Source organism: Nautilia lithotrophica (genome assembly GCF_054656815.1).
The window spans coordinates 288,358-346,028 of sequence record NZ_BAAHXN010000001.1; the positions used below are offsets into that span (position 1 = coordinate 288,358).

The window sequence follows — 57,671 nt, forward strand, 5'->3', positions numbered from 1 at the left end:
ATTAATATTTCAACTTGCATTTTACTCCTTTAAATTTTTGCTTATTATTAAATTCTACAAATCCAATAATAAACAAAAAAAAAGGGATTAATAAATCCCTAAAATTTCAAATTGAACATACCAAATTGCAATACTTAAAAAGTATCCAAGCACTACAGTCCAGGCATATTTCATATGGCTTCCGAATGTATAAACACCTCTCATTCTACCCATAACACCAACACCAGCGGCACTACCGAAACTAATCATACTACCACCGATCCCAGCAGTAAGTGTAACAAGCATCCATTCATCTGCACCCATTGGCGGATTGGCTTTTAAAATTGCGGCCATTACTGGCACGTTATCAACAATAGCACTAATAAACCCTACACCGATGTTTCCGTATGTAGGTCCGATTACTTCATAAAGTTTTGTTACATACATAAGCCACCCTAAGAAATAAAGCGCTCCTACCGCTGACAGAATACCAAAGAAGAAAAGCAATGTATCATTTTCAACTTTTGCCATATTTACAAAAATATTGATATGCTCTTTATGTTTCCTTTTATGATAAAACGTATAAAGTTGTAAAATAGCAAGACCAAACATCATACCCCACATTGCAGGGAAATGTAAGAAAATATGTCCAAAAACGGCTATAGTAATTGTTAAAATTCCTAAATATACAATTGTCATACCACCTGTTTTGATTTCAGTTTTAGGCGTTGTAAGAGCATCAAAATGCGGCTCACCTTTAGGAACAAAAAGACTTAATAACCATGCTGTTAACAACCATCCTATAATTGACGCCGGAAATAGTGCCAAAAAGTCGATAAATTCACCTTTTCCAGCAGTCCAAGCCATAAGAGTCGTAATGTCTCCAAATGGTGACCACGCACCACCAGCGTTTGCCGCAACAACAATATTAATTGCTCCCGGAACTAAGAAGTTCGTATTGTGTTTATCAATAGTATAAAGAACGGTTGATAAGATAAGAGCAGTTGTTAAGTTATCTGCAACTGGTGAAATCCAAAACGCAAGCGTTCCTGTAATCCAAAATAATTTTTTATAACTATAACCTCTAGAAATAAGTCTGTATTTTAAAGCATCAAATACACCTCTTTCAATTAAACTTTCAATATATGTCATTGCCACAAATAAGAAAAAGAATATTTCGGCAATTTCCAAAATAAGCTTTTGCATCTCATGATGTAGAGGTGTCGGATCTAAACCATTAACCGCAAAATAAATACCAATTAACATAAAAGAAAAAGTTCCGATAAATAAAGCGGGTTTTGCTTTATTTATTTCAAATTTTTCTTCAGTAGCAATAAAATAATACCCTACAACAAATACCAATAAAACTAAATACCCAACCCACGTATGGGTGAAATCATGTATCAATGTCTCATGCATGTTCATCCTTTCTGTAATGTGCACCTAATGATCTTCTTCTTTTTAAAGCTGCTTTAACGATTTCTCTTGCCGTTAAAAATCTTAGTTTTGCCATTCTTCCGACTTTCGGAATTGTATTTTCAATAAACTCAAGGGCCTCTTTTAAACCACTTTCTTTTCGTATTATACCAACATTTTTCCACATTTGTTCTCTTAAAAGATTCTTGTAATATTTATCTTTTTCCTTAAATAATTCTTCATTATTAATATCAAAATCGACTTCGTCAGTTTTAACTTTTTCTTTTATAATATTTTCCGCAGCCTTTCTAGCAAATACGAAACACTCAAGCAATGAATTGCTTGCAAGCCTATTTGCCCCGTGAACTCCGGTATTGGCTACTTCACCTACTGCATAAAGGTTTTCAAACCCGTCAATCTTTGAATTACAATCAACCGCAATACCACCCATAAAATAATGAAAAGCTGGGGAAATCGGAATTTTTTCATAAGGAACGTTTATATCGTAGTCTCTTAATTTGTTATAAATAGTCGGAAATCTGTTTTTAAAAAACTCCTCATCAAACATACTCACATCCAAAAATACCTTATGGCCTTTTTGCTGGTGTTTAAATATTGCACGGCTTACTATATCTCGTCCTGCAAGTTCACCTCTTTCATCATACTCAAACACAAACCTCTCACCGTTTTCGTCAACTATATGAGCACCTTCTCCTCTTAATGCTTCTGTTAAAAGCATTTTTTGGGATGTTTTCATCTCAATAAATACGGTTGGGTGAAACTGAGTCATTTCCATATCTCTAAGTTTAATTCCTTTTTCTATGGCAATACCTTGAATATCACCGGAAATCGTTCTGGCATTTGTATCGTATTTATAAAGTGCTCCTATTCCTCCGCTGGCAAGAATAATATTATCTGCATAAATATTTATTTTTTTATTTTTCCTAAATACCGATACGCCATAGGCAGTATTGTCTTTTAAAAGAAGATCAAAAACAATAGTTTCATCCATTAAATAACTTTTGTCTTTTTTAAACAAAAATTTATGAAGTTCCCTTCCGGTAGCATCACCTCCGGCATGATACACTCTACTAACGCTGTGTGCCGCTTCTTTTGTAATTTCAGGGTCAAATTTAAATCCGTAATTTAATATTTCTTCTTTAAGTTTTAAAGAAAGTTTACTTAAAATTTCCACCATTTCTTTTTTATTATGAAATGCACCGGCTTTTAACGTATCCTCAATATGCACAGGCACATCGGTTTCATCAAGCGCCATCGTAACACCGCCCTGGGCGTAAAAACTATTGGCATCCCATACTTGGTTTTTTGTAATTATCAAAGTTTTAAATCCATTATCGTTTAAAAATTTTGCACACCATATTCCGGCAATACCACTGCCGATGATAATAGCATCAAATTTCATATTACTCCTATCTGATATTAAGTGTTGAATTAATTTCAAGTATTTTCAAATCACTCTGGTTTATCTCTTTATTTTGCTCTTTTCCCGGCCATACCGGATCCGCTTTATATCCGCAGCCTATAAAAAAAAACGTTATAATAACGATATGAAAAAAGCCAATTATATAATTAACCATATATTAAGTCCTTATTCGGATAAAATCGACCAACAGCGTTGTTTAAAAAAAATTATATCATTACTGCCCCCAAAATACAATAAATACATTACCTCCTATCAATTAAAAGGTGAAATTTTGTTTATAAATGTTTCACATCAGGCGATAAAACAGGAACTTTTTTATAATAAAGACCTTATTTTTTCCATTATAAAAACAATGCATAGTGCAAATATGTGTAAAAAAATTAACCCAAAAAAAATAATTACAAATTTCAAATACTCCCCAAAACCTAAAACACAAGGTATATACAAATTTTATATCAAACCGGCCGGAAATTTTGAAATAAAAGCAAAGAAAAAAGAGATAAAAGAGAAATTTGAAGAAATAAAAAAACTACTCAAAAGAGATTGAGTTTTCTTCAAGAAGTTTTTTCGCCTTATTTAAAAGAGCGGTATTTATTTTGAAGATAAAACTTCCTTTCTTTTCGCTGTTTAAAGTATAACAATACTCAATATCTATTCCGTTATCGCTAAAAAGACTCACAACCCTGCTAAGAGCCCCTATTTCATCATCAATTTCAATTTTCAATACATCCGTAAGTGTTAAAGAAAAACCTGCTTTTTCAATCTCTTCACACGCCCTTACAATATCCCCGACTATAAGTCTCAAAATTCCGAAATCACTTGACTCCACTAAATCTACAGCTTTTATTGAAACACCGGCGTTTGCCAAAACGGATGTGATTTCTTTAAGTTTTCCTTTTCTTTTTTCCAAAAATACAGATATCTGCTTCATTTTATATCCTTTAATTATTATTGCAGCCCAAAAAGATTAGCGACTTTCAGGGACCTTTTAAACCCCAAAAAGTTTTCAACTTTTCGGGAACCCCTCTGCATTTTACATTTTACATTAATATCTATTTTCTCTTATCTATTATTCTTACCGCTTTACCCATACTTCTCTCAATTGTTTTAGGCTCAACCAAAATAATATTAGCATTAATATACAAGTTGTTTAAAAGTGCCTGCTGAAGATCTTTTTTTATTTTCTCAAGTGCGGCAACGTTATCCATCATAATATCATCACTTACTTCAACTAAAATTTCAAGTTTATCAAGATGGCCTTTTTTATCCGCTACTATCTGATAATTTAGCGTCACACCTTCGGTGTTTGCAATTACGTGTTCAACTTGAGAAGGATATACATTTACACCATTGATAATTAACATATCATCGGCTCTTCCTAAAACACTTTCCATTCTTACAAACGTTCTTCCGCATGCACAAGGTTCTCTGTAAAGCCTTGTAATATCACCCGTTCTATATCTGATTATCGGCAGCGCCTGTTTTGTAAGGGTTGTAATTACAAGCTCACCCTCTTCCCCGTCAGGTAACACTTCTCCCGTTTTAGGATCTATTATTTCAGGATAAAAATGATCTTCCTGGATATGAAGCCCTCTTCCTTTATTACAGCTGCAGCTAACACCAGGACCAATAATTTCACTAAGTCCGTAAACTTCATAATATTCAATATCCCAGGCTTCCGCCACTTCTTTTCTTAATCCCTCACTTGTCGGCTCCGCACCGAAAAACCCGCATCTTAACTTATAATCTTTTCTAAAATCAGGTCCTGCTGCTCTTGCTTTTTCAGCAAGGTGAAGCGCAAATGAAGGTGTGGCGAATAATACGGTCGCTCCGAAATCACGCATAAGCATTAGCTGCCTGTCGGTAAATCCACCGCTTGCAGGAACAATTGCCGCACCCATTTTCTGAGCGGCTTCATGAAAGCCGAGCCCCCCCGTAAAAAGCCCGTATCCATATGCATTGTGACAAACATCTTTTGAATTTACATCCCCCATGGAAAGACATCTCATCATAACCTCATCCCACACTTCCATATCGTGCTCTGTATAACCTACAACCGTTGGTTTACCAGTTGTTCCGGAAGATGAATGAATTCTTACAACTTCGCTCATAGGCACCGTAAAAAGTCCGAACGGATAATTATCCCTTAAATCCTGTTTTTTGGTAAACGGCAGTTTTTGAATGTCTTCAAGAGTCTTAATATCATCCGGTGTTATACCCATTTCATCAAATTTTTGTTTATAAAACGGACTCAGGGCATATACTCTTGTTACGACATCTTTTAATCTTTTTAACTGAACTTTTTCAATTTCTTCTCTGCTTGCACTTTCTATTTTATTCCAAATCATTAGCACTCCTTTTTAACAATTTAATTTTTTAACCGCAACTATATTTCTTCTAAAACATCTCTTTTTGTTTTATATACCGTTCCTGTAAAAAACGCTATTTTCTTTTCCCCGTTTGTAATTATTACTTCATAAGTTCCGAGTCTGTTGCTTTCATCAACCAGTTTTGCCTCGGCTATCAATTCATCTCCAAGTTTTCCGGCATGTATAAAAGATATTGATGTGTTAATTGCGAGTGATACTTTACCAAACGAATTACTCGCCACCGCAAAAGCAAAATCCGCAAGCGTAAAAATCGCCCCGCCATGAGCTACATCCGCCTGATTAAGATGAAACTCGGTTATTTTAAGTTTAGCTTTTGCATACCCGTAATGCACTTCCAAAAGCTCTATTCCTATATTTTTGGAAAAGTCTTTTCCTTCAGCAAAAAAGATTCTAATTCTTTCCATATTCAAGCGCTTTGTTTAATATTTCAAAGTTTTGAGGTGCAAATTTAGGATTTATCTCCTCAATTGCTGTTTTTACCTCATCAACACTGAAAGGAAAATCCTTTACTCTCGCTAGGGCGAGACCCAGCATAAAGACATTAAGCCCTTTAGCATCAAAAACGCCCTCTTCCGCCAGCCTGTTTGCGTCAACCGCAAATACATCTGCGTCAATTTCCGGAAATTCGTCCGCATTTACTATTACATTTCCGCCTCTTTTAAGATATGGAAGATTGAGGATTGCTTCATCTTTATCAAGTCCTATTAATAAATCCGCCTGGGCAAGATCAATTAAAGGATTGTAAAAATCCCCTATCTTGATATGTGAGCTTACACTTCCGCCCCTTTGGCTCATTCCGTGATTTTCAGTTCCTAAAAATTTATATCCCTTTTTACCCGCACATATACTTAATACTTTAACCAAAAAAACAACTCCCTGTCCTCCAAATCCCGCAACTACAATTTGATATCTCATTTTTCATCCTTTCTTGGAATAAACGCATCTGTCGGGCATATTCCGCTTATACATACCCCACATCCGATACATAGTAGTGGATCTATTTCGATTTTACCTCTTTCATTGTAATGCATTGGAGGACAAACGTATTGAGTTGTGCACACATCACATGCCACACATTTTTCTTCATCAACGGTAGCAAAAATTCCCGGAAGAAACTGAGTAGCTCTTTCTTTATCAAGCACGCAGTATTGACGACTTATTACCACAAGCGGTCTGTCAACTTCCTCAAATCTTTTTTTAACCTCTTTAAAGAAATTGATTGTTTCATTAATATCGGGTTTGTAAAAATATTCCATCACTTCCGCACCGCAACCTTCGGCTACCTTTTTAAGATCTACTTCACCGCTTGTAGCCCTCTCAGGTGTAGTCTGACGGCCCGTCATTGCGGTAGTAGAATTGTCAAGTATTACAAGTATGAATTTAGCCTTTTGATATACGGCGTTTATAAGCGGAGCCGTTCCCGAATGGAAAAAGGTTGAATCCCCGATAGTTGCGATCACAGTTTTATTTTTATCGGCTATTGCAAATCCATGAGCCATTGATACACTTCCACCCATACATAAAACGGTATCGATTGCGTCAAGATTGATTCCAAGAGTATAACATCCGATATCTGAAGGATAAATTGATTTTTTAGGTCTGAACACCTTTTTAATTGCAAAATACACATCCCTGTGAGGACATCCGGGACATAGATTTGGTTTTCTCATTTTAGGATTTTCAGGCGTAAATACAGGTTTATAAATGTTTTCACCCTCATAAAACCCTATTTTGGTTAACGCTTCAAGAACCCTTTCTTTGTTCATTTCATCTATTAAATGCATATGTCCGCTCATTCTGCCATAAACGTTTTCGCTTCTTATTTCTTCTTCTATTACAGGATAAGTCTCTTCAACTACAAGAACTTTATTATATTTTTTAACAAGTTCTTTAAGTTTATCCGTAGGTAGAGGATAAGGCATGTCAATTTTTAAAAGATCTATATCAAGCCCGAGTTCTTCAAGAACTTCTTTTACATAACCGTAAGCCGTTCCGCTTGATATGATTAAATTTTCAGTGCCTTTAAGCTCATCAATTTTAGGTTTTATAAGTTCGTTATAGTTATATTCTCTTATTTTATCCAATCTATCTAACTGCTCATAAGCCTGTTTTAATCTTCCTGCCCTCGGAACCGCCGCCCATCTCGGAATATCACGTTCGAAATTACCTTCTTTGTCTTGAAACTTAAAATTATCTTCAATTTCCACAATTTCCCTTGAATGTGAAACCCTCATAACGGTTCTGAGCATTACGGGGATTTCAAAATGTTTTGAAATTTCGCTTGCGAGTTTTGTAAAATCATATGCTTCTTGAGGGGTTGCCGGATCGACTACGGGAATTCTTGCAAATCTTGCAAATTCCCTTGAATCTTGCTCCGTCTGTGATGAGTTAAAACCAGGGTCGTCCGCCACTATTAATACAAACGCTCCCTTGTTTCCTATAAAACTGGCACTCATAAGAGCGTCACTTGCCACGTTAAGCCCTACCTGTTTCATCGTCGCAGCTGCGTTTACACCGGCAATAGCACCGGCATAAGCAACTTCAAAGCCGACTTTTTCATTTGTAGCCCACTGGGCATAAATTGGCAAGTCTTTTTTTATTTTCTGAACGGTTGTGAGTATCTCGCTCGAGGGAGTCCCCGGATACCCACTTACCATTTTTGTATTTGAATGCAAAAGCCCGTATGCTATCGCTTCATTTCCCATTAATGTCAACTTCATACTTCACCTTTGTGTAGAATTTAAACAATGATAGCAAAAAATTTTTTAATTTTTGATTAATTTTCATAAATTTAGGTAAAATTTAATTGATATGACAATAAAAAGGAGAAAAAATGTCGCATTTTGACACGGGTGTCAGTCTGGCATTCTGGCTGACAATTTTAAGTGCACTTCTTTGTGTAGTTTATGGAATAATAAATTGGAACAAGGGTGATGAGGAAAGTAATGAAGCCCTGCTTGCAAAATGGGCTGAAGAAGAAAAAGAAATAAATGAGGAGCTGCTATGAGTTTTTTAGAAATTGCAATAATCATCCTGTATTTAGTAGCGGTAGGATGGCTAGGATGGATGGGATATTCAAAAACAAAAACTTCAACCGATTATTTACTTGCGGGTCGTGACACTCATCCGTTTGTTATGGCTTTAAGTTATGGGGCTACGTTCATTTCAACCGCTGCTATCGTCGGTTTTGGTGGAGTGGCTGCGTGGCTTGGAAATTCACTTTTATGGCTGACTTTTCTTAATATATTTGTAGGTGTGTTTATCGCTTTTGTTTTCATTGGAAATCCTACAAGAAAAATGGGATTAAGACTTGACGCGCATACGTTTCCTGAATTTTTAGGGAAAAGATATGATTCTAAATTCATTCAAATATTTGCTGCTGTAATTATTTTAGCGTTTATGCCGCTTTACGCTACTGCAGTATTAATCGGTGGCGTTCAGTTTTTAAGTGTATATTTTGGTGTTAATTACCATATTGCACTTTTAATATTTTCACTTATAATTACGGCTTACGTTCTTGCCGGAGGGCTCAAAGGTGTAATGTATACAGACGCCCTTCAGGGTAGCATAATGTTTATAGCGATGGTTTTCTTAATCGTAATGGTTGTAAGCTCTCTTGGCGGAATTGACGCGGCATTTGCCAAACTTGATCATGTATGGCAGGTAACAGTAGTTGATAGACTCTCAGGCGTATCGTTAAAAGAGCTGGTTCCCGGAAGCGGTGATTTTATGATGAAATTATCACAGCTTTGGGGATTTGAAGGTTGGAACAAAATGCCTGTGTTTATGAGTCCCGGATGGCTTTTTGTAATTACTACAATCACTCTCGGAGTAGGTATAGGTGTTCTTGCTCAACCCCAGTTAATCGTTAGATTTATGACTGTTAAAAGTAAAAAAGAGCTTAATAGAGCAGTTTTGGTTGGTGGTGTATTTATTTTGGCTATGACAGGTGTTATTTTTATAGTGGGAAGCCTTACAAATGCATGGTATTTTGAAAATATGGGCGGTAAAAACTCTCTTGAAGCAGCCGGTGCAATCGGTAAAGTAATTCCGCATTTCATTAACAGCGCAATGCCTCACTGGTTTAGTTTTATTTTCCTTTTTGCACTTATTTCTGCGGCAATGTCAACTCTTTCAAGCCAATTTCACACAATGGGAACGGCAGTTGGACGTGATATATTCGAAAGTCTTGGTGCAGACAAGGAAAAAACAACTCTTTGGACAAAAATAGGTATTGTTATCGTAATTTTATTCTCAGTATTCTTAGCTTACAAATTCCAAAAAGCACCAGCAATCATTGCTAGATCTACGGCAATCTTCTTCGCACTTTGTGCATCAATATTTCTTCCTAGTTTCATATTCGGACTTTTCAGTAAAAGAATCACAAAACCTGCGGCAATCGCAAGTATGCTTGTAGGATTTTTCGCTTCATCATTCTGGCTACTATTTTGTCACTTTAAAGAAGCAAAATCATTGGGTATTGCAAAAGCGCTTTTCGGAGTGAATTCAATCTTGGGTCACAGCAAATGGGCGTTTGTTGACGCTCTCGTAATTGCACTTCCACTTTCTACAATTACACTTTTAATCGTAACCGCTCTTACAAAACCTGATGAAAACATCATCAAAAGAGCATTTGGAAGAAACTGATTTTCTTCCTTTTTTATTATAATTTCACTAAAAAAGGCCAGCCTTGTCATTTAGTGAAAAAATCAAATCCCTACCCGATCAGCCTGGAATTTATCAGTATTTTGACGAAAACGGAAAACTTCTGTATATCGGAAAGGCAAAAAGCCTTAAAAAACGTGTAAAAAGTTATTTCCGTTTTAACCCGTTCAGACCTGCTGACAATCTATCACCCAGAATTTACAAAATGATAAGCGAAGCTAAAGATATAAACTATATCGTGGTAGAAAATGAAAACGACGCGCTTATTCTTGAAAATTCTTTAATCAAACAGCTAAAGCCGAAATACAATATTTTACTTAGAGATGATAAAACATATCCATACATTTACATAAACCTCGACGAGCCTTTTCCGATGCCGCAAATCACAAGAAAAGTCGTAAAAGGCAAAAATATCAAATATTTCGGACCATTCAGCAGCGGAGCAAGTGCAATACTAAAAACGATTTATGAAGAAATACCGCTCGTGCAGTCAAAAAGCTGTTTAAAAAGCGGTAAAGCATGCCTGTATCATCAAATAGGAAGATGCCTGGCTCCATGTGAAGGCAAAGTCACGAGCTGCGAATATATGAAATATGTCGATCAGGCGATAGAGCTTATACATGACAAAGCAAAAATCCTTGAAATACTGAATCAAAAAATGCAAAAATACGCCCAAAACCTGCAGTTCGAAGAAGCTGCGGAAATAAGAGACAGAATAAAATCGATAGAGAGTGCAGAAATTTATTCTCATGTGGATCTGGCAAAACTGGAAGATCTTGATATATTTGCAGTTGAAATATTCAATAAAAAGGCGATTGTTATCAGGATATTCGTTAGACAGGGAAAAGTGGTAGCAAGTAGCAATTCAGTAATTAATTCTCAAACTATACCTGAAATAGGAGAAATCTATACAAGGGCGATACTTGAATTTTATTCAACAGAAACACCTTTTACTTCAAGTAAGATTTTAGTGGGTGACGACTTTGAAGAAAGGGAGTGGCTAAGCCAGGTGTTAAGCGAAAAATTCGGCAAAAAGATAAGCATCATAACCCCTACCACCAAAGAGAGAAAAAGCCTTATCAAACTTGCCAAACTAAATGCTCTTGAAGTTATCAAAAATCAAAAAGAAAATAGCATTCTTGAGGAACTTAAAATACTATTCAACCTTGAAAACACCCCATATAAAATTGAAATTTTCGATACATCACACATGCAGGGAGAAGCAACGGTCGGAGCAATGGTAGTTTGGGAAAATGGAAAGTTTAAAAAGAGCGATTACAGACACTATCACCTAGAAGGTAAAGACGAATACTCACAGATGAGAGAACTTCTGACAAGAAGAGCTCAAAGTTTTGAAAAATCCCCTCCTCCTGATCTATGGCTGATAGACGGCGGTAAAGCACAGCTGAATTTGGCAAAAGAAATTATTGATTCAACAGGGGCTAATATTGACGTTCTTGCAATATCAAAAGAAAAAATCGACGCAAAAGCGCACAGGGCAAAGGGTAAGGCGAAGGACACTATATATTTTAGTAGCCAAGTTCCGAGTTCCGAGTTCCAAGTTGAAAAAATAAATCTAAGTGAGAATGACAAAAGGCTGCAGTTTTTACAAATGTTAAGGGATGAAGCACACAGATTCGCGATAGAATTTCACAGAAAAACAAAACGCAAAAAAGATACCCAGATAGACCTTTTACAAATTAAAGGAATCGGAAAGGCAAAAATGACAAAACTTTTGAATTATTTTGGAAGTTTTGATAATATAAAAAAAGCCACTTTTGATGAACTTAAAGATGTTCTAAACGAAAAAGACGCAAAAGCCATAAAAGAATTTTTTAAAGGCCAAAAATGAAAAAACTGATTTTAATACTTGCAAATATTCTTTTTGCGTTTGAAATATTTTCCCCCGCATTTAAAAACAATGCATTTATTCCTAAAAAATACACTTGTGATGGCTTAAATATTTCAATTCCTTTAATTATTAAAAACATTCCGAAAAACACCAAAAGCTTAGCTGTAATTATGCAGGATCCCGACGCACCTTTTGGGGTGTTCACACACTGGATTTTATATAACATTCCACTTAAAATATCCAAAATACCTGAAAACCTCCCAAAAACAGAAATTACAAACTTTGGACTTCAGGGAATAAACGATTTCAATAAAATCGGATACGGCGGTCCCTGCCCGCCTCCGGGCAAACCTCACCATTATATTATTACCGCTATTGCGTTAAACAAAAATATTGATTTAAAACCCGGATTAACAATAAAAGAGTTTTTAGATAAAATTAAGACAAATATTATCAGTTATACGCAATATATCGGACTATATAAAAGGAGTATAAAATAACACTAAATGCTATAAGCGGAAATACTTACAACATCACACCGACTCCTACAGATAATAAAACACTACAAAACATTAAGACAGATCCTAAAATCCAGCAGGAAATTTCTAAACTTCAGGCAGTTGATACAAAAGTAAAAGCCCACGAAATGGCTCATCAGGCCGCAGGCGGAGGTTTTGCCGGAGCTCCGAGTTATACAAAAGTAAAAGGACCTGACGGCAAAGAATACGCAATAGCCGGAGAAGTTCCTATAAAAATAATAAAAGGAAAAACGCCTGAAGAAACAATAAAAAACATGCAGCAGATCAAAGCTGCAGCCCTTGCACCCGCCGATCCTAGCCCTCAGGATCTCAAAGTTGCACAAACAGCGGATATGATTGCCGCAAAAGCGTCTCAGGAGCTTTCACAAGAAAAACCTGAAGATAACAACTCATCCGATAAAAAATTCAAAATAGACTTTTACGCATGAGAGCTGCAATAGGCGGATTTGACGGAATGCATCTGGGCCATCAGGCTTTGATAAAAAGAGCGGATATGATTGTCGTTATAGAAAAAGGAAGTAACTTAACCCCTGGCACCGACAGGTGTGATTACACAACACTTCCTTGCAAATTTTTTGATTTGAATGATATTAAAAATCTGGGCCCGATTGAATTTATTGGTATTCTCAAAAAATTAAACATTACAAAAATCATAGTAGGCAAAGATTTCAGATTCGGTAAAAACAGAAGTGGTGATTTGAATCTTTTAAAAAAACATTTTGAAGTTGAAGCAATAGAAGAAGTAAAAATTGACGGCATCGGGGTTCATTCAAGAATAATAAGGGAATTTATCAAAAATGGAGAAATAACAAAAGCAAACAGATTCTTAGGACATACCTACAAAATAAAAGGAAAACGGATAAAAGGCCAGGGATTAGGCGGCAAAGAACTTGTTCCGACTATAAACATTACTCTTTTAAAAAGCTATCTTATTCCTAAACAGGGTGTTTATATTACTTTAACAAATAAGTTTCCTTCATTGACTTTTATAGGGAAACGCTCAACTGATGGAAACTTTTCAATAGAAACACATATTTTAAATGAAAAATGGAAAAATGAAAATGAAGAATTAATTAATATTGAATTTTTAAAATATTTAAGGGAAAACAGAAAGTTTGATAATTTGAAAGCTTTAAAAAAGCAGATAAATAAAGATATTAATTTAGCAAAAAATTATGATTTCCCCACAATAGATTTAAATTGAAAATAGTATTTTTTATTACCGATTTCTACAAAGTCATATTCAATTTTTTCACTTTTTTTTGCGATTTCATAAAAACCTATACCACCACCCTTTGTATGAGTATATTTTCCACTTTTCCTAACTTCTCTATATAATTTTTTTATTTCATCTTTATTTAAATTAATAATATTTTTGATTTTACTTTCTATTTTATTTTTATCATTCTCATCAACAATATTTTGTCCAAACACATAATAATAACCATCTTTTGTTTTTCCAACTAATATTAAACCTTTTGGATCAAAGCCTTCTTGATTTACTTTTTTTGAATAATTCATCATATTTTGAGCAAGTTCAATAAAAATTGTAAAAATTTTACTAGCTAACCCCATAGATAATTCAGCATTTTCAGTCTCTTTTTCTAATGCTTCAGTCATAGCAACAATTAAAGATTGTGTTAATGTTCCACCATATGTTAAAAAGATAATCCCATCTTTTTCAAGTATTTTTTCAAGATAATTTATATTAATCATTATCAGCCTTTGTTTTTTCTTTAAATGCATTAACATAATAATTTACATCAATTTCATCGATTTGTTCCGATTTTAAATATTTTTTAGCATACTCCAAATATACACCACTTGTTAAAAAAAGGATAAATAAATCTTTATCCAAATCACCATCTTTAACCATATAAAATAAAATATTTATTGCTTCGGACAATTTCTTTGGAGTTTTATAAGGTCTATCATTGGCAGTTAATGCTTCAAAAATATCAGCTATTGCCATTATTCTAGCAGGTATAGGTAATTCTTTTGCTGTTAATTTTCTTGGATAGCCAGTCCCTCTTAATGTTTCATGATGAGCCCCAGCATATAAAGGAACATTTTTTAAATGTTCCGGAAACGGAAGTTGTTCTAACATTTTAATAGTCATAATTGCATGTTCTTGAATTTTGAAAAACTCTTCTTTTGTTAGAGTTCCTTTTTTTATGCTCAAATTATAAACTTCTCCATAATTGTATAAATTTTCAGGAATTTCTATTTTAAAACCATGTTTTTTAAAATCTTCTATTTCTTTTTTACTTCTTTTTATTATATGCCTTTTTTTATCACTAAGTAATTTTTCTTTTACAGGTAGTTTTTGATTTAATTCCTCTTTAGGAATTCTACTTAATTCTTCTTCACTTAAACCGAGTTTATCATCAAAATATCTATACCATTCTCTCTGAGCTATTTTTTTTAACTTTTCAATCTTTTCATCATCCAAAAACTCACTTCCAATATTTAAATTAGCTATAAACTCAAACTCCTCTTTTAATTTTTCATATTCTTTTTTAAGCCATTTATCAACTTCTTCTTTTTTTTCGCCAGCCATTTTTCTTTTTAAAGATTCAATAATTAAATCTCTATAAATAACTTCAAATCTAGTTCTAATCTCATGGATTCTGTTATAAATCGTCTCCAACTTCACAGATTTATCCATTACATACTCAGGCGTGACAATTTTTCCACAATCATGCAACCAAGCGGCAATTGATATTTCTCTTTCTTGAAATTCATTTTCTATTTTAAAGTCAATGTCATCACTTTCACTGGCTTTTTTAGCCAATTTTATAGCTAATTCAGGAACTCTTTCACAATGTCCCCCAGTATAAGTGCTTTTGGTATCAATTGCACTAGCAATTATTTTAATAAAAGAATCAATTAAATCTCTCTGTGCTCTTTGAAGTTTTTCAACTTCTTCTAATTTTTTTTGAAGTTCATCATATTCTTTTTTTTGTCTTTTATCAGACCTTATCATTATTTTTTCATGACGCTTAATATCTTTTATTAGCTTATCCATTAAATCGGTAAAATTTTTTTTAGCTTCTTCTATTTCACTTATTAATTTGTTTTCGACCATAATTAATCCAATTATTTTTTTACTAATCTTATATCTAAATCTTCAAAATCTTCAATAAAATCTTCACCTGCTTCTTCAGCACTTTCATTTTCTTCATCAAAGATCCAATTTATTACTATTTTGTGCTTATCTTTTGCTTCATCTAATAAATCAAATAAATCAAAAAAAAGTTTGGAACTACTTGAATTAAAATATATAATTTCCATATTTACAACAATCTCATCTTTCGCACAACATTTTAAATATTCTTCTATCCATTTAATTACAGGTGCGTAAAATTCAAAAGTATTCTCAGGGTATGATTTTCCCCTAATATCTATTATCCCCTTTTCCGCATCTAATGAAATTTCTGGTGTATATTTTGTAGCAGCAATATATAAATTTTCCATCCTTCTCCTTTAAAAAACTTTCAAAAAAGATTATATTAAAAATCAAATATTAATTCAAAGTTAATAAGGTTTTCTAATAAGTGAAAATTCATTTATAAAATAAATTTAATATAAGGGAATAAAACATTTTGGTATTATTTCGTAACTTAAAATTTATATTATAAGGTAGAAGATGGCATTAATAGATTTACTGGATGTAAGCAAAAAATTCGAAGCTCAAACAATTTTATGCAATGTGGAATTTCACCTAGATGAAGGTGAAAGGGTTGCGTTAATTGGAAAAAACGGAAGTGGTAAATCTACACTTATGAAAATAATAGATAAGACGATCGAACCTGACAGCGGAGAAATAATAACCAAAAATGGAATAAAAATAAAAAGGCTGCTTCAAACTCCAAAATTCAAAAATAATTTAACTGTAAGGGAAGCCATTGAAAACGAACTTACAGAATTTAAAGAAGCTTATAAAAAATATCTCTCTCTTACGGAAGAATTTGCAAAAAACCCGGAAAATAAAACCATCCAGAGTGAAATGGACAAAATATCCAAATTCTTGGATTTTCATAATGCATGGAATTTGGATGACAGAATTGAAAGGGTTATGCAGGAATTTGATTTAAAAAAATATGAAAACAAAGATATTTCGCTTTTAAGCGGCGGTGAACAAAGAAGAGTAGCCCTTGCCAGCCTGCTTTTGCAAAAACCCGATGTGTTGCTTTTGGACGAACCTACAAACCATCTTGATGTGTATATGACGGAATTTTTGGAAGAAATACTTTTAAAAGAGAAATATACATTTATAGTAGTTAGCCACGATAGGTATTTTATTGACAGAATCGCTACAAGGGTGGTTGAACTTGAAAATTGCAAACTGCGCAGTTTCAAAGGCGGATATGCCGATTACATACGCCAAAAAGAGGAACTTTTAAAAGCCAAAGAAAAAGAATTTGAAAACGAAATAAGACTTTTAAAAAGAGAAGAGGAATGGTTAAGGCGTGGGGTAAAAGCGAGACTTAAAAGAAACGAAGGAAGAAAAAAAAGAGTTCTTGAACTGCGAGAAAAAGTAAAACAGGACAGAAGTGAGATAAGACAGATTGAAATGCAGCTTAAACGCGAGCTTTTGGCCAAAGAAGATGAAAAAATAAACAAAAAAAAGGTAATGTTTGAAATAGAACATTTAAATAAAAGCATAGGAAACAAACTTTTAATTAAAGACTTCACCACAAGAATTCTTCAAAAAGACAAAATAGCAATAGTCGGTAAAAACGGAAGCGGAAAATCAACGCTTTTAAAAATTTTGATCGGTGAAGAAAAACCTGATGGCGGAATAATTAAAATAGGAGAAAACGTAAAAATCGGATATTTAGACCAAAGAAAATCAATGCTAAATGACGATAAAGATCTTATCGAGACATTCTGCCCCCAAGGCGGTGATCACGTAAATGTAAGAGGAAGGAATATGCACGTTTACGGATACCTGAGGGAATTTTTATTTCCGCCCGAATATCTAACTAAAAAAATAGGTGTTTTAAGCGGCGGGGAAAAAACAAGGGTCGCCCTTGCCCTGCTTTTTACCAAAGATTATGACGTATTAATTTTGGACGAACCTACGAATGATCTTGATATTCCGACTATAAATATTTTGGAAGAGTATCTTTTAGATTTTGAAGGAAGCGTAATATTTGTAAGTCACGACAGGTATTTTGTGGATAAAATTGCAAAAAAAATGTTTATTTTCAAAGGTGATGGGATTGTCGAAGAGAGTCATATTCCATATACCGAGTATCTTGAAATAGAGAAAGAGATTAAATTACTTGAAAATGTAAAATGGAAAATGGAAAATGACAATAAAAAAGAAAAGCCAAAAGAGAAAAAACAGAAAAAATTAAGCTATAAAGAACAAAGAGAACTTGACGAACTGCCAAAACTCATAGAAGATCTTGAAACAGCTATAGCCGAAATAGAAGAATGCCTTGCAAATCCGGAATGTTATCAGGAAAAAGGTTTAGTTACTCTAAGTGAAGAGCTTGAAGAAATTAAAAAATTATACGATAATAAGGTTGAAAGATATCTTGAACTTGAAGAAAAAAGAGAGCTTTTGGAAATGGAGAATTGAGAATTGAAAATTGAGAATTATTTAAAAAAAATTCAAAATATAAACTTAAAAACACTAAAAGAAACAATTAACGGAATAACCCTTTATTCTGCCGCACTCAGTTTTTATACTATTTTTTCTCTCGTTCCCCTAATACTTATTGTATTGACTATTTTTGCAAACACACCTTTTTTTGCCGAGTTTTATTCAAAACTTGAACATTTTATCAGTTCAAACCTGCTGCCGACCAACCAAGAACTTATCTCTACATATCTTAAAAATTTTTTGACAAACTCAAGTAAAATGGGAGTTATTGGAGGTTTTTACATTTTAATCACTTCAATTCTTTTCTTTGACAACTATGAAACCATTATTTCGAAAATATTCAATCAGCAAAAAAGAAACCTGTGGGAAAAAATAAAACTATACTGGACAATGCTTACACTTTTTCCGATTATGTTCGCAGCAGCGATGTTTATGTCAATTAAGCTTCAGTTTTTTTTAGACAAATCTTCTTATACTTCCTGGATAAATTTTGCAAAACTCGCACCTTTTCTTATAATTTGGTTGACATTCTTTCTTTCATATAAAATGACCCTTGAAGGTGAAAAAACAAAATCGGCTTTAATATCATCATTACTGGTTACTGCGACATTTTTTATTTCAAAAAACATCTTTATATATTATGTTTTAATAAATAAAACTTATACGACGATATATGGTTCAATTTCATTGTTAATGTTTTTATTTTTATGGATATATATCAACTGGATAATTTATATAACCGGAATATACTTAATAAAATATCTTGATATAATTTCACAAAAAAAGGAGAATTAATGGATATTACAAAAATTAAACCGGGAAATCCGGAAGAATATGTAAATGCGGTAATCGAAATCCCACAAGGAAGCAACATTAAATACGAACTTGATAAAGACAGCGGGGCAATATTCCTTGACAGAATACTTTACGGAAGCCAGTTTTATCCTGCAAATTACGGATTTGTTCCAAACACTTTGGCTGATGATGGTGATCCTATTGATATTTTAGTTCTTTCAAGTGAAAGCGTAGTTCCGGGAACCGTAATTAAAAGTAGAGTTATAGGCGTTCTGATTATGGAAGACGAAAGCGGAAAAGATGAAAAAATCGTAGCTGTTCCAACAGTGAAATTAGACCCTAAAATGGCAAAAATCAACGATTTAAGCGATTTGGCTGAAATTGAATTAAATCAAATCAAACACTTCTTCGAAACATACAAAGACCTAGAACCAGGTAAATGGGTAAAAGTTACAGGATATGAAGGAAGAGAAAAAGCAATCGAACTTATTCAAAAAGCTATTGACAACTATAAGTAAGTAGATAAGCGGATAAGTAGGTAAGTTGTGAAGGATTGTTTTTCCATTCACAACTTTACAACTTCACAACTTTACAACTTAGTATAATACAATGTTACTAATCTACACATCATCTTTAATCAAAAATTAAATCTTAATTCATTGCTACGTTTATGCTTCACTTTTAGACTATTATAAATAAAAAAGCCTAAAGGAGCATAAATGTTAAACGAAGTATATTATCCTAAAAAAGAAATGTTTAAAGATCCTGTATTTAAAAATATGTGCGAATATAGAGAACTTGTGGAAGAGTTTGAAAAAGATTATGAAGGAACGTGGGCAAAATTTGCAAGAGAAAAAATCACATGGTTTGAAGATTTCAAGCAGACTCTTGACACTTCAAACGCACCTTTTTATAAATGGTTTGTGGGCGGAAAACTGAATGTTGCATATCAATGTATCGACAGACATCTTGATATAAGAAAAAACAAAGCTGCAATAATCTGGGAAGGTGATAACGGAGAAAAAAGAATAATTACTTACCTTGAACTTTACAGAGAAGTAAACAGATTTGCAAACCTTCTTAAAAGCCTTGGTGTTAAAAAAGGTGACAGGGTTGTCATTTATATGCCTATGATTCCGGAAGCTGCGTTTGCAATGCTTGCATGTGCAAGAATCGGTGCAATTCACAGCGTGGTATTTGGCGGGTTCAGTGCCGAAGCTCTTAAAGACAGAATTCTTGACGCCGAAGCCAAAATTGTAATTACCGCTGATGGTGCATATAGAAAAGGTAGCCCTTATATGCTAAAACCTACGGTTGACAAAGCTCTTGAAGATGTTGATATTGTAGAAAAAGTAATAGTAGTTGAGAGAAACAATGAGGACATTGAATGGGTAAACGGAAGAGATGTAAGTTATAATGATTTAATCGTAAATCAAAGTGATGAATGCCCTGCTGAAATTATGGATAGTGAAGACCCTCTTTTCTTATTATACACATCTGGTAGCACCGGAAAACCAAAAGGCGTTCAACACGCACAAGCGGGATACATCCTTTGGGCTCAGCTTACAATGGAATGGGTATTTGACATAAAAGAAAACGACACTTATTGGTGCACGGCGGACATCGGATGGATTACGGGACATACTTACATCGTTTACGGACCTCTTGCAGCAGGTGCGACGACTCTTATGTTTGAAGGTGTGCTTACATATCCTGACAGCGGAAGAGCTTGGAAAATGGTTGAAGAATACAGAGTTAACCAGTTCTATACCGCACCTACTGCGATCAGACTTCTTAACAAAATGGGACCTGATGAGCCTAAAAAATATGATTTAAGTTCATTAAGAATCTTAGGAACGGTTGGTGAGCCTATCGACCCTCCTGCATGGAAATGGTATTATGAAGTTGTAGGAGGCGGCAGATGTTCAATCGTTGATACATGGTGGCAGACTGAAACCGGTGGACACATGATTACACCTCTTCCGGCTGCAACACCTGTAAAACCAGCAAGTGCGACATTCCCTCTTCCTGGAATTTTCGCAGAAATTATCGATGAAACAGGTGAAAAAATGCCGGCACACGAAAAAGGTCTTTTATGTATTACAAAACCTTGGCCGAGTATGATAAGAACTATCTGGGGCGATCCGGAAAGATTTGTAAAAAGTTATTTCTCAACTGCCAAAAAAATGGGTGAACCGGTATATTTCTCAGGTGACGGGGCGATGTATGACGAAGACGGATATATCTGGATTACCGGAAGGGTTGATGACGTTATAAACGTTTCAGGCCATAGACTCGGAACCGCAGAAATTGAAGCTGCAATTAAAAAACATCCTCTAATTGCCGAAGTTGCGGTAGTCGGAAGACCTGATGAAATTAAAGGTGAAAGCGTATTTGCTTATGTTGTTCTAAAAGGAGAAGACACGGTAGCTGAAGAGATGGAAATTATTAAAGAAATTAACGAAATTGTAAAAGAGGAAATCGGTGCGATTGCAAAAGTTGACACGGTGGCGTTCGTTCCGGGACTTCCGAAAACAAGAAGTGGTAAAATCATGAGAAGAATCCTTAGAGCAGTCGCGAAAGGTGAACCTATTACTCAAGACACTTCAACTTTGGAAGATCCTAAAGTTGTTGAAGCAATTATTGAAGTAGTAAACAGCTGTATTTTAAAATAAAGTGAAAACACTATCTCTTAACAAAATCTATCTTGGAGGGATTTCCCTCCTGTTTATTTTATCCGTAATTTTTACAGCACTTGCAATTTTTGAAGAATACAGGGACTTTGAAAGAGAAACAATTAAAATAAAACAGGAGTTTATTCAAAAAACAAACAAAAAGCTCCAACAAACCGCTTACAAAATTGATCAGATATTAAAAATATCACCAAAAAACTATAATCAGATTCTTAATATTATCCTAGATAAATCAATATACGTTGAAATTAAAAAAGAAGACCTGCCAATCTTTATACATTCCACCCCACCTAAAAAACCTATATCTTATACTTTGATTGACAACAGCTATAAAATCATACTTCAGGATTCATTTACCAAAATAGAAAAACTCATAGAAAGCAAAAAAAAAGCATTAATTCATAAACTGACAAAAACGATGCTTAATTTCCTGACACTTGCATTCATTATATATATGTTTGCCCTTGGCGGATTTTATTTACTAAATGAATTTTTAAAAGAAGAAATAAACATATTTGTGAAATTTTTCCAAAAAGCTTATCAGGAACATATATATATAAAATTCAGCGATATTAAAATAAAAGAGTTTCTAAATATTGCCGTATATGTCAATAAAATGCTAAAAGAAATCAATACACAAAATAAAAAACTTGAAAGACTTAATTTAACACTTGAAGAAAAAGTTCGTCAAAAAACCAGAAAACTTCAAAATCTGATAACCGAACAGGAAAATTTCATAAAAACCGCCATTCACGAAATAAATACGCCCCTTGCAATAATTCTTACATCACTTAATTTTCTGGATAAAAAAGATAAAAATATACAAAGAATAGAATCGGCTGTTTTGATGATTAACAATATCTATGCGGATTTAAGCTTTGTTTTGAAATACAAACATAAAAATTATCCTTTACAGATTATAAATATAAAAGATATTTTAAAAGAAAGAATTCAGTTTTTCGAAACCATTGCAAATGCAAAAAAATTAAAATTTGAATATGAAATTAAAAATTTTAATATTTGCATTAACAAAGAAGAGCTTATAAGAATTATAGACAACAATCTCTCAAATGCAATAAAATACTCTATTCCTGGTTCTGTAATTAAAATTACTGCAAAACAAAATACTTTAATTTTTAAAAATAAAACAAACGAAATAAATAACATTGACAAATTCTTCGACCCGTTTTATAAAGAACATGAAAATACTTCCGGATTTGGACTCGGACTCTATTTAGTCAATGAAATCTGTAAAAAATACAATATTAAAGTAAATGTAACACATAAAGATAATATAATTAGATTTGAATATCATTTTAAGGAATGCAATGAAAATAGTCTTGGTTGAGGATGAATACTCATTAAACGAAATAATTACTGAATACCTGCAAAATGAAGGATATATTGTAAAATCTTTTATAGATGGTAAAAAAGCTTATGAATATTTAAAAAAAGAAAATTTTGATATTTTAATACTTGATATACATCTTCCTAATATCGATGGATTTTCTATCTTAGAAGCTTTGCAAAAAGAAAAGCTCTCACCCCCAACCATCTTTATAAGTGCAATGAACAGCATCGATCACATTACAAAAGCTTATGATTTAGGCTGCTTTGATTATATTAAAAAACCTTTTTACCTGCAGGAACTTCTCATTAAAATAGAAAGACTCGGAAGCCAGATTGAATCAACCGAAAAAAATTTCATAAAATTATCTAAAAGATATAAATTTGACGTTCAAAAAAGCGAACTACTTTTTGATAATACTCCGGAAATACTCAGCAACATTCACAGAAACATTATAAAACTTTTAGCCCTTAATAAAGGTAAAAGCGTAACGTTTGAAATGCTAAGAGACGAAGTATGGGACGGATTTGTTGACAACGCCACAATAAGAGCCGAAATCAGCCGCCTTAAAAAATCCCTAAAAGAAGACTTCATCCAAAATATCAGAGGAGTCGGATATATAATTAAATAGTTGGTTGAAATGATAAAAGTTAGTTATGTTTTTTAGTGTTAGTTAAGTTGTTAGGATTAGTTAAAGTTTTTAAAGTTAGTTAAGTTATTGGGTTGTTATTGTTAATTGGTGTATTAGTTATTGGTAGATTGGTTATTAAAGTTTTTATGTTTTTAAGATTGGATAGATTAAAAATCACTAAACTTAGTGTCTGGCACTATGCAAATTTTTCTAACTTTCATTTAATTTTTAATTTTTCACAAACTTCGTTCTCTTCTTTTTTATACCAATTCCAATACATTCATATCTAATTTTTCCCCTCTCTTCCTCATCTCTTTCTTATTTCGCCCCTCTTTTCCAATTTGGCTACAAATAAATTAGTTTTAGTATTTTATCATTTTACATTGTTCATTGTCCATTTTCCCTCTATACCCAAAAAACTTTCAATTTTTCGGGGCCCTTATTATATTTTCCATTTTACATTTTACATTGTTCATTTTCCATTATTTGTTACTTTTCTACACATTAATTAATTTTTATTTAACTTTTTATGTATCAATTAGTAATTGCTACATTTATGCTACGAAAAGGTTTTATTATAAAGTTGTAAAAAATTCAAAAGGAGACTTAATGACTAAAGAAGCGATAGAGCTTATCAAAAGCAATCCGGATTATCAGCGCTTAGTTAAAACGAGAAGTAAATTTGCATGGACGCTTACGTTTGTATTGCTTGCAATTTACTATTCGTTTATTTTAACTATCGCTTTTGATCCGCAAATTCTCGGAACTCCTATTTCACAAGGTTCTGTGATTACTATCGGTATTCCTATAGGTTTACTTATCATTGTTGCAGCATTTATACTTACAGGTATTTATGTAAACAAAGCAAACAAAGAGTTCGACGATTTAACAAAAAAAGTAAAAATCGAACTCGAAAAAGAACTTGAAAAAGGAGCACAATGAAAAAGCTATTAATACTTGCACTATCTTTCGGTTCATTGTTTGCAGCCGGTGCAATAACGGGAGAAGTGCAAAGACAGCCTCTTAACGTATCTGCTGTAGTAATGTTTTTGGTATTCGTTATTGCAACACTCGGTATTACTTACTGGGCGGCAAAAAGAACAAGAACGGCTAAAGACTTCTACACAGCAGGCGGTGGTATTACAGGATTCCAAAACGGACTTGCATTAGCAGGTGATTACATGTCTGCGGCGTCTTTTTTGGGAATTTCAGGTTTGGTATATTTAAAAGGTTACGACGGACTGATTTATTCAATTGGTTTTTTAGTTGGTTGGCCGTTTGTTCTGTTTTTAATTGCTGAGAGACTCAGAAACCTTGGTAAATACACATTTGCCGACGTTGTATCTTTCAGACTAAAACAAGGTCCTATCAGAACACTTGCCGCATTTGGTGGTATTGCTACAGTTTTATTATATCTTATTGCTCAGATGGTTGGTAGTGGTAAACTTATTCAGATTCTATTTGGACTTCCGTATTCATATGCGGTAATAATCGTAGGTGTTTTAATGATTCTTTATGTAACGTTCGGTGGTATGCTTGCAACTACGTGGGTTCAGATCATTAAAGCCACACTTTTACTACTCGGTGCAACATTTATGGCACTTGCTGTTATGGTGCATTTCGGTTTCAATTTTGAAGAATTCTTTAGAAAAGCTGTAGAAGTTCATCCTCTTCATGATAAAATCATGGCACCTGGCGGTTTAGTCAGCGATCCATATTCGGCAATAAGCTTAGGAATTGCACTTATGTTCGGTCTAGCTGGACTTCCGCACATTCTTATGAGATTCTTTACCGTTGCAGACGCTAAGGAAGCAAGAAAATCAGTATTTTTTGCTACAGGATTTATAGGATATTTTTATATGCTTACATTCATTATCGGATTTGGTGCTATCGTATTCGTATCAACAAATCCTGAATATCTGGATGCTGCCGGTAAAATTATAGGTGGAAATAATATGGCTGCAATTCACTTGGCACATGCTCTTGGTGGTAACCTGTTCTTAGGATTTATTTCAGCTGTTGCATTTGCTACTATTTTAGCGGTTGTATCTGGACTTACATTAGCCGGTGCCAGTGCAATTAGCCACGACTTATATGCAAATGTATTTAAAAAAGGTCAAATCGACGAAAAACAAGAAATGAAAATTTCTAAAATAGCTACACTTGTAATAGGCGTTCTTGCTATAATTTTAGGTATAGCATTTGAAAAACAAAACATCGCATTCATGGTTGGACTTGCATTTGCAATTGCAGCAAGTGCAAACTTCCCGGTATTATTTTTATCAATGTATTGGAAAAATTTAACAACAAGAGGTGCAGTAATAGGTGGAAGTATCGGTCTTGCTACAGCTGTTTTATTAGTTATTTTAGGACCGACCGTATGGGTGTCAATCTTTGGATTCGATAAACCTATATTCCCGTCAAAATATCCGGCGCTTGTGAGTGTTACGGTTGCGTTTGTTGCAATATGGTTCTTTTCAGTTACTGATAAAAGTGAAGATGCCAAAAAAGAAAAAGAAGCGTTTGAAGCCCAACTTATCAGATCAGAAACAGGAATTGGTGCAGAAGGTGCCGTTAAACATTAAGGATATTTATGAAAGAAACCAAACAATATCTATCATCTATCCCTCCTTTCGATTTACTTACGGAGGAGGAACTCTCCTCCGTTGTAAATAACACTGATATAGCTTATTACACACCCGGCAGTAAAATTAAACCCGAAAGTTTACTGATTATTATAAAAGGAAAAATAAAAGGTTTAGATGAAATATTCACATCGGAAGATATCGTTTTTGCAAAAGAAATTATTGAAAACAAATCAATTGAATTTGAAGTATTGGAAGAGTGTTTATGTTATGAAATAAAAAGAGATGTTTTTCTTGAAGTTTTAAATAAAAACCTTAAATTTAAAAACTATTTTCTTCAGGATATCGCCAGCAAACTGCAGACTTTAAGAAAAAAATCTCTTGAAAACCAATTTAGCAGTTTCCTATCAGCCAGGGTTAAAGATTTAATTATACATCCTGTTACATTTGTAAAAGGCAATGACACAATAAAACAAGCGGTTATCAAAAAAGAAAACGAAAACTCTTCTGCCATTATAGTAGATAATTCTGCGATAGTTACGGATTCAAATTTGAGAAAAGTAATTACAGAAGATATTCCTTCTTCAAATCCAATAAAAAATATAGCAACCAATAATATAGTAACCATAGAGGACGAAGACTTTTTATTTAACGCCCTGCTTCTTATGACAAAACACAATATAAAAAGGCTTATAGTCACAACCGACGATAAAATTACAGGAGCGATAGAACAGATTGATTTGCTAAGTTACTTTTCAAATCATTCATATCTCATAAGCGTAAAAATAGAAAAAGCAAAAGACATTAACGATCTCAAAGAGATTACAAACGGACTTGTGGATCTTACCAATCTTCTTTTCAATAAAGGACTTAAAGCCAGATACATTGCAAGAATAATAAGTGAATTAAACAGAAAGATTTTTGCTAAAGTCAGTGAATTTGTTTTTGATGAAACGTATAAAGAAAACATTTCATTAATCGTTATGGGCAGTGAAGGTAGAGGCGAGCAGATTATAAGAACAGATCAGGACAACGGGGCTGTCATAAACGATACATTTAACTATGATATGAAAAAATTTGAAAAATTTTCCGAATATTTAAAGACACTCGGCTTTCCGGAGTGTCCCGGTAAAGTTATGGTAAACAACCCTTTCTGGTCAAAACCGCTTAAAGAATTTAAAAAAGATATTTTCGAATGGACCAATACCCCTACTCAGGAAAATATGATGAATCTCGCCATTTTACTTGACGCAAATGTCGTATGGGGGGATGAAAAATATCTGAATGAACTTAAAAAATACCTTTTTGAACATATAAGCGATAATGCTACACTTCTTGGCTCATTCGCATCATTTGTTGACCAGTTCGAACTGCCGATTGGTATATTGGGGCTTAAAGAAAAAGTCGATATGAAAAAAATAAGATTTATAATTGTCCATGCCGCAAGAGCGTTTGCGCTTGAGAAAAAAATAGAAAAAACCTCAACTGTTGAGAGAATTAAAGAGCTAAACAACATAGGTATAATTGACAGACAATTTGCAACCGAACTTATTGAAAGCTTTGATGTAATACTTACACTGACCCTTAAAAGCAAACTTGAACAAATAAACAACGCAAAGCCGGCTACCAATATACTTAATATTAAAAATTTAAGCAAAATTGAAAAAGATATGTTAAAAGACAGCGTAAAAGTTATTGCGGAATTTAAAAAACTCACAAAACACCACTTTCATTTAAGTGTGCTTTGATGTTTGGGAAATTTTTTAAAGAATTAGAAAAGAAAAAACTTAAAGATAAAAAATTTGAATTTCTGTTTGATGAATACAAAGGCGATGAAGTTGTCGTGGTTGATACTGAAACTACGGGACTTGATCGGAAAAAAGACGAAATAATTTCAATAGGTGCCGTAATTGTTAAAAACAACAGAATCCTTTTAAGTAAAAAATTCCACATTTTCGTTAAACCTTCAAAAGAACTTAGTATTGAAAGCATTAAAATTCATAAAATAACGCCCGATATGCTAAAAAACGCATTTGAGCCGGAAACGGCAATAAAAAAATTTTTAAATTTTGTTAAAAACAGACCTCTTGTCGGATATTACCTTGAATTTGACGTAGCAATGCTTAACAAACTTACAAAAAAATATCTCGGAATTAAACTTCCAAACAAACAAATAGAAGTTTCAGCCATATATTACGACAAAAAAATAGGTCTTATCCCACAAAAACATATCGATTTGAGATTCGATTCCATTATGAAAGATTTAGACCTCCCTATTATTGGTAAACACGATGCATTAAATGATGCTATAATGACCGCCTTGATGTATATTAAACTACAAAATTGTAGAAAAGTGTAAAAATTTTTAAATTATAAATGTAATTTATCACTAAATTACTTATCTTCTTATTTACTTCACAACTAATCCGCTTTATGTTTTATTATGCTATATTGTTGCTACACTTATTTGTTAGTATTTGCAAAATTTTAAGGAGACGCCATGATACTCGAAGCTCTCAAATATATGGTTCTCGGAATGACGGTAGTTTTCGCATTTCTTTATCTATTAACCCTCATTCTTGAATTTCAAAGAAAAATAATTGAAAAATATTTTCCCGAGGATAAACCCCCAAAACAAAAACCAAAATCAAAAAAAGACAAATTAAAAAAAGTGGCGGCAATTGCGGCGGCAATACATCATAAAAGGACTCAAAATGGCAATTAAATACATTGATATAATGGATACGACTTTCAGGGATGGGTTTCAGTCTGTTTTTGGCGGAAGGGTTTTGATGAAAGACTTCCTGCCTGCAGTAGATGCTGCAGTCGATGCCGGAATTAAGCATTTTGAATTTGGAGGCGGTGCGAGGTTTCAGAGTCTTTTTTTCTATCTTCAGGAAAATGCGTTTGATATGATGGACGAATTTGCAAAACGCGCTAAGGGGACAAATCTTCAAATCCTTGCAAGAGGTATAAATACGGTAATGCTTGATACCGGAAGCCGGGAAATGATAGATCTTTTCGCAAAGCTTTTTGCAAAACACAATACTACTACGGTTAGAAATTTTGATGCCTTAAATGACGTAAACAACCTGATATACAGCGGTAAGGCGATCAAAAAAGCCGGAATGAAACATGAAGTGGTTGTAACTATAATGGACCTGCCGCCGGGGTGCACGGGTGCTCATACCGTAGAATTTTATGAAAAGATATTAAGAGATATTATTGAAAATGTAGAATTTGATTCAGTCGCTTTCAAAGACGCTACGGGAACAGCAAATCCCAATAAAATATATGAAACCATAAAAATGGCGAGAAAGCTTTTGGGTAGAGACATTCATATAAGACTGCACACACATGAAACTGCGGGAATCAGCGTTGCAAGTTATCTTGCCGCACTTGAAGCGGGAGTTGACGGAATAGATTTAGCTGCGGCGCCTGTTAGCGGAGGAACGAGCCAGCCCGATATAATAACCCTGCTTCATGCCGTAAAAGGCAAACCTTACAACCTCGGTGATTTGGAAATCGATAAAATAGTTGAATATGAAGAAACACTTAAAGAATGTCTTAAAGATTATTTCCTTCCGCCTGAAGCCACACAGGTAAATCCTATAATTCCCCTCTCACCAATGCCGGGCGGTGCTCTTACCGCAAATACGCAAATGATGAGGGATAATAATATTCTTCATAAATTTAACGACGTTATTAAAGCTATGAGAGAAGTTGTTGAAAAGGGAGGATTCGGAACAAGTGTAACACCGGTGAGCCAATTTTACTGGCAGCAGGCATTTAACAATGTAATGTTCGGACCTTGGAAAAAAATAGCACCGGGATACGGAAAAATGGTTCTCGGGTATTTTGGAAAAACACCCGTTAAGCCTGATGAAGATATTATAAAACTTGCATGCGAACAGCTCAATTTAGAACCTACAAACGAAAACCCTCTTGATATTGCAGACAGAGATGAAAGAAAAACAATTAAATACTGGCAAAGTTTGCTTGAAAAAGAAGACATCGAAACTACTGAAGAAAATATATTTATAGCGGCTTCGTGTCAGGAAAAAGGTATAGCGTTTTTAAAAGGCGAGAGTCCTCTTATGATTAGAAAAAAAGGAGAAAAAATGAGTAAATCTAACGGAGTTTATACTGTTATTGTGGATGGAGAAGTATTCAATGTAGAAGTGAAAGAAGGAAAAGTTGAAATTAAAGAAAAACCTCTCGAAAAAAAACCTACAACTATTGAGCCTACATCTGACGATGTTGTAGAAGTAGAATCGCCTGTTCCGGGAAATGTATGGAAAATACTTGTAAATCCGGGAGATAAGGTAAAGGTAGGAGATAAACTTATGATTATAGAATCAATGAAAATGGAAATTGACATCCCTTCACCCGTAAACGGAATTATTGCGCATATTCCTGTAAAAGTTAACGATTCAATTAACGAAGGTGATGTTTTAGTCACAATTGAGGAGGACTAAATGAGAATAAAAGCAATTATTTTAGCGCTTTTTTTATTTTTAATTCCTACTATTTTATCTGCAAATACCGCAGAATCAAACACTACTAAAACCGCACAGGTTCATCATGAAAAAAGTATAAGCGAGCTTTTATCGGGATTTTACAAACAAACGGGAATTTATGCGTTTTTAAACCCGCAGGAGAATGTAAAAAACGCTCTTGGCGAAAAGGTTAGCAAATTTCACCAGAGTTTTGGAAGAATTATTATGATTCTTATTTCTTTTTTACTCTTCTACCTCGCAATCAAAAAAGGGTTTGAACCGCTTTTACTCATACCCATAGCATTCGGAGGGCTTCTTGCAAACATACCTCTTGCAAACATTATAGGTGATGGAGGATTTATAGGAGAGCTGTATAAAGCCGGAATTGCAAACGAGCTGTTTCCGATACTCATTTTTATGGGTGTGGGTGCGATGACGGATTTCGGACCGCTTCTTGCCAATCCTAAAACGGCGCTTTTAGGAGCCGCCGCGCAATTTGGAATTTTTGGAACATTAGTCGGTGCCGTGGCATTGACTCAGCTTGGCATATTTGACTTTTCCCTTCAAGATAGTGCGGCTATTTCAATTATCGGAGGGGCGGACGGCCCTACTTCCATTTTTATAGCATCAAAACTGGCTCCCGATCTGCTTGGAGCCATTGCTGTAGCGGCATACAGTTACATGGCGCTCGTGCCTTTAATCCAACCGCCTATTATGAGAGTCTTAACTACTGAAGAAGAAAGAAAAATTAAAATGAAAGCTGCAAGAAAAGTCTCCAAACTTGAAAAAATGCTCTTTCCTCTTGTAGTATTGATTCTAACTATTTTAATTATTCCGGAATCAAGTCCGCTTATCGGTGCTTTGACATTCGGAAACTTTATAAGAGAAAGCGGTGTGGTTGAGAGACTCAGCAAAACACTGCAAAACGAACTTATTAATATCACAACTATTTTCTTAGGACTTGCAGTCGGTTCTAAACTAGCGGCTGAGAAGTTTTTGGTTCCAGAAACACTCGGTATTTTAATATTGGGACTTGTCGCATTCGGAATAGGAACAGCCGCAGGGGTTTTAATGGGTAAAATAATGAATAAATTCTCAAAAGAGCCTATCAATCCTCTAATAGGTGCCGCTGGTGTCAGCGCCGTTCCTATGGCTGCAAGAGTAGCGAACAGAGAAGCCACAAAAGAAGACCCTACAAATGTTCTTTTAATGCACGCAATGGGACCGAACGTTGCAGGTGTTATCGGAAGCGCAATTGCTGCAGGTGTCCTTCTTTCTATTTTTTAATTCCCTCTTCTTTTTTATAAATAATTCTTATAATATTTGTTTTTTATTATAATTCCGCTAATATTTAATATATGTATAATTTATGTTTAATAAAGGCTAACTATGAATTTATACTGGCTTCAAAGCGGAGGATGTAGTGGCGATACTATGTCACTTTTAAACTGCGAATGCAATTTATATGAACTTTTTGAAATTTTAAATATCAATGTATTGTGGCATCCATCTTTATCAAACATATCATATAAGCAGCACCTTAAAGTAATAGATGACATTATAAACGATAAGATTAATTTAGATATCCTTTGTATAGAAGGAAATGTTGTCCTTGGACCGAATAATACAGGTATGTTTGATACGTTTATGGGAAAACCGAAAAAAAATTTAATATACAAACTTGCCCATAAAGCAAAATATGTAATTGCAGTTGGGACTTGTGCTTCATTTGGTGGATTTGGATCTAAAAGTGAAATGCAAGGTATCGGACTTCAGTTTAAACACAATGAAAAAGGTGGTTTTTTGGGTAAAAATTTTAAAACTAAATCCGGTTTACCAGTAATTAATTTACCAGGATGTCCCATACATCCAAAATCTTTAGCCGTATTATTAGAAGAAATCGCTAATAATATGCCAATAAATCTAACGGAAAATCAAGCACCTGAAGAAATATATACTTATACCGTTCATCAAGGATGCACAAGAAACGAATATCATGAATATAAGGTTGAAGAGCACAAATTCGGTGAAAGAGGCTGTATGTTTTTTCATTTGGGATGTAAAGGCCCTACGACAAATGCAGCTTGTAATAAATATCTCTGGAATGAAGTAAATTCAAAAACAAGGGCAGGAGTTCCATGTTTTGGTTGTGCAAGACCCGATTTCCCACAGGATTATCCGTTTTTTAAAACACCAAATATTGTAGGAACACCTATAGAACTGCCAAAAGGCGTTGATAGGGCTCATTATCTAGCTTACAAAGATATGGCGGCTGCTGCCGCACCAAAGAGACTAAAAGATAGAAAACAAAGGGTTTAAGATGTCCTCAAAAAGTATAAAATTAAGAATACCTGTAAACAGAGTAGAAGGCGATTTGGATATAGAAGTTACCATTAAAAATAATATTATTACCGATGCAAAAAGTATCGGAACACTTTACAGGGGATTTGAAAATATTTTAAGAGGACGCGACCCTTTAGATGCTCTTGTGATTACACCAAGGGTTTGCGGTATTTGTTCGGTTTCTCATTTAACTGCGGCTGTAAAAGCTATCGAAGATGCATACAATATCACACCACCTGAACAAGCAGTTAGATTTAGAAATATTTCTTTAATATCTGAAAATTTGCAAAGTGATTTAAGACAGATTTTTTTAATGTTCATGGCTGATTTTGCAAATGATTATTATAAAAATTACACCTTTTATGATATGGCTGTTAATCTTTATGCACCATTTAAAGGTAAGTTTACAAAAAAAGTGTTAAATATTACTAAAGATATAGTTAAAATAATTGCTTATATTGGAGGTCAATGGCCCCATACATCTCATATGGTCCCTGGAGGTCTTAGTGTAATTTCAGATGATTTAGAAGTTTTAAGGATCAAATTTTTACTTATAAAAATAAAAAATTGGATTGAAGAAGAAATTTTAAATTATGATATCGATTCTTTCAAAAAAGAAATTGATAGTTTTGAAAAATTAGAACATTTTTCTAACAATAATCCAAACTCGCAAATTTCAATTTTTTTTAATATATTAAAAGAAGCTAATTTATTTACACTCGGTAAATCGGATTATGGATTTATAAATTATGGATATATGGATCTCGAAAATGGAAAAAAGCTAATCCCACCATCAATTATAAACAAAAACAAAACAGAAGAACTTGATATAAATAAAATAACTGAAGATGTAACATACTCTTGGTATGAAGGGAAAAAAGAAACACCTTTAAAAGAACAAACCATTCCAAATATTAATAAACAACAAGCTTATTCATTTACAAAAGCCCCTAGATATAATGATAAAGTTTATCAAACAGGCCCGTTAGGCGAAGAACTTGCAATAAATAATAAATTAATAACCGATTTATACAACAAATTTGGTGACAGCGTATTTGTAAGAGAGTTCGCAAGACTTATAAGACCTATAAGATTTATTGAATTTATGATTGAAGAAATAGAAAAAATACTTTTAAATTTAAATGAATCTTTATATATAAAAAATAAAAAAATTCAAAACACTCAAGGTGTTGGACTAACCCATGCCGCAAGAGGTGCTTTGGGACACTGGGTAAAAATTACACATGGCAAAATTTCAAATTATCAGATAATATCTCCAACTACATGGAATGGATCTCCAAAAGATAGCAACAATAATCTCGGACCATGGGAAAAAGCACTTATTGGCATTCATATTAAAGATCTGGATAATCCAGTTGAAATGGGGCATGTTATTAGAAGTTTCGATCCATGTCTTGTCTGCACTGTTCATTATATTGGCGAACAAAAAAACAAACTAACGATAAAGGTTTAAATTGTTAAAAGTGATATGTATTGGTAACAGATTTGCATATCCTGATAATTTTGGAATTTTAATTTACGAAAAGCTCAAAAACATAAAAATTGACAATACACAAATAATCGAAGGTGGTGTTGGCGGTATGAGTTTAATACCCTATTTTGAAGATAATGATAAAATATTAATTATTGATTATGGAATAACAAATAAAAAAATATTAACGAATAAAGATATTAAAAACATTGAATTAACGGAATATAATCATTCTACGGCATTATTGTATTTATTAAAAAGTATTGAAAAAGAATATACGATTTTTGTATGTAATGAAAAATTTGATCCAAATAATTTAGACACATATATTTCTGAAATTGTCGAACTTATAAAGGAACTTAATGAAAAAAAATGAAACCTTATTAGTTAACGAAATAAAAGTTCTACAAAAAGCCGCTCAGTTACACGCTAAATATTCCATTTCACAATATAAAAAAGTTTTAAATACTCTTCAAGAATTACAAAAAGAAAAAGAACTTTTAGAAGAAAAAGTAAAAGAAAGAACAAAACATTTAGAAGAAGAATATAATGAAAAAATATCATATGCTCAAAAACTGGATAAGATTGCAAAATACGATCAATTAACCGGACTTGCAAATAGATATCTCTTTTTTAATGAACTTAAACTTCTAAAAAAAGAATATGACTTAATGGATAGTCCTTTTGCCCTGCTTTTTATAGATTTAGACGGATTTAAATTTATTAATGATACTTATGGGCATAATATTGGTGATAAAGTTTTACAAATAGTAGCAAGTAAATTAAAAAGTAAAGTCAGAAAAGAAGATTTGGTATCAAGAATTGGTGGTGATGAATTTACGATAATATTAAAAAACATTGACAGCAAAGAAAAAATATCTGAAATTGCTACAAAAATAATAAACTCATTTAAAAAACCTTTAAAAATCGATGATATAAATTTATATTTGGGAGCAAGTATAGGTATTTATACTATAAAAAAACATGATTCTTTTCAGGACATCATTACAAAAGCCGACATTGCGATGTATGAGGCAAAAAAAGCAGGAAAAGGAACATATCTTTTCTTTGACGAATCAATGAAAAGCGAACTCATTAAAATTACAAAATTAAGAAACTATATTAAAAACGCTTTAAAAAACAATAAATTCATAAATTGTTTTCAACCAATTGTATTAAGCACAAATTATAAGATCAAAGGGGCCGAAGCGCTATTAAGATTAATACAAAATAACAAATTAATTTCACCAACTATTTTTATTCCAATCCTTGAAGACGATATACATCTAATCAAAGAAGTGACTTTTTGGCAGATTTCAGAAATAGTTAAATTAACAAAAAAGCTGGATATATTTTTTACTATCAATTTATCCGCTAAACTTTTAGGCGACTATGATTTAATAGAATATTTAGAAAAATTAAAACAAAAAACACATTTTGATACCTCAAAAATATATTTTGAAGTAACTGAAACGGCTTTATCTTCAAATTTGACTATGGCCAGCAATATTTTATTAAAACTAAAGGAAATGGGCTTTGTTTTATCATTAGATGATTTTGGAACAGGCTATTCATCTTTGGCTTATCTAAGAGAATTACCATTTGATATTATTAAAATAGATAAAAAATTTATCGACAATTTACCCTTTAGTGAAAAAGACCAAAAATTATTAAAATCAATAATAAATATGGCTAATATATTGGATATGAAAATTGTCCTTGAAGGTATCGAAACAAAAGAACAATTAAAAAAACTTCCTCAAGACGAAAATATCAAATACCAAGGATATCATTTTCATAAACCATATAAAATAGACAAGTTACTCTCTTGTATATTACATTAAAATCTAAACAAAACACCTACACCTATATATTGATTTCTGGTATAACTTTCCGGTTCAATAATGTAAGTTTTTGTTCCATTAAGAATAATTGAAGATGGAGAACTTCTGCTGATATGCCAATACTGATATCTGTAAAACACATTTATCATAAAATTTTTATCATAATTCATATATCCTGATAATTGAAACTTTAAGCCATCTGTAACACCTAAATCAAGGGTTGTTCCACTGCCTAAATAAACATCTAATTTTGGATTTATTGCATATTGATATTGTATATCTGTAGTTAAATATAATTTATTGATTTTAAATAAATAAAAATATCCAAAACCTAAATATGGCCAATAATATTGTTCATCATAATCACCCGGATAATCACTTTTACCTCTATTCCAAAACCTATAACCAAACGACAAATAGTAAGGATTGTTGAAAATATGAAAACCGCTTTCAATATTTAATAAATATACATTTTTCTTTGTGACATTAATAGGAGTCCCACCCCACGTGCTCCCGTCATAATCAGTTGAACCATATGCATATTCACCTTTTATGTAATAACTTATATTTTCTTTTGAACTATATTTTATTCCTATTCCGTTTAATGAACCTAAACTAGAACTATCCCCGTCCAAATATACGCCGTTTGAATCAAACTCTTTATAATCAAAATTAATAGAATACAAATAATATTCAATATTTGATGAATAACCTAAAAATACAAGTAATAAAATTGCTATAATTTTTTTCATTCAAAAAAGCCTTTTTGAAAATATTTGGATAAATCGATATTATAGATTTTTTTGTTTTTATATCTTTCAGTAAGCATTTCAACCGCGCTTAATAATTCTAACGATTTAATACCATGACTTATACTCATATAAGCTTCCGTAAATGCCGCAAAATGATCTGCCGCTTTTATCAAACTTCCGTCAATTCCTTTCATTCCGAGTAAATCTTCTGCTACATCCACTAATTTAACCTGATTATCAATAATCAATTTATTTGCAAATTCGTCCGTTATCAATATTTTAAGTTCATCTCTTATATTTTTAGGCACAAGAGGCAATATTCTTTCTTCAATTAAAAAATTTTCGTAACTTTTAAGTATCTCATCAAGTCCCTGAACATTATGTTTTACCGGTGCTATTATATCTCTCGTTAGAGCTTCAGGAAGATCATGAAAAAGTCCCGTGAAAAAATTGTAATAAATTTTGTGATTATTACCGCCGTATTCTTTTGTCAATAAAAAAGCCACTATGGCTACGAACAGCATATGGCCAAGAACCGAAGTTTCAGGAACCCTTGGCGTGTTTGCCCATCTTTTCTGAAAACGGAGATTACCGCAAAGCGAAATAAAGTCATAGCTTTTTTTCTTAAGCGATAATACTTTTACCCCTTCTAAGTCATAATAATCTTCAAGCTCGTTTTCAATATTTTCTTTAATCTCTTTCATCCCGTAAATGTCAGGGGCAAAATTATAGATCATATCAAATTCCCACTTGCTTGCAAGATAACTGGCAGCCGAAAGCACTCTTTTTTCTTTAGAGTTGTCAGAATTAAAAATCTTAACATAATATTCTAACTCTTCATCAATTAAACCTCTAAGGTTATTTAATACAAATTCATCTAATTCTTTACCTTTTTTCTTTCTCAAATAGTGATACACTGGTGATTTTAAATCTGTTAAAACAGCTCTGTATAATATTCCCGCAATTCCCAAATGAATCAGTTTATAAAAATCTATATCATCTTCAAAATGCGCTAAAACATACGCTATTATCATTCTGTGAGCTTGTTTGTCAAGTTCAATGAATTTTACCGGGCGGGGTAAATCGTTCCATCTCTCAATCGAAGCCGTAGAAAAAAGAAGTTTTATAAGCTCTTTATTCATTATAACCTCACTTTAATAATTATTCAGACTTTTCCTTCTTTATGCTTTTATATCGAGCAAAGTTTTAGTTATTTCATCCTGAGTTTTAATTGCAGGAATTTGTGCTTTAAATCCGTATTCTATCACTACCTGATCGGTTAGTTCTTTTGTTAAATTCGTCCCTGAATCAGTAATATTTGCGCTTATTTCAAGTTTGTCAACGATTTTAGCATCTGTTGCTTTAAAATCTTGCGTATTAATATTTGCAATGTTATTTGCGTTAATATCCATCAGTGTTTGGTGGGCCTGAAGCGCATTTATATTTGTATTAATCATCATAATTCTCCCTCTGTATCCCAAAAAATTTTTCGATTTTCCAGGAACTTTGCATTCTCAATTCTCAATTCAAATAATATAGTATAATTCTACCAAAAAAAGGAATTCATATGAAATTATGGGGAGGCAGATTCTCTAAAGGTGCCGCAAAACTGCTTGATGAATTTAATGCTTCTATTATGTTCGACAAAGAACTTTACATCGAAGATATCGAAGGCTCAATCGCCCATTCCCAAATGCTGGCTGATCAGGGAATAATAACCCAACAAGAAGCGGATAAAATAAAAAAAGGCCTGCTACAAATAAAAAATGAAATTGAAAATGGTGAATTTGTTTGGGATATAAGCGATGAAGATTTGCATATGGCAATCGAAAAAAGACTTATTGAATTAATCGGTGATACCGGAAAAAAACTGCACACCGCAAGAAGCAGAAACGATCAGGTCGCGGTGGATTTTAGAAGATGGAGCTTAAAAAGAAACCTTGAAATAGCACAGAAAATAAAAGAACTAATCGAAACGTTTGTAAACATTGCAAAAGAGCATAAAAATACCCTGCTTCCTGGAATGACGCATCTTCAGCATGCGCAGCCTATAAGTTTTGCATATCATATGCTGGCATACGCAAATATGTTTAAAAGAGATTATGAAAGATTTATTGAGAGCTACAAAAGAAACAATAAAAATCCACTGGGATGTGCGGCACTTGCCGGAACTCCCCATCCTATTGATAGAAATAAAACCACAAAAGCATTGGGATTTGACGAACCTACCATTAACTGCCTTGATACGGTAAGCGACAGAGATTTTGCGCTTGAACTTCTGTTTAATATATCAATGCTTATGATGCATGCAAGCAGAATCAGCGAAGAGCTTATTATCTGGTCAACAAGCGAGTTCGGATTTATTACTTTAAGTGACGAATATTCAACGGGAAGTTCAATTATGCCGCAAAAGAAAAATCCGGACGTTCCTGAACTCATAAGAGGTAAAACAGGAAGGGTTTACGGAAACCTCGTAGCACTTTTAACTGTTATGAAAGGACTTCCTTTAGCATATAACAAAGATACTCAAGAAGACAAAGAAGGTGTATTTGACAGCGTAAAAACAGCTCTTATATCCATAACTATATTAAATGAAACCCTAAAAACCATGACCATAAATAAAGACAAAATGTATCAGGCTTGCAAAAAAGGGCATTTAACTGCAACAGACCTTGCGGATTATCTTGTAAATAAAGGAATACCTTTCAGGGAAGCCCACCATATTACAGGAAGAGCAGTAGCGTTAGCAGAAGAAAAAGGTGTGGATTTAAGCGATTTAAGTATTGAAGAGCTTAAAAGTATTGATGAGAGAATCGGGGATGATGTGGACTTAAGTCTTGAAAACTCAATGAATTCAAGAAAAAGCTTAGGAGCCACCTCACCTCAAAGAGTCCAAGAACAAATAGAATACTTTGAAAAATTTTTAAAGGAGAATAATGATTAAAATAAGACATCTAAATGACCATCTTTATGAAGCGTCAAACGGAAAAGACATCATAATAATAGATCCAAAAAAATATACTCCTATAGATTTTTTTATTACGGGTCTTGGCAACTGCTCAGCTTATGATGTAGTGGAAATGGCAAAAAACAAAGGATATGAACTATCAAATTTCGAACTTGATATTGAATATAAAAGAAAAGATACTTATCCTAGAATTTTTACAGAGTTCCATTTTATTTACAAGTTTAATTCAAACGCAGATACAATGACAGCAAGAAGATGGATTTTAAGTTCCCTTGAAACATATTGTTCAACAATAAATACAATAAGAAATACAAGTAAAATTTATTATTCAATAATTTTAAATAACGATACGATTGCATATAAAGAAAGCATAATTTCAGGTGAAGCTACTCACACACACGAATTTGACGATGACGATGACGGCTTCGGCTGTGTAGCTTGAGGATAAAACAAGCTCCCCGGCGGGGAGATACTTTTGATATAATAACCCAAAAAAAGGATAAGAAATGAAAAAATTTTTAATAATCGCTCTTTTAATAATTACAGCTTATGCTTCAAAACACGGCCAGACAAACGATCCGGATTTACAACTGGCACTTGAAGGTAAATACACAGAAGCGCTTAAAGGTTTTGAAAAAAGATGTAATAAAAATGAGGCATACGCATGCGGTATGGTTGCATATTTTTACAACAAAGGTTTCGGTGTTGAAAAAGACAACAAAAAAGCGCTCAAATATTATGAAAAAGGCTGTAACTTAAACGATTCTGACAGCTGCACTATTTTAGGATATTACTATTATAAAGGAATTTTAGTTAAACAGGATGTTAAAAAAGCTTTAACCCTTCTTAAAAAAGCTTGTAAACTTGGAAACAAAGACGCATGTAATTATATTGAAAAACTACACTAAAAATGACTTACGTCATCTATGGAGATATTCACGGATGCCTTGAGGAATGGGAAGAGCTTAGATCTCTCATTCCCAAAAACTCGTTTGAAATATGCGTAGGTGATATTTTAGATAAAGGACCATATCCTGTAGAAGCCCTCCGTTACGCACAAAAAAATAAAATTTTCACAATTATGGGTAATCACGAATATAAACATTTAAGAAAATGGTGGGGAAGAAAAGTTATATTAGATGAAGATCAGCAAAAAATATACCCTAAGCTTAAAAAAGAAGATTTTGAATATATTGAATCAATGCCCTTTTTTTTAAAACTAAATCATTTAACAATTATACATGCAGGCATAAGCAACAGGCTGTATCTTAACAATCCCAAACTTAACTTAATGACACTTCTTTTGTTTATGCGCGACGTTGATGAGGATGGAAAATTTTTACCTCTTAATCATAATAATCCGAACGCAAAATTTTGGGCTGATGTTTACAACGGACATGAAGGCTTTATAGTTTATGGGCATTCACCTTTTAAAAATCCAAATATAAAAAGAAATTCAATAGGAATAGACACAGGTTGCGTTTACGGCAATAAACTTACAGCAGTTCTTATAAAAAACACACTTAAACCATGGGAATATGAAATAATACAGGTAGAGGCTAAGCGTAAATACGCCGAACCTCATGTTCCTTTAAATTAAATCAAAATAAAAGCTTTATAAGCAGTATAAAAAAGACTAAAAGCAAAAAACAAAAAAAGCACAGATGAAATTTTATTTACCATATTCATTATTTTTTCCTCAATATCAAGTTTCGAGCTAAAATAAGCCGCAGTTAAAAAAGCCAGAGAAATTCCCCCATACAGACTGACTAGACTTAACATAACATTCTTACTCATAAAAGGAGTAATAACAACTGCAAAAAAAATCATTGCTTTTGGATTCGAAAGATTCAATATTAAAGCTTCTTTATAGATATCGAGTTTTTTTAGATTGTCACAGCTTTTTTCTATATGGACTTTTTCATTAAATACGGCTTTAGCTATCCTTAAAAGATAAATTCCACCGGCAATTCCGACTATCAACTGAAAATAAGGATTATGCCCTATACTCCCAAGCCCTATACCTACAAGCGTCAAATATACGATGTTTCCTGTCAATATTCCTGCAACTGCCAAATAGGCAGAAATTTTTCCTTTGCAAAGCCCCTGTCTAATGACATAAAATATATCCGGCCCGGGTGTTAATGCCGCAAAAAAACCCATCCCGGCCAAAATAAGGTATTCCATATATCTCCTTTTTGATAAAATTATACAAAAAAGGCTACAAATGAAACCTTTTATCGTAATGGATGTTTTGAAAAAAGCCAGAGAACTTGAGGATGTAATACATCTTGAAATAGGTGAACCTGACCTACTGCCGTCCCCAAAAGTAAAAAAAGCACTTGAAGATTCCGTAAAAAACAACAGCTTTTTTTATACGGAAGCAAAAGGTCTTAAAATATTAAGAGAAAAAATAGCAAATCATTATAATTATATGTATGATGTTAAAGTAAACCCTGATAATATATTAATTACGACAGGAACTTCAACAGCTTTTTTAATAGCTTTTTATTTTAGTCAAATAATCGCGACACCTACTCCCGGATATCCATGCTATGAAAATTTTGCAGAACTTGAAAACAAAAAATTTATAAAAATCCCGACTTCTTTTCCGGATTATAAAATTAACATAAACAATCTTAACAACTATAATTTTGACACTTTCATGATCTCATCACCAAACAACCCTACAGGAACCATATATAATAACGAAGATCTTAAATCCATATGCAGTTACTGCGAAAGAAACGATAAGCTTCTTATCAGCGACGAATTATACCACGGGCTTGTATATTCAAATAATTATACAACTGCACTTAAATATAGCAAAAACACTATTGTAATTAACGGATTTAGCAAATATTTTTGTATGCCGGGACTCAGGATCGGCTGGATGATTGTTCCGGATAATCTTGTTAGAGATGCGGAGATAATCGCACAGAATATTCTGATTTCAGCCCCTACCCTTTCTCAATACGCTGCACTTGCAGCGTTTGATTACGAATATTTACAACAGATAAAAACAGAATTTCAAAAAAGAAGAGATTTTCTTTACAATCAATTAAAAGACATTTTCCCTATAGCAAAACCTGAAGGTGCTTTTTATTTATGGTGTGATATTAGCAAATATTCAAATAATTCTATTGATTTTTGTAACAGACTGCTTGAAGAAGCAAAAGTTGCGGTAACACCCGGTATAGATTTCGGTGAATTTAATAAATTTATAAGAATAGCTTACACAAAAAATATAAATGAACTGGAAACTGCGGCAAAAAGAATAAAAAATTTTATAAAAACATTAAATAACTATTAATATTTTTCTTTTTTTTGGTTATAATTTCAGTGCGTTACGTGTTAAGTAGGGATACGCAAGCCGAACGGACGTAGCGTAATAAAATATCACAAAAGGACGAAACATGAAAAAAATCGTAGCTCTTATGGCAATTTTTGCGGCATTTGCTTTCGCAGCAGATGGTGACACAATGATTAAAGCATACAGCGTAATCGCAGCTGTTGTAGGTCTTGGTCTTGCAGCACTTGGTGGTGCAATCGGTATGGGACACGCTTCTGCAGCAACTATCGCTGGAACAGCAAGAAACCCTGGAATGGGTGGTAAACTTATGGGGACAATGTTCATCGCATTAGCGATGATCGAAGCGCAAGTTATTTACGCATTGGTTCTTGCACTTATCGCACTTTACGCTAACCCATTCTTAGGTTAATAAAAAGCCTTTTTTGGGCTTTTTATTTATTGCTTCACATTAGTGTCTGTCACTATATTTTACAAAAATCATTTTTATTTTTTTTTACATATAAAAGTTATTTATACCTGTTTAAAACAATAAATCACTCTCAATTGTATTGAATAGCGAGAATCATTTTGTTATAATTTCATACCATGCGACGGTGGTGGAATTGGTAGACACGCAAGGTTGAGGGCCTTGTGGGCGTTAGCCCGTGAGGGTTCGAGTCCCTCCCGTCGCACCACTTAAAGTTATCTAATCAGTGTCTGTCACTAATACTTTAATCAAATCATGTTACTAAATAAACTTTTTAAATATAAAACATTAAATAGTTATAAACTTATTATTTAAAAAGAAAAAACAAATAGATTAAGCCGAAAGTCTTTGCCTTAAAAATCTCACTTCATCTAAAATTCCTTCTTCCGGCAAATTCATTTCTATATAATTTAGCATTCTGTTTACGATATTCTGAATACCTTTTGATTCTTTAATATTTTCCATTTCTTCATCTATTCTTTCAAGCAATGCCAAAACGAACGGAATATTTTTAATTTCTCTTTTTAACATAATTTCTAAATTCGGATATTTTTCATCATAAATATACGCAAATTTTCTTTTTTCTTTACTTAATTCTTCTTGTTCAAAATCTATTATTTTATTTTTTTCAAGAGAAAACTCAATATAGCGCTTGTGTTTATAACTTGGCCTTATTCTTAATTCATCAAATATTCTTTTCGATTTTTCAATATTACTTATATTAAATTCATCCATATCAAAAACAACTTTAAATATTTCAATCTCAGAAAATTCTCCGTTTTGAGGATTATAATAAGGGATTTCATTTAATTTTTTTATCTCTTTTAACTGATAATCATCAAGAATTCCGATAATTTTATTATCAGACAATGTAAAAAAAGGAGATATTTTATTTATTAAAAACCCTATAACAAATTTCTTTTTATCATCTTCCATGTTTCCATCTATAATTACTAAAAAACCATTTGGAATATTTTTCGCAATATCCAAAAAACTATTATATTTCAATGCATTGTTGTTATCATAAAAAGATGAAGAGTTTTTAATATCTAAATTTGAAAGTGCTTTTATAAGTTCTTTTTTAAATTTTTCTTTTTTTTCTTTTGAAATTTTGCACTCTTTGAAAAGATTTAAAATCATTTCTTTGGATTTAGTGTTTTTTTCTTTTATTTCATTTAGCTCGTTTTCCAATTCTTTGATTTTCTGAAGTAAAATATTAACCATTGCTATCCTTCAATAATTCTTTTGCATATTCTATGGCTTTTTGTGATTTTTCTTTTCCGCCAATAATTCTTGCAATTTCCTGGACTCTTTCATCCTCTGAAAGTTCTTTTACAAAACTTTTACCCTCTTTTTTTTCAACTAAAAAATGCTTATTCGCCTTGCTTGCAAGCTGAGGCTGATGTGATATTGCAAATATCTGATATTTACTTGATAAATATTTTAACACCTCTGCAACACTCATACTTTCTTCACCACTTAAATTTGCATCAATCTCATCTAAAAAAAGTGTCATTTCCCTGTTTTCATATTCCAGTTTACTTGCCAGCATTGCTACACGAAGCCTGTTAAACTCACCGGTTGAAATGGTATTTATATCAATATCGTTGATAATAATTTCAACTTTATCATTGCCGAGTGCATTCAGATCTGTTTTCGAAAAAACGATTTCGGCACCAGGCATATAAAGTTTGTTCAAATAATAATTTAATTTTTCTTTTAACTGCTTAGATGTTTTTTTTCTTGCTTCACTTATTTCCCCTGTAAGTAAATTTAATTCGTTAAACAATTCTTCAAGCTTTTTAGAGAGTTCTTCTTTTTCAAAACTTAAATTTTCAAGTTTTTCAAGTTCTTTTTTCTTTTCCTCGTAATATTCAAGCGCTTCTTCAACACTTCCGTATCTTCTTATAAGTTCCTGAAGGTTTGAAAGTCTCTCAAGCACTTCTTCAATATCAACATTCTCAAGATATTCGGCTTTTTCGTTTGCTTTATCGATCGCAATTCTTAGTTCATTCATGGCATTTGAAAAAAATTCACTCTCAATACCGCTCATTTCAAGTAATTCATAAACGCTGTATTCAAAATCAAAAATCCGCTCAACTTCAAAAATCTTTTCTTTAATTTTTTCTATTTTGCTTAAATCTTTTTTCACTTCCATCAATTCTTCAAATTCGCCGATTTTAGGATTTATTTTTTCTATCTTTTCAAGTTCGTATTTCAAAAATTCTTTTTTTTCAGCAGCTTCCTTTTCTAATGATAAAATATTATTCAATTCTTTTTGTATTTTTTTGTATGCATTATATTTCTCTCTGTATCTGTTCAGATTTTCCGAATGTTTTTGGGTCTGATTCATTTTATCAAGAAGCTGGAGGATATTTTCGTTTTCGAACTCTTTTATTTCCCGCAAAGAAAGATAATTTAAAAACCTGTCTGCAATTTCCCTTATAGTTTTTTTGCTCACTGCCTGATTATTGATAAAAAAGCGGTTTTTATTTTTCTTAATCTGCTTAAAAATCAAAACATCATCATTTTCAAGCCCGTATTCCTCAAGGTCAATATCAGTATCAACAACCGCTTCACCAAGTTTAGCGTTCATATCAAAATACCCGAAAATTGAAAGAATTCCTCTCATCAGCACCGACTTTCCGGCACCGCTCGGACCTGTAAAAACAATCAGACCTTTGGAAAACTCAAGCTCTACTTCACTAAATTCAAGCTCAACTTCATCAAAAGTTACGTATTCTTTTAAATACACCCTTTCAATCATACCTGCACCTTAATTCTACATTCTCAATTCTCAATTCTCCATTCATTATTTCCCGTCTCCCCAGTTGAGTTTTTCCCTTAAAACCTCAAAATAGTTTCTTTCGAGCCTGTGTATAAGTTTTGCGGGATTTCCGGCTTTTTTAATTTTTATCTTGCCTTTCATATCAAATATTTCCTGCCCGTCAATTATTAATTTAGCCTTATTGTTTTCTACTTCAAGCTCAATCTCAAAATGACTCGGAAGAATAAGCGGTCTTTGTGTCAGGGAATGGGGACATATCGGAGTTAAAACAAACCCTTCGGTTAAAGGATATACGACAGGTCCTCCGGCACTTAAATTATAAGCCGTGCTTCCAGTTGGAGTTGAAATTATAAGCCCGTCACCATAGTATCTGTTCAGGTGCGATTCGTTGGTGTCTACGTTTATGTGTATCATAGAGGATATAACATCTTTACTTATTACCACATCGTTAAATGCATATAGTTTTGTATTTTGAAATTCGACTTCAATTACCATCCTCTCATCCACCCTATATTCACCCTTTAAAAACTTATCTAAAAATTCATCTATATTATCAGGGTTTATATCTGTTAAAAATCCGAGCTTTCCGGCATTTATCCCTAAGATAGGCTTATCGAACCTATAGCTTCTTCTCGCTACCGAAATAAGAGTTCCGTCACCGCCTAAAGTTACTAAAAAATCCACGCTTTCACACATTTTTTCAAAATCCATTCCGAGTATTCCTATAAGCTTGGCCGAAACCATATCAATATATACTTCAATACCTTTTTGTTCGAATATTTTTTTTATCTTAAAAAAAAGATTCTTAAGACTCTCATCAACGGTAGGCTTTAAAACGAATCCCGCTTTCACTTCTTCCCTTTTTTTCTATAATTATACCAATTTATATGAGTGATTAGTTTTTGTTATATAATGGAAAAAAATTATTATTTAATAAATTTATGCTATAATATCACATAACACACAAAAAAGGATTAAAAATGGACAGAAAAAAATCAATCGAACTACTAAATAAAGCGGTTGCGGAAGAGTTAAGCGCAATTCATCAGTATATGTATTTTCATTTTATATTGGATGATTTAGGATACGACCTGCTTGCAGGAATATTCAAAAAAACGGCGATTGACGAAATGCTGCATACGGAAAGGTTTGCGGAAAGAATTTTATTTTTAGGCGGAGAGATTGAAATGAAACCGGCTCATGAAGTCGAACACATAAGAGAACCGCACAAAATGCTCGAATGGGCTATGAAAAGCGAAGAGGAAGCGATGGAAATGTATAATGATTTCGCAGTAGAATGCACTCAGGCAAGAGATGCAGGAACAAAACAGATATTTGAATCAATTATTGCAGATGAAGAGAGGCATTTCGAAGGATTTGAACAGGAATTTGAAAACCTCAAAAACTTCGGAGACAGATATTTAGCACAACAGGCAATGGAAAGAAGTAAAAGAATGGGAATTAATCCGGCAGAATAGATAAAATTTCTTTTCTCGCTTTTTCGGCTTTTTTAATATATTTCTGCTTTTTCAAATACGCTTTAAGAGGTGAAATATTAAATTTTTTCAATAATTTTTCGCATTTATAATAATCGTGTGCTTTTCCAAGAGCATCCTGAATTTTTTTGAATTCTTTTTCATAATCTTTATTTGTATATCTGCAGGCTTTTATTTTAAGTCTCAAGCGGTGCAGTTCTTTGTCGTTTTTATTTAAAAAAGTCTCTTTTAATAATTTCTTGCAAGAAAACAAATCAATTTTTACTTTTTCTTTTGCAGTTGTTTTTTTAAATTCTATTTTTTTAAGTATTTTTATAAATTTTTTATTAAGTTTTTTTCTTCTTTTTTTAAGGAATTTCCTTATTTTTCTGTTTTTGCATATTTTCAGCATTACATCGGTATCCCTAAGTTTAGAAGATGCGCTTAAAATAGTTTCGAATCCCTTATTACTATGCCCTTCTTTTTGTAAAAAAGAGAGCATTCTTCTGCATTCTATCCTTAAAGAGTGAAGTGTTTTTGCATCCTGTTTTTTTAGATACTTTTTAATCAGCTTTTCCATAGGTTCTTCCTCTCGTCATAGAAAATAACAGATGTAGGGTAAGCAAGCTCGAGTTTAGAGCTTTTTATAATTTCAAGAACTTTAAAAAGCACGTCCTGTTTAACTTTAAGCCATCCTTCCCAATCCACGGTAATTGAAAACGCGTAAACCAAAATATTCATCGAATAATCGTCAAAATCATCCAGATATACAAGCAGGGTTTTTCTGACCCCATACTTGTCCTCGATGGAAAAAAGAGTGTTTTTCATCATTTTTTTTCTAAGCTGCGAAGCTATTTTACGGTCGGTTACTATCTGAGGATGATGCTCAAGCATTGTTCTGATTTCATAAATAACCCTGTTAAGTTCCTCGGTATCGGTTGTATATTTGATTTTTATCCAAAATTTTATGCGTCTTCCTATAATTCTTCTTGACCAGTTTTTAACCCATTGATTTGCTAAAACGGAATTCGGAATAGTTATAAGTGAATTGTCAAATGTTCTTATCTGAGTAGCCGTAAGGCCTATTTCTGTTACAAACCCTTCAAAGTCTTTCGTTTCTATCCAGTCACCCTGATGAAAAGCGTCTTCACTCACAAGTCTTATGGAATCAAAAAAGTTGCTAAGCGTATCTTTTGCCGCAAGCCCCACAATTACACCACCGATTCCCAAAGATGTGATAATAGCCGTCAGGTTTACGCCCAAATGTGAAAGAATAAGCACAAACACTACAATAACCAAAAAAACTTTCGTAAGGTTTATAACCAGCAAAAAAAGTTCTCGCCTTACATTGGCTTTTTGGGCTAGTTTTACCGATATTATTGTATATACGATATATTTAAACACCTCATAAAAAGCCCAGGCTATAAGAAACAGATTCACATAAAAAGCTGTGTTTTCATATGAAACGCCCCATTTTTTAAGCCAAAAAGTTAAAACATTGAAATTCAAAAGTAAAAGTAACGGAATACCTATTTTATTTACACGCGAATAAAATAATCTAAGAGACAATTTTTTTCTGTTTTTAAAAAGAAAAATTTTAAGCTTTTTGCTCAAAAACGGATAGAAAATATCAAGTATTATTACAAGTATAGCTAATATAATCTCTTTCATTTTCATCCTTTGCAAAAATTATAGCACATTTTGGTATAATTGCGCCTAAAAAAGGAAATTAATGAGAACTCATTATTGCGCCGAAGTTAATGAAAACCTTGTCGGTCAAAAAGTTGAGCTTGTAGGATGGGTTAACTCTCACAGAGACCACGGTGGGGTTATATTCATAGACCTTAGGGATAACAGCGGAATCGTTCAGGTGGTAGCAGATCCTGCAGACAGCACAAAAGCACACAGAGTTGCGGAAGAAATTAAAGATGAATACGTTTTAAAAGTTATTGGACTTGTTAGACTCAGAGGTGAAGGACTTGAAAACCCTAAACTTAAAACAGGAAAAATCGAAGTAGTTGCCGAAGAAATTATCATAGAAAACAAAAGCGAAGTTTTACCTTTTCAAATCGGTGATAAAAGCGTAAATGAAGAGCTAAGACTAAAATACAGATATCTTGATTTAAGAGATCCTAACAGCCTTAATACGTTTATTTTAAGAAGCAAAGTTACAAAAGCTATTAGGGACTATTTTGACAGCAACGGATTTATAGACGTTGAAACGCCTATTCTTACTAAATCAACACCTGAAGGTGCGAGGGATTATCTGGTTCCGAGCAGAATACATCCGGGTGAATTTTACGCACTTCCTCAATCTCCTCAGCTATTTAAACAGATCCTTATGGTAGCCGGGTTTGACAGATATTATCAGATTGCAAAATGTTTCAGAGATGAAGATCTCAGAGCAGACAGACAGCCTGAATTTACACAGGTGGACGTTGAAATGAGCTTTGTTGAAGAAGACGACGTAATTGCAGCAATCGAAGGAATGATTAAAGAAGCTTTCAAAGTTGCGGGCGTTGAGGTGTCATTACCTATCCCAAGAATGACATACGCCGAAGCTATGGAGAAATACGGAAGCGATAAGCCTGATTTGAGATTCGATTTACCAATGGTTGACGTAATTGATGAGTTTGTCGATTCAAACAATGAAATCTTCAGCACAATTGCAAAAGACAAGAAAAACAATAGATTCAAAGCACTCAAAGTCCCAGGCGGGGATAAATTCTACAGCAGAAAAATGTTAAAAGAACTTGAAAATTTCGTTAGAAAATTCGGCGCAAAAGGTCTTGCATACATTCAGGTTAAAGAAGAAGGGCTTAAGGGACCTATTGTTAAATTCATGAGTGAAGAGTCTTTAAACAAAATGATTGAAAAATTAAATCCTGAAATCGGTGATATTATTTTCTTCGGTGCAGGTGATAAGAAAACGGTTCTTGATTATATGGGAAGATTAAGAGTTAAAATCGCAAATGACATGGGATTAATCGACCATAACGAATACAAATTTACTTGGATTGTTGATTTCCCTATGTTTGAAAAAGACGAAAACGGCAACCCTACTCCACTTCATCATCCTTTCACAATGCCTGATATGGATACATGGGATGAGGAAGATTTCGAAAGCATCCAGTCAATCGCATATGATCTTGTTCTTAACGGATACGAAATTGGGGGAGGAAGTATCAGGATTCATAAAGAGGAAATTCAGGAAAAAGTATTCAAAATGCTCGGGATCGACGAAATGGAAGCTCGTGAAAAATTCGGCTTTTTACTTGACGCACTTAAATTCGGTGCACCTCCTCACGGCGGATTCGCTCTCGGGCTTGACAGGGTTATTATGCTTATGACAAAAACTGATAACATCAGAGACGTTATAGCATTCCCTAAAACACAAAAAGCTCAGTGTCTGTTAACAGGTGCACCTGGTGAAGTTGACAAAGCACAGCTTAAAGAACTTCATATAAGAGTAAAAAAACCAAAAGCGGACAATGAATAGAAAAATAAGCGAAGTTACAAATTTAACTTTGGCAAACTTAAAAAAAGGTGATGTTTTTAAAATCGTAGGCTTTGATAAATCGTGCGGTAATTTTAAACACAGACTAAGCGATTTAGGAATTAGCAAAGGTCAGATAGGACAGGTTATCAATAAATCCCTTTTCGGTCCTATCGAAGTTGATATAGAGGGAAGAAAGCTCGCTTTAGGGCGCGGAATGACTAAAAAAATTTATGTTAAAAAATTTGAATGCCCGGTATTGTAGTCAATGGTGTATAGTTTATGGTTTATAGTTTATAGTTGAGTAAGAAAAAACATAAATAAAGGAGAAACTATGAAAAAACTTTTTTTAATTATCGGAGCACCCGGAAGCGGTAAAACTACTGACGCTGAACTAATCGCAGAGAGAAACTCAGATAAAATTGTTCATTATTCAACAGGTGATTTATTGAGAGCTGAAGTTGCAAGCGGAAGCGAACTTGGTAAAACAATCAAAAGCTATATCGACAACGGAAATCTTGTTCCTCTTGAAATCGTAATCAACACAATTAAAAGCGCAATTGAAAAAGCGCCTAAAGATATCGTATTAATTGACGGCTTCCCAAGAAGCGTTGAGCAGATGAAAGCACTTGACGAAATGCTTAAAAACAGCGACGACATTGAGCTTGTAAGTGTTATTGAGGTTGAAGTTAGTGAAGATGTGGCAAGAGAAAGGGTTTTAGGAAGAGCAAGAGGTGCTGATGATAACGTTGAAGTATTCAATAATAGAATGAAAGTGTTTATGGAACCTTTAAAAGAGATTCAGGATTTTTACAGCGCACAGGGTAAACTCATCAAAATTAACGGAGAAAGAACAATCGAAGAAATCGTTGATGAAATGGAACAGGTTATTAAAGAAAAAGCCGGAATTTAATGAAAATTTTTCAGGTTATAATAGGAACAGAAATATTAAACGGAAGAAGAAAGGATAAACATTTTACGTTTTTAAGAGATCTACTCTTAAAAAGAGGATATGAACTTTTTTCCTCTTTTATTGTAAAAGATGATCCTGAACTTCTTGAAAAAACATTCCACCTTATAAAAACAACTCCCAAATCAATGCTTTTTTGTTATGGTGGCATCGGTGCGACACCCGATGATTTCACAAGAGAAATAGCCGCAAAAGTCTTCAGCAATGGTGAAATGAAATACAATGAAGAATTTATAAATAAAATTAATCAAAAGTTTCCAAACGAAGATAATTCCAAAAAACATCTTTTAGCTTACTGGTCAAAAAATGCCAAACCTTTATCGAATAATCCTATAAACGGATTTCCGGGCTTTTGCATAAACAACAGATATTTTTTTATGCCAGGTTTCCCTCAAATGGCACATCCTATGAGTATTGAGGCAGTTGAAAAATATCTACCTCAAAAAAAACCTAAAGAACGTTTTACAATTTTAGCATATGCAAAAGAATCTGAAATGCTTGAAATAATGAAAAAAATTCCAAAAGATGTTGAGTTTTCTACTCTCCCTACATTGGAATACACCAGTGAAATTTCGTTTGCCGGAGAAAAAGCAAAAGAAATTTTTAAATGGTTTAAAGAAGAATTAAAGAAAAATAATATACAATATAAAGAAATAAAATCATAAGGCTTAATATGAAGATCAAACCGAATGATTATCTTAAAAAACTAACCTGTCTTTATGTTGAAGATGATGAGAGTATAAGAGAAAGTTTTTTAGTTATTTTAAACAGAATATTTAAAAAAGTTTTTGTTGCTACCAATGGAAAAGAAGGGCTTGAACTTTTTAAACAAAACCATCCTGACATCATATTGTCAGATATAAAAATGCCCGAAATAGACGGACTTGAAATGTCAAAAGAAATCAAAACATTGAATCCAGATGCTTATATTATATTGCTTACCGCATTTACTGACATAGATTTTTTGAAAAAAGCTATTGACTTGGGAGTTGAAGGTTATATAACTAAACCAATTGATAAGAAAAAACTTTATCAAAAATTAAACTTTTTAGCAGAAATCATCAAACACAAAAAAGAAGCTGAAGAAAATTTACAACTTTTACATAAAATATTTGAAGAACAAAACGATGCAGTAATTTTAGCCAAAGACAACGACATCAAACTTAAAAATTCAACCTTTATAAAAGAATTCGGAGATTTTAAAACTTTAGATGATTTGGAAGAATATTTAAAAACAGATCTCATTTTTGATGAAAAGCCAACTATTACTAATATTGAAATAAACGACACTATCAAAACATATGAAATCACTTATAAAAAAGCAGATGAGAACCATAAAATAATTACTTTTAAAAACATTTCCGAAATTAACAAAAAAATATATACTGACGAACTCACTAAAGCATATAACAGAAAATATTTAAATAATATCTTACATAAATTAATAAATAGAAATGTTTGTTTTATTATTTTAGATATTGACGATTTCAAAAAAATAAACGATAATAAAGGACATCTGATTGGGGATATAGTTTTACAAATTTTATCAGAGGTCATTAGAGAAAATTTAAGAAAAGACGACTATTTTATTAGATGGGGTGGTGAAGAGTTTTTAATTATTCCCAACAATGTGTCAAATTCAGAAACGGCAGCTAAAATTGCAGAACATTTAAGACAAGCTATTGAAAAAACAAATTTTATGGAAGTAGATAAGGTAACTTGCAGTTTTGGAGTTGCATGTGACTACATTAATACAAACGATGACATTAAAAACTTATTCAAAAAAGCTGATAAAGCTTTATATAAAGCAAAAAAATCAGGAAAAAACAAAGTAGAGGTATATTAAAATGACGCTGTATTATTTATTATTATTAACAAGTATTATAATTATTGCTTTTGCTATTTACAACTTTATTAAAATTTCTAAAATTGAAAAAAACATGAATAATTATCTATTCGCTATAACAAGTGAAAGAGGTTATTATGTAGGAGCGGTGCTCTTTTCATTTGCACTTATGGTAGTTTCGGCATTTCAGGCAATGCCTTTTGTGTTTGATATGAGGGTATTTAGTATTGTGTTTTTCTTCTTTTCAATATTTTTATTATCACTTTCTCATCTTGTGTATCACAACGTAGTAATTAAAAAGTGTAGTGATTACAAAGAGTTTTTTAAAGATTTTGAAATAGATTTCAGCAACAAATGCGAAAAACTTATGTTGAAATATATTTATTCAAAAGAAAAAGATATAGAAAAAATGAAAGATATCTTCAAAAGAAACAGACATCTGTGCAAAGAAAAATAGACTACTCTTTTTCTTTTTAAATATAATTTTTCTACTATCATATTTTACTATCCTATTTTCAACTCTACTATTATACATTCAATCATAAAAAATATATTTGCTTGACAAAATATTAAAAAATCATTTATAATATATTAATTTATTATTAAAGGTGGTTAAAATGAATATTAAAAAATTAACATTTATGTCTTTAGCGGCAGCATTAATAATCGGATGTAATGATAGCTCTTCATCGACAAGTTCCACAACTACAAACACATCAAAAGAAAGTGGTCAGTTAATTGATTCCCCTATAAGCGGTATAGATTATTCAAGTGATAGCGGAAGTGGTGTAACTGATAAGAACGGAATTTTTTATTTTCAAAGCGGTGACAGAATAATTACATTTTCAGTAGGAAAAATGAAAATAAGCGATTTTGTATTATCTAAAATAAACATTGACAGACGAGTTTTTCCTGCAGATTTATTTGATTTAGACAGAAGCAACACCACAGATGATAGAGTTATTAAAATAATTCAGTTTTTACAAAGTCTTGATAATGACAATAACGCAAGCAATGGAATTGTTATTGATGAAGATACAAAAGACAAACTTAATCAATTAATTGAAAACAATTCGTCCATTAAAACATACGTATACTTAAATGATTTTGATACATTAAAAAACATTGTAGAAAAATTAAATAAAAAATGGATTATTGAAAACGAAGCAAGAGAACATTATAAAAACACTTTACTATCATACGGATATGAACCAGATGAAATGCCTTTTACCACATTATGGAAAGTTGATTCTACTGATTTAACAATAAACATAAACACATTAAGCAATTACGAATATAATTTTAACATTGACTGGGGGGATGGAACTAAATTTTATCATGTAACAGGTCCTATCACTCACACTTATGAGATGGAAGGATATTATATAGTAAAAATTATAGGAACTTTTCCAGGAATTCAAATATATAGTTCTAATGATATAAATAATAGCAAACAAATATTAGAAGTTATTAAATGGGGTGATATTAAATGGAAAACATTTAATCATGCTTTTAATGAATGTAATAATTTAAAAATCAATGCAAATGATTTTCCTAATTTAAAAAATGTAGAAGATATGAGTTATGCATTTGCATCAGTTAAAACAAATACATTTAAAAATATTGGACTTTGGGATGTTTCTAATGTTAAAAATATGAGTCATATGTTTGATGGTGCAACTAATTTCAATCAACCTTTAAATGATTGGAATGTTTCTAGTGTCACTAATATGAGTCATATGTTTGATGGTGCAACTAATTTCAATCAACCTTTAAATAACTGGAATGTTTCAAATGTTAAATATATGAATGGAATGTTTAAAAATGCCTGGAATTTTAATCAACCTCTAGATAATTGGAATGTTTCTAAAGTAGAAAATATGAGTGAAATGTTTTATTACGCAACTAATTTCAATCAACCTTTAAATAATTGGAATGTTTCAAATGTTAAATATATGAATGGAATGTTTTTAGGTGCATACAGTTTTAATCAACCTTTAAATGATTGGAATGTTTCTAAAGTAGAAAATATGAGTGAAATGTTTAAAAAAGCTTATCTTTTTAATAAGCCTTTAAATGACTGGAATGTTTCCAGTGTTACTGATATGAGCGGAATGTTTGAAGAAGCAACTAGTTTTAATCAATCTTTAAATAATTGGAATGTTTCTAATGTTACTGATATGAGCAGAATGTTTAAAGGAGCATTTGATTTTAACCAATCTTTAAATAATTGGGATGTTTCTAATGTTACTGATATGAGTGAAATGTTTTATAATAATAGCCAATATAATATAATGAGTTTTGATCAAAACATAAGTATGTGGGATGATCGAAATGTTCAAAATTATAATGGTTTCGGATATCGATCACCATTATGTCTAGATCATCCGGAATATATGCCACCTCGCATTTCTGCACAACCAGAAGCTTGTAATCCTTAAACCGTCACGTCTGTGACGTGATGGTTTAGTCCAAGATCTTTTGCGTCAATTCCAAAAGCAAGTCCTATCATCTGAGGCAGATGAAGTACCGGCATATTAAATTCTTTATTTACATGTTTTGCCGCAGCTTTTTGTTTTACATCAAGATTCAAATGACACAGCGGACAAGGTGTAACCATCATCTCAGCTCCGTGTTCACTCGCATCGATTAATGCGTGGGCTGTGAGTTTTTCGCTCACCGGTGTGTTTTGCAAGTCCACATGAAAACCGCAGCATTTTATTTTGCTCTCATATTCAACCGCTTCACCCATAAGCACTTTAATCAAGCTCTCAATGGCGTTCGGTTTATAAGGGTTTTCATTCAGATTCGCACCGTCGTGTGTTTTTGAAGGTCTGATAATATGGCACCCGTAAAAAGGCGCTATTTTACTGTTAAGAGGTTTTTTTACATGTTTTGAAATCTCTTCAAGCCCTATATCTTCAAGTATGGCATATAAAAAGTGCTGTACTTTTGAGCTTCCCGTATATGTATAGCCCACTTCTTTTAGTTTTTCGTTTACTTTGGCTTTGAGTTCTTCATCGTTGTCAAGTTTTTGCTTGGTGTTTTCAAGCATAAGCTGGCACGTATTGCAAAGCGTTACGAGTTTAAGTCCTCTTTTTTCGGCAAGGCAGATGTTTCTGGCATTCAGCACAAGTGATAAAAACTCGTCAAAATCCTGCAGATGGCTGGCCCCGCAGCAGCTCGCTTCATTAAGTATCTCTATTTCAATTCCAAGCTCTTTTGCCACGGCAAGTGTTGATTTTAAAAGTTCCGGTGTAGATTCTTTTGCCGTGCATCCGGTATAAAGTGCATATTTCATATTAATCCTTTAACTCGTGTGTTTGGGATATTTCGATAAGTTTTTGTATTTCTTCAAGGCCCTCGCTTTTAGGCATTTGCCAAGGTAGTTTGATTTTACCTTTCATAAACATCGCCATCGCTTCAGGTATATGACGGACAACGTTTACGCCTTCGCTGTATAGT

Annotated in this window: 61 protein-coding genes and 1 tRNA gene (2 of these 62 only partly in view); 39 read left to right on the top strand and 23 right to left on the bottom strand. The window is 32.8% G+C overall.

The window, feature by feature from the left end; genetic code table 11:
* The 4 genes from guaA to ACYQ19_RS01465 form a co-directional block, all read right to left on the bottom strand.
* Positions 1–20, bottom strand: partial view of a glutamine-hydrolyzing GMP synthase gene (guaA, locus tag ACYQ19_RS01450; RefSeq protein ID WP_459977637.1) — the 5' portion only. It extends 1,516 nt beyond the left edge of the window; only the first 20 of its 1,536 coding nucleotides appear in the window; it begins with the start codon at positions 18–20; the stop codon falls past the left edge of the window.
* A gap of 67 nt (positions 21–87) precedes the next feature.
* Positions 88–1,398, bottom strand: coding sequence for a sodium:proton antiporter NhaD (nhaD, locus tag ACYQ19_RS01455; protein WP_459977639.1), 1,311 nt, complete (start codon positions 1,396–1,398; stop codon positions 88–90).
* A complete protein-coding gene (gene nadB / locus ACYQ19_RS01460; RefSeq protein WP_459977641.1) occupies positions 1,391–2,818 on the bottom strand; it encodes an L-aspartate oxidase in 1,428 nt (475 codons plus the stop codon). The genes nhaD and nadB overlap by 8 nt, the downstream gene beginning before the upstream one ends.
* Positions 2,819–2,825: 7 nt before the next feature.
* Positions 2,826–2,993: a hypothetical protein gene (locus ACYQ19_RS01465; protein ID WP_459977643.1), complete on the bottom strand. Its 168-nt coding sequence runs from the start codon at positions 2,991–2,993 to the stop codon at positions 2,826–2,828.
* 117 nt (positions 2,994–3,110) lie between these two features.
* Here ACYQ19_RS01465 and ACYQ19_RS01470 point away from each other — a divergent pair, with 117 nt between their 5' ends.
* A complete protein-coding gene (locus ACYQ19_RS01470; protein ID WP_459977645.1) occupies positions 3,111–3,386 on the top strand; it encodes a hypothetical protein in 276 nt (91 codons plus the stop codon).
* Here ACYQ19_RS01470 and ACYQ19_RS01475 read toward each other — a convergent pair.
* The 5 genes from ACYQ19_RS01475 to ACYQ19_RS01495 all read right to left on the bottom strand — a co-directional run bounded on the left by ACYQ19_RS01475 (position 3,369) and on the right by ACYQ19_RS01495 (position 7,949).
* Positions 3,369–3,770, bottom strand: coding sequence for an ACT domain-containing protein (locus ACYQ19_RS01475; RefSeq protein ID WP_459977647.1), 402 nt, complete (start codon positions 3,768–3,770; stop codon positions 3,369–3,371). The two genes, ACYQ19_RS01470 and ACYQ19_RS01475, sit on opposite strands and share 18 nt — an antisense overlap.
* A 121-nt stretch (positions 3,771–3,891) precedes the next feature.
* Positions 3,892–5,187 (bottom strand): phenylacetate--CoA ligase family protein, encoded by a 1,296-nt coding sequence (locus ACYQ19_RS01480; protein WP_459977649.1) that lies wholly within the window; start codon positions 5,185–5,187, stop codon positions 3,892–3,894.
* Between the two features lie 38 nt (positions 5,188–5,225).
* Entirely contained in the window at positions 5,226–5,633 is a 408-nt protein-coding gene (locus tag ACYQ19_RS01485) for a PaaI family thioesterase (protein ID WP_459977651.1), read from the bottom strand.
* Positions 5,620–6,144 (bottom strand): 2-oxoacid:acceptor oxidoreductase family protein, encoded by a 525-nt coding sequence (locus tag ACYQ19_RS01490; RefSeq protein WP_459977653.1) that lies wholly within the window; start codon positions 6,142–6,144, stop codon positions 5,620–5,622. The genes ACYQ19_RS01485 and ACYQ19_RS01490 overlap by 14 nt, the downstream gene beginning before the upstream one ends.
* Positions 6,141–7,949: a thiamine pyrophosphate-dependent enzyme gene (locus tag ACYQ19_RS01495; protein ID WP_459977655.1), complete on the bottom strand. Its 1,809-nt coding sequence runs from the start codon at positions 7,947–7,949 to the stop codon at positions 6,141–6,143. Before ACYQ19_RS01495 ends, ACYQ19_RS01490 begins: the two co-directional genes overlap by 4 nt.
* A 113-nt stretch (positions 7,950–8,062) precedes the next feature.
* On the opposite strand from ACYQ19_RS01495, the gene ACYQ19_RS01500 reads away from it, so the two are divergent.
* The 6 genes from ACYQ19_RS01500 to ACYQ19_RS01525 all read left to right on the top strand — a co-directional run bounded on the left by ACYQ19_RS01500 (position 8,063) and on the right by ACYQ19_RS01525 (position 13,489).
* Complete coding sequence (locus ACYQ19_RS01500) at positions 8,063–8,236, top strand: symporter small accessory protein (RefSeq protein ID WP_459977657.1); 174 nt, start codon at positions 8,063–8,065, stop codon at positions 8,234–8,236.
* Entirely contained in the window at positions 8,233–9,876 is a 1,644-nt protein-coding gene (locus tag ACYQ19_RS01505) for a sodium:solute symporter family protein (protein WP_459977659.1), read from the top strand. Before ACYQ19_RS01500 ends, ACYQ19_RS01505 begins: the two co-directional genes overlap by 4 nt.
* A gap of 43 nt (positions 9,877–9,919) precedes the next feature.
* On the top strand, positions 9,920–11,746 hold the full coding sequence (gene uvrC, locus ACYQ19_RS01510) for an excinuclease ABC subunit UvrC (protein WP_459977661.1): 1,827 nt from the start codon (positions 9,920–9,922) through the stop codon (positions 11,744–11,746).
* A complete protein-coding gene (locus tag ACYQ19_RS01515) occupies positions 11,743–12,246 on the top strand; it encodes a YbhB/YbcL family Raf kinase inhibitor-like protein (RefSeq protein WP_459977663.1) in 504 nt (167 codons plus the stop codon). Before uvrC ends, ACYQ19_RS01515 begins: the two co-directional genes overlap by 4 nt.
* 89 nt (positions 12,247–12,335) lie before the next feature.
* A complete protein-coding gene (locus ACYQ19_RS01520) occupies positions 12,336–12,713 on the top strand; it encodes a putative metalloprotease CJM1_0395 family protein (protein ID WP_459978233.1) in 378 nt (125 codons plus the stop codon).
* On the top strand, positions 12,710–13,489 hold the full coding sequence (locus ACYQ19_RS01525; protein ID WP_459977665.1) for a bifunctional riboflavin kinase/FAD synthetase: 780 nt from the start codon (positions 12,710–12,712) through the stop codon (positions 13,487–13,489). The genes ACYQ19_RS01520 and ACYQ19_RS01525 overlap by 4 nt, the downstream gene beginning before the upstream one ends.
* Here the strand turns inward: ACYQ19_RS01525 and ACYQ19_RS01530 are convergent.
* From ACYQ19_RS01530 to ACYQ19_RS01540, 3 genes are read right to left on the bottom strand one after another with little or no spacing between them, the layout of a single operon-like run.
* Positions 13,459–14,001, bottom strand: coding sequence for a SiaB family protein kinase (locus ACYQ19_RS01530; RefSeq protein WP_459977667.1), 543 nt, complete (start codon positions 13,999–14,001; stop codon positions 13,459–13,461). The two genes, ACYQ19_RS01525 and ACYQ19_RS01530, sit on opposite strands and share 31 nt — an antisense overlap.
* Positions 13,994–15,373, bottom strand: coding sequence for an HD-GYP domain-containing protein (locus ACYQ19_RS01535; protein WP_459977669.1), 1,380 nt, complete (start codon positions 15,371–15,373; stop codon positions 13,994–13,996). Before ACYQ19_RS01535 ends, ACYQ19_RS01530 begins: the two co-directional genes overlap by 8 nt.
* A gap of 11 nt (positions 15,374–15,384) precedes the next feature.
* Positions 15,385–15,762, bottom strand: coding sequence for a DUF1987 domain-containing protein (locus tag ACYQ19_RS01540; protein WP_459977671.1), 378 nt, complete (start codon positions 15,760–15,762; stop codon positions 15,385–15,387).
* A 172-nt stretch (positions 15,763–15,934) separates the two neighbouring features.
* Between ACYQ19_RS01540 and abc-f the strand changes: the two genes are divergently transcribed.
* The 17 genes from abc-f to ACYQ19_RS01625 all read left to right on the top strand — a co-directional run bounded on the left by abc-f (position 15,935) and on the right by ACYQ19_RS01625 (position 36,132).
* Positions 15,935–17,878 carry a ribosomal protection-like ABC-F family protein gene (gene abc-f, locus ACYQ19_RS01545; protein ID WP_459977672.1) on the top strand — a complete coding sequence of 648 codons (1,944 nt, stop codon included), beginning with the start codon at positions 15,935–15,937 and terminating at the stop codon, positions 17,876–17,878.
* Positions 17,879–17,881: 3 nt separating this feature from the next.
* Positions 17,882–18,697, top strand: a complete 816-nt coding sequence (locus ACYQ19_RS01550) for a YihY/virulence factor BrkB family protein (RefSeq protein WP_459977673.1) — start codon at positions 17,882–17,884, stop codon at positions 18,695–18,697.
* A complete protein-coding gene (gene ppa, locus ACYQ19_RS01555) occupies positions 18,697–19,215 on the top strand; it encodes an inorganic diphosphatase (protein ID WP_459977674.1) in 519 nt (172 codons plus the stop codon). Before ACYQ19_RS01550 ends, ppa begins: the two co-directional genes overlap by 1 nt.
* Positions 19,216–19,416: 201 nt before the next feature.
* Positions 19,417–21,372, top strand: a complete 1,956-nt coding sequence (gene acs, locus ACYQ19_RS01560; protein ID WP_459977675.1) for an acetate--CoA ligase — start codon at positions 19,417–19,419, stop codon at positions 21,370–21,372.
* 1 nt (position 21,373) lies between these two features.
* Positions 21,374–22,738, top strand: a complete 1,365-nt coding sequence (locus tag ACYQ19_RS01565) for a sensor histidine kinase (protein ID WP_459977676.1) — start codon at positions 21,374–21,376, stop codon at positions 22,736–22,738.
* Complete coding sequence (locus ACYQ19_RS01570; RefSeq protein ID WP_459977677.1) at positions 22,719–23,369, top strand: response regulator transcription factor; 651 nt, start codon at positions 22,719–22,721, stop codon at positions 23,367–23,369. The genes ACYQ19_RS01565 and ACYQ19_RS01570 overlap by 20 nt, the downstream gene beginning before the upstream one ends.
* 609 nt (positions 23,370–23,978) lie before the next feature.
* Positions 23,979–24,311: a DUF485 domain-containing protein gene (locus ACYQ19_RS01575; RefSeq protein ID WP_015901763.1), complete on the top strand. Its 333-nt coding sequence runs from the start codon at positions 23,979–23,981 to the stop codon at positions 24,309–24,311.
* The gene (locus ACYQ19_RS01580) at positions 24,308–25,954 is read left to right on the top strand and encodes a cation acetate symporter (RefSeq protein WP_459977678.1); all 1,647 of its coding nucleotides are present in this window, start codon (positions 24,308–24,310) and stop codon (positions 25,952–25,954) included. The genes ACYQ19_RS01575 and ACYQ19_RS01580 overlap by 4 nt, the downstream gene beginning before the upstream one ends.
* A gap of 8 nt (positions 25,955–25,962) precedes the next feature.
* A complete protein-coding gene (locus tag ACYQ19_RS01585; RefSeq protein WP_459977679.1) occupies positions 25,963–27,702 on the top strand; it encodes a DUF294 nucleotidyltransferase-like domain-containing protein in 1,740 nt (579 codons plus the stop codon).
* Positions 27,702–28,313 carry a 3'-5' exonuclease gene (locus ACYQ19_RS01590; RefSeq protein WP_459977680.1) on the top strand — a complete coding sequence of 204 codons (612 nt, stop codon included), beginning with the start codon at positions 27,702–27,704 and terminating at the stop codon, positions 28,311–28,313. Before ACYQ19_RS01585 ends, ACYQ19_RS01590 begins: the two co-directional genes overlap by 1 nt.
* Before the next feature lie 141 nt (positions 28,314–28,454).
* Positions 28,455–28,679 carry an OadG family protein gene (locus ACYQ19_RS01595; protein ID WP_459977681.1) on the top strand — a complete coding sequence of 75 codons (225 nt, stop codon included), beginning with the start codon at positions 28,455–28,457 and terminating at the stop codon, positions 28,677–28,679.
* On the top strand, positions 28,669–30,432 hold the full coding sequence (locus tag ACYQ19_RS01600; protein ID WP_459977682.1) for a biotin/lipoyl-containing protein: 1,764 nt from the start codon (positions 28,669–28,671) through the stop codon (positions 30,430–30,432). The genes ACYQ19_RS01595 and ACYQ19_RS01600 overlap by 11 nt, the downstream gene beginning before the upstream one ends.
* A complete protein-coding gene (locus tag ACYQ19_RS01605) occupies positions 30,433–31,740 on the top strand; it encodes a sodium ion-translocating decarboxylase subunit beta (protein ID WP_459977683.1) in 1,308 nt (435 codons plus the stop codon).
* Between the two features lie 102 nt (positions 31,741–31,842).
* Entirely contained in the window at positions 31,843–32,772 is a 930-nt protein-coding gene (locus ACYQ19_RS01610) for an NADH-quinone oxidoreductase subunit B family protein (protein WP_459977684.1), read from the top strand.
* Position 32,773: 1 nt separating this feature from the next.
* Positions 32,774–34,270, top strand: a complete 1,497-nt coding sequence (locus tag ACYQ19_RS01615) for a nickel-dependent hydrogenase large subunit (RefSeq protein WP_459977685.1) — start codon at positions 32,774–32,776, stop codon at positions 34,268–34,270.
* Between the two features lie 10 nt (positions 34,271–34,280).
* Positions 34,281–34,664: a hypothetical protein gene (locus tag ACYQ19_RS01620; protein ID WP_459978234.1), complete on the top strand. Its 384-nt coding sequence runs from the start codon at positions 34,281–34,283 to the stop codon at positions 34,662–34,664.
* A complete protein-coding gene (locus tag ACYQ19_RS01625; RefSeq protein ID WP_459977686.1) occupies positions 34,651–36,132 on the top strand; it encodes a putative bifunctional diguanylate cyclase/phosphodiesterase in 1,482 nt (493 codons plus the stop codon). Before ACYQ19_RS01620 ends, ACYQ19_RS01625 begins: the two co-directional genes overlap by 14 nt.
* Here ACYQ19_RS01625 and ACYQ19_RS01630 read toward each other — a convergent pair.
* The 3 genes from ACYQ19_RS01630 to ACYQ19_RS01640 are packed head-to-tail and all read right to left on the bottom strand — an operon-like array spanning position 36,129 to position 38,344.
* Complete coding sequence (locus tag ACYQ19_RS01630; protein WP_459977687.1) at positions 36,129–36,884, bottom strand: hypothetical protein; 756 nt, start codon at positions 36,882–36,884, stop codon at positions 36,129–36,131. The two genes, ACYQ19_RS01625 and ACYQ19_RS01630, sit on opposite strands and share 4 nt — an antisense overlap.
* Positions 36,881–38,026 carry an HD domain-containing protein gene (locus ACYQ19_RS01635; protein WP_459977688.1) on the bottom strand — a complete coding sequence of 382 codons (1,146 nt, stop codon included), beginning with the start codon at positions 38,024–38,026 and terminating at the stop codon, positions 36,881–36,883. The genes ACYQ19_RS01630 and ACYQ19_RS01635 overlap by 4 nt, the downstream gene beginning before the upstream one ends.
* 39 nt (positions 38,027–38,065) lie before the next feature.
* A complete protein-coding gene (locus ACYQ19_RS01640; RefSeq protein WP_459977689.1) occupies positions 38,066–38,344 on the bottom strand; it encodes a flagellar basal body protein in 279 nt (92 codons plus the stop codon).
* Between the two features lie 107 nt (positions 38,345–38,451).
* Between ACYQ19_RS01640 and argH the strand changes: the two genes are divergently transcribed.
* The 4 genes from argH (at position 38,452) to ACYQ19_RS01660 (ending at position 41,452) form a co-directional block, all read left to right on the top strand.
* A complete protein-coding gene (gene argH / locus ACYQ19_RS01645; protein WP_459977690.1) occupies positions 38,452–39,828 on the top strand; it encodes an argininosuccinate lyase in 1,377 nt (458 codons plus the stop codon).
* Positions 39,821–40,294: an OsmC family protein gene (locus ACYQ19_RS01650; protein ID WP_459977691.1), complete on the top strand. Its 474-nt coding sequence runs from the start codon at positions 39,821–39,823 to the stop codon at positions 40,292–40,294. The genes argH and ACYQ19_RS01650 overlap by 8 nt, the downstream gene beginning before the upstream one ends.
* A gap of 64 nt (positions 40,295–40,358) precedes the next feature.
* On the top strand, positions 40,359–40,760 hold the full coding sequence (locus tag ACYQ19_RS01655; protein WP_459977692.1) for a tetratricopeptide repeat protein: 402 nt from the start codon (positions 40,359–40,361) through the stop codon (positions 40,758–40,760).
* A 2-nt stretch (positions 40,761–40,762) separates the two neighbouring features.
* Positions 40,763–41,452 (top strand): metallophosphoesterase, encoded by a 690-nt coding sequence (locus ACYQ19_RS01660; RefSeq protein ID WP_459977693.1) that lies wholly within the window; start codon positions 40,763–40,765, stop codon positions 41,450–41,452.
* On the opposite strand, the gene ACYQ19_RS01665 is transcribed toward ACYQ19_RS01660, so the two are convergent.
* Positions 41,449–42,039 (bottom strand): LysE family translocator, encoded by a 591-nt coding sequence (locus ACYQ19_RS01665; protein WP_459977694.1) that lies wholly within the window; start codon positions 42,037–42,039, stop codon positions 41,449–41,451. The two genes, ACYQ19_RS01660 and ACYQ19_RS01665, sit on opposite strands and share 4 nt — an antisense overlap.
* Positions 42,040–42,079: 40 nt before the next feature.
* On the opposite strand from ACYQ19_RS01665, the gene ACYQ19_RS01670 reads away from it, so the two are divergent.
* The 3 genes from ACYQ19_RS01670 to ACYQ19_RS01680 all read left to right on the top strand — a co-directional run bounded on the left by ACYQ19_RS01670 (position 42,080) and on the right by ACYQ19_RS01680 (position 43,839).
* A complete protein-coding gene (locus ACYQ19_RS01670; protein ID WP_459977695.1) occupies positions 42,080–43,165 on the top strand; it encodes a pyridoxal phosphate-dependent aminotransferase in 1,086 nt (361 codons plus the stop codon).
* 103 nt (positions 43,166–43,268) lie between these two features.
* Positions 43,269–43,574 (top strand): F0F1 ATP synthase subunit C, encoded by a 306-nt coding sequence (locus ACYQ19_RS01675; RefSeq protein ID WP_012663829.1) that lies wholly within the window; start codon positions 43,269–43,271, stop codon positions 43,572–43,574.
* Positions 43,575–43,752: 178 nt separating this feature from the next.
* Positions 43,753–43,839, top strand: a tRNA-Leu gene (locus ACYQ19_RS01680).
* A 125-nt stretch (positions 43,840–43,964) separates the two neighbouring features.
* Here ACYQ19_RS01680 and ACYQ19_RS01685 read toward each other — a convergent pair.
* The 3 genes from ACYQ19_RS01685 to ACYQ19_RS01695 are packed head-to-tail and all read right to left on the bottom strand — an operon-like array spanning position 43,965 to position 47,271.
* Positions 43,965–44,855 carry a hypothetical protein gene (locus ACYQ19_RS01685; RefSeq protein ID WP_459977696.1) on the bottom strand — a complete coding sequence of 297 codons (891 nt, stop codon included), beginning with the start codon at positions 44,853–44,855 and terminating at the stop codon, positions 43,965–43,967.
* On the bottom strand, positions 44,848–46,398 hold the full coding sequence (locus ACYQ19_RS01690; protein ID WP_459977697.1) for an AAA family ATPase: 1,551 nt from the start codon (positions 46,396–46,398) through the stop codon (positions 44,848–44,850). The genes ACYQ19_RS01685 and ACYQ19_RS01690 overlap by 8 nt, the downstream gene beginning before the upstream one ends.
* Positions 46,399–46,443: 45 nt before the next feature.
* Complete coding sequence (locus ACYQ19_RS01695; RefSeq protein WP_459977698.1) at positions 46,444–47,271, bottom strand: NAD(+)/NADH kinase; 828 nt, start codon at positions 47,269–47,271, stop codon at positions 46,444–46,446.
* Between the two features lie 128 nt (positions 47,272–47,399).
* Here ACYQ19_RS01695 and ACYQ19_RS01700 point away from each other — a divergent pair, with 128 nt between their 5' ends.
* Positions 47,400–47,897, top strand: coding sequence for a bacterioferritin (locus ACYQ19_RS01700; protein WP_459977699.1), 498 nt, complete (start codon positions 47,400–47,402; stop codon positions 47,895–47,897).
* Here ACYQ19_RS01700 and ACYQ19_RS01705 read toward each other — a convergent pair.
* On the bottom strand, positions 47,881–48,474 hold the full coding sequence (locus ACYQ19_RS01705; RefSeq protein ID WP_459977700.1) for a CHAD domain-containing protein: 594 nt from the start codon (positions 48,472–48,474) through the stop codon (positions 47,881–47,883). The genes ACYQ19_RS01700 and ACYQ19_RS01705 overlap by 17 nt on opposite strands.
* Entirely contained in the window at positions 48,462–49,565 is a 1,104-nt protein-coding gene (locus ACYQ19_RS01710; RefSeq protein WP_459977701.1) for a mechanosensitive ion channel family protein, read from the bottom strand. The genes ACYQ19_RS01705 and ACYQ19_RS01710 overlap by 13 nt, the downstream gene beginning before the upstream one ends.
* 61 nt (positions 49,566–49,626) lie before the next feature.
* Here ACYQ19_RS01710 and aspS point away from each other — a divergent pair, with 61 nt between their 5' ends.
* The 7 genes from aspS (at position 49,627) to ACYQ19_RS01745 (ending at position 56,647) form a co-directional block, all read left to right on the top strand.
* Positions 49,627–51,393 (top strand): aspartate--tRNA ligase, encoded by a 1,767-nt coding sequence (aspS, locus tag ACYQ19_RS01715; RefSeq protein ID WP_459977702.1) that lies wholly within the window; start codon positions 49,627–49,629, stop codon positions 51,391–51,393.
* Positions 51,386–51,655 (top strand): FeoA family protein, encoded by a 270-nt coding sequence (locus ACYQ19_RS01720; RefSeq protein ID WP_459977703.1) that lies wholly within the window; start codon positions 51,386–51,388, stop codon positions 51,653–51,655. Before aspS ends, ACYQ19_RS01720 begins: the two co-directional genes overlap by 8 nt.
* Positions 51,656–51,724: 69 nt before the next feature.
* A complete protein-coding gene (locus ACYQ19_RS01725; protein ID WP_459977704.1) occupies positions 51,725–52,303 on the top strand; it encodes an adenylate kinase in 579 nt (192 codons plus the stop codon).
* Complete coding sequence (locus ACYQ19_RS01730; protein WP_459977705.1) at positions 52,303–53,025, top strand: competence/damage-inducible protein A; 723 nt, start codon at positions 52,303–52,305, stop codon at positions 53,023–53,025. The genes ACYQ19_RS01725 and ACYQ19_RS01730 overlap by 1 nt, the downstream gene beginning before the upstream one ends.
* Before the next feature lie 8 nt (positions 53,026–53,033).
* Positions 53,034–54,206 carry a GGDEF domain-containing response regulator gene (locus ACYQ19_RS01735; RefSeq protein WP_459977706.1) on the top strand — a complete coding sequence of 391 codons (1,173 nt, stop codon included), beginning with the start codon at positions 53,034–53,036 and terminating at the stop codon, positions 54,204–54,206.
* Between the two features lie 94 nt (positions 54,207–54,300).
* Positions 54,301–54,663: an adenylate kinase gene (locus ACYQ19_RS01740; protein WP_459977707.1), complete on the top strand. Its 363-nt coding sequence runs from the start codon at positions 54,301–54,303 to the stop codon at positions 54,661–54,663.
* A gap of 160 nt (positions 54,664–54,823) precedes the next feature.
* Positions 54,824–56,647: a BspA family leucine-rich repeat surface protein gene (locus ACYQ19_RS01745; protein WP_459977708.1), complete on the top strand. Its 1,824-nt coding sequence runs from the start codon at positions 54,824–54,826 to the stop codon at positions 56,645–56,647.
* Here ACYQ19_RS01745 and ACYQ19_RS01750 read toward each other — a convergent pair.
* Together ACYQ19_RS01750 and ACYQ19_RS01755 are read right to left on the bottom strand one after the other, a co-directional pair.
* The gene (locus ACYQ19_RS01750) at positions 56,644–57,507 is read right to left on the bottom strand and encodes a CoB--CoM heterodisulfide reductase iron-sulfur subunit B family protein (RefSeq protein WP_459977709.1); all 864 of its coding nucleotides are present in this window, start codon (positions 57,505–57,507) and stop codon (positions 56,644–56,646) included. The two genes, ACYQ19_RS01745 and ACYQ19_RS01750, sit on opposite strands and share 4 nt — an antisense overlap.
* A gap of 1 nt (position 57,508) precedes the next feature.
* A protein-coding gene (locus ACYQ19_RS01755) for a succinate dehydrogenase/fumarate reductase iron-sulfur subunit (protein WP_459977710.1) crosses the window boundary here: on the bottom strand, positions 57,509–57,671 show its 3' portion. The gene runs 806 nt beyond the window's last position; only the last 163 of its 969 coding nucleotides appear in the window; the start codon falls outside the window, past its right edge; its stop codon occupies positions 57,509–57,511.

Coding starts and splice junctions, on each gene's coding strand:
- ACYQ19_RS01515 (WP_459977663.1), top strand. CDS start 11,743: ATGAAAAAACTGATTTTAATACTTGCAAATATTCTTTTTGCGTTTGAA.
- ACYQ19_RS01735 (WP_459977706.1), top strand. CDS start 53,034: ATGAAGATCAAACCGAATGATTATCTTAAAAAACTAACCTGTCTTTAT.
- ACYQ19_RS01655 (WP_459977692.1), top strand. CDS start 40,359: ATGAAAAAATTTTTAATAATCGCTCTTTTAATAATTACAGCTTATGCT.
- ACYQ19_RS01540 (WP_459977671.1), bottom strand. CDS start 15,762: ATGGAAAATTTATATATTGCTGCTACAAAATATACACCAGAAATTTCA.
- ACYQ19_RS01575 (WP_015901763.1), top strand. CDS start 23,979: ATGACTAAAGAAGCGATAGAGCTTATCAAAAGCAATCCGGATTATCAG.
- ACYQ19_RS01635 (WP_459977688.1), bottom strand. CDS start 38,026: ATGAATAAAGAGCTTATAAAACTTCTTTTTTCTACGGCTTCGATTGAG.
- ACYQ19_RS01495 (WP_459977655.1), bottom strand. CDS start 7,949: ATGAAGTTGACATTAATGGGAAATGAAGCGATAGCATACGGGCTTTTG.
- nadB (WP_459977641.1), bottom strand. CDS start 2,818: ATGAAATTTGATGCTATTATCATCGGCAGTGGTATTGCCGGAATATGG.
- ACYQ19_RS01535 (WP_459977669.1), bottom strand. CDS start 15,373: ATGGTCGAAAACAAATTAATAAGTGAAATAGAAGAAGCTAAAAAAAAT.
- ACYQ19_RS01630 (WP_459977687.1), bottom strand. CDS start 36,884: ATGAAAAAAATTATAGCAATTTTATTACTTGTATTTTTAGGTTATTCA.
- ACYQ19_RS01570 (WP_459977677.1), top strand. CDS start 22,719: ATGAAAATAGTCTTGGTTGAGGATGAATACTCATTAAACGAAATAATT.
- ACYQ19_RS01625 (WP_459977686.1), top strand. CDS start 34,651: ATGAAAAAAAATGAAACCTTATTAGTTAACGAAATAAAAGTTCTACAA.
- ACYQ19_RS01580 (WP_459977678.1), top strand. CDS start 24,308: ATGAAAAAGCTATTAATACTTGCACTATCTTTCGGTTCATTGTTTGCA.
- ACYQ19_RS01600 (WP_459977682.1), top strand. CDS start 28,669: ATGGCAATTAAATACATTGATATAATGGATACGACTTTCAGGGATGGG.
- ACYQ19_RS01640 (WP_459977689.1), bottom strand. CDS start 38,344: ATGATGATTAATACAAATATAAATGCGCTTCAGGCCCACCAAACACTG.
- ACYQ19_RS01595 (WP_459977681.1), top strand. CDS start 28,455: ATGATACTCGAAGCTCTCAAATATATGGTTCTCGGAATGACGGTAGTT.
- acs (WP_459977675.1), top strand. CDS start 19,417: ATGTTAAACGAAGTATATTATCCTAAAAAAGAAATGTTTAAAGATCCT.
- aspS (WP_459977702.1), top strand. CDS start 49,627: ATGAGAACTCATTATTGCGCCGAAGTTAATGAAAACCTTGTCGGTCAA.
- ACYQ19_RS01480 (WP_459977649.1), bottom strand. CDS start 5,187: ATGATTTGGAATAAAATAGAAAGTGCAAGCAGAGAAGAAATTGAAAAA.
- ACYQ19_RS01705 (WP_459977700.1), bottom strand. CDS start 48,474: ATGGAAAAGCTGATTAAAAAGTATCTAAAAAAACAGGATGCAAAAACA.
- ACYQ19_RS01475 (WP_459977647.1), bottom strand. CDS start 3,770: ATGAAGCAGATATCTGTATTTTTGGAAAAAAGAAAAGGAAAACTTAAA.
- ACYQ19_RS01685 (WP_459977696.1), bottom strand. CDS start 44,855: ATGGTTAATATTTTACTTCAGAAAATCAAAGAATTGGAAAACGAGCTA.
- ACYQ19_RS01650 (WP_459977691.1), top strand. CDS start 39,821: ATGATTAAAATAAGACATCTAAATGACCATCTTTATGAAGCGTCAAAC.
- ACYQ19_RS01710 (WP_459977701.1), bottom strand. CDS start 49,565: ATGAAAGAGATTATATTAGCTATACTTGTAATAATACTTGATATTTTC.
- argH (WP_459977690.1), top strand. CDS start 38,452: ATGAAATTATGGGGAGGCAGATTCTCTAAAGGTGCCGCAAAACTGCTT.
- ACYQ19_RS01745 (WP_459977708.1), top strand. CDS start 54,824: ATGAATATTAAAAAATTAACATTTATGTCTTTAGCGGCAGCATTAATA.
- ACYQ19_RS01750 (WP_459977709.1), bottom strand. CDS start 57,507: ATGAAATATGCACTTTATACCGGATGCACGGCAAAAGAATCTACACCG.
- ACYQ19_RS01730 (WP_459977705.1), top strand. CDS start 52,303: ATGAAAATTTTTCAGGTTATAATAGGAACAGAAATATTAAACGGAAGA.
- ACYQ19_RS01490 (WP_459977653.1), bottom strand. CDS start 6,144: ATGAGATATCAAATTGTAGTTGCGGGATTTGGAGGACAGGGAGTTGTT.
- ACYQ19_RS01505 (WP_459977659.1), top strand. CDS start 8,233: ATGAGTTTTTTAGAAATTGCAATAATCATCCTGTATTTAGTAGCGGTA.
- ACYQ19_RS01720 (WP_459977703.1), top strand. CDS start 51,386: ATGAATAGAAAAATAAGCGAAGTTACAAATTTAACTTTGGCAAACTTA.
- ACYQ19_RS01485 (WP_459977651.1), bottom strand. CDS start 5,633: ATGGAAAGAATTAGAATCTTTTTTGCTGAAGGAAAAGACTTTTCCAAA.
- ACYQ19_RS01615 (WP_459977685.1), top strand. CDS start 32,774: ATGTCCTCAAAAAGTATAAAATTAAGAATACCTGTAAACAGAGTAGAA.
- ACYQ19_RS01690 (WP_459977697.1), bottom strand. CDS start 46,398: ATGATTGAAAGGGTGTATTTAAAAGAATACGTAACTTTTGATGAAGTT.
- ACYQ19_RS01605 (WP_459977683.1), top strand. CDS start 30,433: ATGAGAATAAAAGCAATTATTTTAGCGCTTTTTTTATTTTTAATTCCT.
- ACYQ19_RS01700 (WP_459977699.1), top strand. CDS start 47,400: ATGGACAGAAAAAAATCAATCGAACTACTAAATAAAGCGGTTGCGGAA.
- nhaD (WP_459977639.1), bottom strand. CDS start 1,398: ATGCATGAGACATTGATACATGATTTCACCCATACGTGGGTTGGGTAT.
- ACYQ19_RS01465 (WP_459977643.1), bottom strand. CDS start 2,993: ATGGTTAATTATATAATTGGCTTTTTTCATATCGTTATTATAACGTTT.
- ACYQ19_RS01525 (WP_459977665.1), top strand. CDS start 12,710: ATGAGAGCTGCAATAGGCGGATTTGACGGAATGCATCTGGGCCATCAG.
- ACYQ19_RS01725 (WP_459977704.1), top strand. CDS start 51,725: ATGAAAAAACTTTTTTTAATTATCGGAGCACCCGGAAGCGGTAAAACT.
- ACYQ19_RS01740 (WP_459977707.1), top strand. CDS start 54,301: ATGAATAATTATCTATTCGCTATAACAAGTGAAAGAGGTTATTATGTA.
- ppa (WP_459977674.1), top strand. CDS start 18,697: ATGGATATTACAAAAATTAAACCGGGAAATCCGGAAGAATATGTAAAT.
- ACYQ19_RS01675 (WP_012663829.1), top strand. CDS start 43,269: ATGAAAAAAATCGTAGCTCTTATGGCAATTTTTGCGGCATTTGCTTTC.
- ACYQ19_RS01500 (WP_459977657.1), top strand. CDS start 8,063: ATGTCGCATTTTGACACGGGTGTCAGTCTGGCATTCTGGCTGACAATT.
- ACYQ19_RS01660 (WP_459977693.1), top strand. CDS start 40,763: ATGACTTACGTCATCTATGGAGATATTCACGGATGCCTTGAGGAATGG.
- ACYQ19_RS01530 (WP_459977667.1), bottom strand. CDS start 14,001: ATGATTAATATAAATTATCTTGAAAAAATACTTGAAAAAGATGGGATT.
- abc-f (WP_459977672.1), top strand. CDS start 15,935: ATGGCATTAATAGATTTACTGGATGTAAGCAAAAAATTCGAAGCTCAA.
- ACYQ19_RS01670 (WP_459977695.1), top strand. CDS start 42,080: ATGAAACCTTTTATCGTAATGGATGTTTTGAAAAAAGCCAGAGAACTT.
- ACYQ19_RS01585 (WP_459977679.1), top strand. CDS start 25,963: ATGAAAGAAACCAAACAATATCTATCATCTATCCCTCCTTTCGATTTA.
- ACYQ19_RS01610 (WP_459977684.1), top strand. CDS start 31,843: ATGAATTTATACTGGCTTCAAAGCGGAGGATGTAGTGGCGATACTATG.
- ACYQ19_RS01590 (WP_459977680.1), top strand. CDS start 27,702: ATGTTTGGGAAATTTTTTAAAGAATTAGAAAAGAAAAAACTTAAAGAT.
- ACYQ19_RS01665 (WP_459977694.1), bottom strand. CDS start 42,039: ATGGAATACCTTATTTTGGCCGGGATGGGTTTTTTTGCGGCATTAACA.